Source organism: Mesorhizobium ventifaucium, from assembly GCF_935822925.1.
Taxonomy (GTDB): domain Bacteria; phylum Pseudomonadota; class Alphaproteobacteria; order Rhizobiales; family Rhizobiaceae; genus Mesorhizobium; species Mesorhizobium ventifaucium.
Genome location: NZ_CAKXZS010000050.1, coordinates 1 through 40,519 on the forward strand (window position 1 = coordinate 1; position 40,519 = coordinate 40,519).

Consider the following 40,519-nt stretch of genomic DNA (forward strand, 5'->3'; position numbering starts at 1 on the left):
TTGAACGTCCGATGCTCTAGACTAGAGGCCCAGAGCCGCCTTGAAGGCAGAAAGCTCTTCGTCGGTGATGGGCACCACGTGCTGCGGCTCGGGATAGGCGCTGGTTTGCACGTCGGAGATGAACTCGCGATAGGCGGCGATGCGCTCGCGCTGCAACCGTTCATATTCGGCGGCGAAGTTGCGATAGGTTTTCGCGTGGCGCGGCTTGTGGCCAGCGGTGTGGCCGAGCACGTCCTCGCTGAAAAGGTACTGCGCGTCGGCGTGCGGTCCGGCACCCATGCCGAGCATGATCATCGGCGTACTCCTGGTGATCAGTTCGCCGATCCGGTCGGGCACCACCTCCAGCTCCGCGCCGAAGCAGCCAATGGCCTCCAGGCGTTTCACATGGTCCCACACGACGCGCGCGCTCTCAGCCGTCCTGCCGACAGCCTTGAACCCGCCGGTCCAGGTGCATTGCGAAGGGATCAAACCGACGTGGGCGACGATCGGGACCGCGTTGTCGCAGAGCGCCTTCTGGATATCGAGTGAGGCGGCGCAATAGAAGCAATCGCCGCCCAGCCGCATGAAGTGGTAGGCGGCTTTGAGATAATCCTCGGCTGTCGCCAGATCGCCGGCAGGGCCGTAGGGGAGCCCGACCTGAACGAAGCATCGGCCGGCCGCCTCGCGCATCTCGGGCGAGAAGAAGCGGCCCTCGATCGAAAGCATGTCGACGCCGGCCGCGTCCGCTGCCGCCGCCTCTTCGATGGTAGTGACGTAAAGCATGGATATCTTTTGTGCACGGCCTTTCATGGCGCGTATGTCGGCGACGGTGGGTCGGGTGCTCTTGGTGATCATTCTTGTTCCCTCAGACTGTGAAGCTTCGCGCAAGGCCTGCAGCGCCGCCTCGGGATCTCCGGAGGCAAACGCCTCCATCCTCACCGGCCTGCGGTAGCCCATGCCCTTCAGTGTATGGGCGATGCCCCTGTAGTCGATCTCGCCTGTGCCGGTCGCTCGGCGCAGGCCGCAAGGACAAAGCTATCAGCCATTTCAGATCTCAACATACACGCGGCCATCCTCGACCTTGGTGTTGTAGGTTTTCAGGTTCACGCAGACCGGTGCGCGCAGCGCTTCGCCTGTCCGGTAATCGAACACGCCATTATGCTTCGGGCATTCGATCCTGTACTGCATGACCAGACCGCCACTCAGATGCACCTTTTCGTGGGTGCACAGGCCATCGGTGCAAAAGAATTCGTCATCGGGACTGCGATAAATGGCGAAGGTCCGGCCATCATGATCGAAGCGGACCAGGTCTTCGTTCTCGATGTCATCTGCCGAGCAGGCGTCGATCCATTCAGTCATCTTTCTTCCTCAGATTTCTTGCGGTTTGTAGTCGCTCGCCGTGGTAGGCATGACGTCTTTGAGGAGCGAAACCGATTTCTCCAGTCCTTCGAGACTGTTGAGCATGACATCCTCATGCTCGATCGACAGCCAGCCGTCGTAGCCGGCCATTTTCAGCCGGTAGCAGAACTTGCGCCACCATTCCTCGCCGTGGCCGAATCCGAGAGTGATGTAGCTCCAGGAACGTGCCGGGATGTCCATCAGGCTGCCGTTTTCCAGAAGACTGGTCGTTGCCTGGACTGGCGCGTTCAGCATCGTGTCCTTGGCATGAACGTGGAAGAGCGCCCCGCCGAGGGCCTCGGCCGCGACGAGCGGATCAGCACCCATCCAGAACAGGTGCGAGGGGTCGAGGTTGGCACCGACGAGAGGTCCGACTGCCTCGCGTAGCCTCAGCAGCGATGGCACATTGTACACGCACTGGTTGCCGTGAAGTTCGAGCGCGATGCGTTCCACCCCGCTTTCGTTCGCCAGCGCTGTGATTTCTTCCCAGAACGGAATGAGCACGTCAGTCCACTGATAGCGCAGGATAGACTGGGTCTCCGGTGGCCAGGACGAAACGATCCAGTTCGGCATCCTGTCCTCGGCACTCCCGGCCGGCAAGCCCGACATGGTGCAGACGGTCTTGATGCCCATTTCGCCAGCGAGGCGGATCGTGTCCTTCAGGCACTCTGCCTGGGCAGGGTCGGTCGGGTGCAGCGGGTTTCCATTGGCATTCAGGCTGATCACGTCGAGGCCGCGGTCCGCAAATGCTTTGCGGAATTCCGTTCGGGCGCCTGCGCTGGACTTCATCCTGGCCAGGTCGAAATGCGGTGCCGTCGACCATCCGCCGGTGTTAATCTCGACACCATTGACACCGAGACGCACCGCCTCGTCCAACAACCCTTCAAACGTACGACTGCCAAGGCTGTCGGATACAAAACCCAGTTTCATGATGCTTTCCTAGCGATGATAGAATGCAGGCTTTTCGGCGCATTCGACGACTACTTTTCCGCCTTCGGAGAGCGCCTTTACGCCGGCCTCGGCGGTCAGCGTCGCACAGTAGCCATCCCACGCATTGGCTGCGATCGGCGAGGGCACACCCGTCTCGACGAACTTGAGCCAAGCCTTGTTCTGTAGCCGGTAGGCTTCCGCAAAACGAGGACGCCAATCTGGGGCGTAGCGCTCCAGCGACTGAAGTTCGATATTGATGCGGGAGTGGACCGGCGCGCCCAGAAAGACCGAGCCTTTCTCGCCGACCAACTCACCGCGTACGTCATAACCATAGGCTGCATTGTTGTTGATCTCGATATTCACCAGCTGGCCGCCAGATGTTTCCAGCACCATGAAGACCGGCGCACCGGTCCGTGAAGCGTCGACCCCTGCAGGCTGGAAGGCCGAGATCGAAGAATAGTCGGTGTCGAGGACGAACCGCGCCACGTCGAATTCGTGCGGCGCCGAATTGGTGATCGCCATCAGCCCGGTGAAGTTTGCCGGCGCCGAGACGTTGCGGTGGAAATTGTGCATGATGACTGCCTGGCCGAGGGTGCCAACGCTGAGCAACGCCTTCATCTCCGCATAGGCAGGATCGAAGCGACGCATGAAGCCGATCTGCACGAACAGTCGACCGGCCTTCATTTCCGCCTGGATGACACGCATGCAATCGGCCGAACTGGGTGCCAGCGGTTTCTCGCAGAGAACGGGTTTTCCGGCCTCAATGGCAGCCAGCGTCAGCGACGCGTGAGTTTCGTCCGGGCTCGCGATCAGGGCGGCGTCGACGTCGGAACGTGCAATCGTCGCAAGCGCATCGGATGCAACATCCTTCGCGCCGCATTCCTCGGCCAAGGCCCGCGCGCGCTTTTGCGACGGGTCGCAAACCACCTGCAGGACGGCCCCGGGCAAATCGCCGGCAACGATGCGCGCATGATCCGCGCCCATGATTCCGGCACCGATGACAGCGATGCGAACAGTCATGATTTTCTCTCTCTGGTTTCGGGCAGAAACCGGCCGGCGGAGCAGCTCATTCCGCCGGCCGGGTCAGAAGATGCCCCTGTGGAGGTGGCGCATCTTCGGAGATCTTCGTCGGGCGCTGTCTATCGCAAATCGGCAACAGGTGGTGCGCGCCCTTCATGCGCCGCCTGATACGATTCGATTTCGGCTTCGAGCTCCGCCATCGCTTCGCCGCCAGCCATAAGGTCGGTGATCTCCTCGCGAGTCTTCTCGCCCTTGCGGAAATCGGCTGCCAGGGCACCCCTGATGAGGACAGCAAAATGATCGCCTACGGTCAGGGCGTGAATGACCTGGTGGGTGATGAAAATCACTGCAAGGCCACGCTTGCGCGCCTCGAGCACGATCCTCAACACATGGGCTGCTTCCTTGACACCGAGCGCGGCGGTCGGTTCGTCGAGGATCAGGACCCGGGCACCGAAATGGACGGCACGGGCAATGGCCAACGACTGGCGTTCGCCGCCGGACAGACCGCCCACGAGGCGGTCGCCGTCGTCGATCCGCGTTATGCCAAACTCCTGGACCGCTTTGACGGCAATTTCATTCGCCTTCTTGCGATCGTAGATGCTGAATGGTCCCCATTTCCTTGTCGGCTCAACGCCCACGAAGAACGATCGCCCGATGCTCATCAGAGGAAACGTTCCGCCGAACTGATGGACCGTCGAAATGCCGAGATCGCTGGCATGCGGGGGCTCGCGAACTGGATCGGCTTGCCATCCATCAAGATCGTGCCCGAAGTCGGTTGGTGGACGCCGGAAAGGATCTTGATCAGGGTCGACTTGCCGGCGCCATTGTCGCCGAGCAAGCAGAGGACCTCGCCGGCCTTAACAGCGAGGGAGATGTCGTGGAGCACATCAATAGGTCCGAAAGACTTGTTGATGTTCGATAGCTGCAGAATTGGTTCGGCCATAGTGATCATCATCACTTCTTCTTCGGCGTGTAAGTCAACGCCATCTTGCGGAACGTGTTGTTCATGAGGACTGCCGCCAGCAGCAGGACGCCGATGATAAGGCTCGCCCAATTTGCATCGAAGCCGGTGTAGAAGATGCCCTGGTTGACAATGGCAAAGGTGATTGTTCCGAAAACGATACCCACCACGGAACCGAAGCCGCCTGTAAGCAGCACGCCGCCGATGACCACCGATATTATCGAGTTGAAGATGAATGACTGGCCGGTCGAAACCTGGGCGCTGTTGTACAGGAGCGCCTGCGACACGCCGACGAATGCCGCGCACAGGCCGCTGCCCATGAACAACAGGGTGATCACCCTGTCGGTGGGTATCCCGGCGTTGCGCGCGCTTACCTTGTCTCCGCCCAGTGCGAGGATCCAGTTGCCGTATCGCGAGAAGTGCAGCAGGTAGCCGACGATGATCGCGGCGCCTAGCCACCAGAAAATGGTGATCTGGAACATTCCGCCGACAAATTGCCCCAAAACGGCCTTGGCCAACGGGTCGGCCCGGATCGCGACGCCGGTGCTGCCCGTCAGAATGATGGCGACGCCGAGCGTTAGTCCTGCCACGGCAAAGAGGCTGCCGAGCGTGACGATCAGCGACGGCACGGCCGTTCGAATGACGAGAACCCCATTGATGAAGCCCACGAGCAGTCCGAGGCCCAGCGCGGCAAGAACACCGACCATGATCGGAAGATCATAGTAGCCCGAAATAGTCGCGACGGTCATCGATGTTGCCGGGATGACCGACCCGATGGAAATATCCAGTTCGCCCGCGATCATCAGGAGTCCGACCGGAAGCGCCACGATCCCGATCTCGGACGCAACGTTCAACCAACTTGCCGCGCCACCCGCGGTTACGAAATTGGCACCGCCGAAAATGGCGAAGAACGCGAAGACCGCCATCATACCCAGAAAAGATCCCACTTCAGGGCGACGCATGAGATTGCCGATTGACGACCAAAGGTTGGGGGTTGACCCAGCCTTGGCTGTTGTTTGAATTTCGACCATTGAATTCATTGGGAATCCCCGGCGTTTCTTTGAGACGCGCTGCTCACACTACGGCACAGTAGTCACTGTCGAGAATATGCCCGGCCGTCGGCCTTGCTTTCAGGCCGGACACATCGATTGCGAAGCGTTTGCGACTGCTGCTATCGCGCGCCAGCCTGCACGCCCGCCATCGTCGCATCGACGTTCGATTCGTCGACGACGCCGGGGCCGGTCAGTATCTCGCGTGTCGGAACGGTCAGACCATAGTTGACGTGACCGTTCAGGATCGACACCGCCAGGTAACCCTGAAGGTAGCCTTGCTGGTCGATGGTGAACAGCTGCGATCCGGATTTGATGTTGGCCAGGATAGTCTGGTCCATGTTGACGCCGCCGAGCTTGACCTTGTCGCTCAAGCCCGCCTGCATGATACCGTTTGCAGCGCTGTTGGCGTCGACATTGCCGATCGTGTACACACCGACGACGTCCGGGTTCTGCAGCAGATGCGCCTTGAGGGCCTGTGCTACTGCGGTCGGGTTACCGAAGCTGCTCATCGGTAGGGGCAATTCGACGCCCTTGCCGCCATGCTTGGCGACACCGGCAAGCAGGCCCGCGCATTGCGCACGAAGGTTGGCAGCACCAGGAAGGGTATTAACGCAGACCACGTTCTTCAGGTCGTGGTTCCCGAAATACTCGCCGCCGGCAAAGCCTGCCTTGTAGTCGTCGCTGCCGATGTAGTTCATGGCGCCAAGCCGGTCGGCCGCGTCGAGACCACCAGCATTGTAGATAATGAGCGGGATGCCGGCCGCCACCACAGCCTTGAAGGCTTCGTCCATGGATTCAGGCACCCAGTCCGGGCCGACGATGGCGTCCGCATGCTGCGAGATCGCGGTCCGGATCAGGTCAGCCGCATCGGCGCCGAGATTGTCATAGTTCTGCGGCCCGAGCCACGTCACCGAGCCGCCCTGCGCCTCGACGACCTTGCCGGCGTCCTCTGCCCCGCGCTTGACGATCGACCAGAACGGATCATCGGCCTTGCCGCCGATGACGAAGATCTTCGCTCCTTTGGACCCGGCCATGGCGGACGTAGCGGCTGTCGCAGCCACGCCGGCCAGCACGACTGCCGCCAAGAGTTTGGTGATACGCTTCATATCTTTCTCCTCCCATTTGCCGTCTTCAGACGGGGTTTTAGAAAATCTCAAGCGCACCGCCTCCCTCCCGGTTGCGCGCCTCGTGTCGTGTTCAGTGGCTCGCCGCCCTGGCGTTCACGCGCTCCCGCTTTTTTTGGAACCGGGCGTCCATCAGGGCGTCCCCCTCCTTGGTGCCGTCGTGCCAGGTGCCGAACCATTTATCGAGCGGGATCAGCCCCTCGCCGCCGTAGTTCACCTCGAAGTATTTGTGGTGCAGGTAGTGGGCATAGGCCTCGCTTGAGACGGCCGTATCCTCGGTCAGCTCCAGCTTTTCGAAACCCAGATGGCCGTTGACCGCTCCGAAGCCGGCGACATGCAGCTGGAACAGCGCAACAATCGGATTGGACGGGATGACCAGGTGCCAGAAGGCGACGGCGTGATAGAGGAAGCCTTCCACCGGATGCATCGACAGCGATGACCAGGGAGAGGGATTGATCGAATTGTGATGGACCGAGTGGATCCAGCGATAGAGCGGGCCCCAGTGGATCAGCCGGTGGATGAAGAAGAAGTGCACCTCGTGGATGGCGGGCGCGATCAGCACCAGCGCTGCGAGATAGATGGGGTGGTCCTGCCAGCCGACCCACGGCACGTAGCCATTGGCAAAGCACCAGAGGAAGATGACTTCGACCACGGTCCATAGCGGGATCGTGATGAAAAAAGAGCGCAGGAAGTTGTCGAGGTTCTGGCTCTGGAACCAGAAGACATCCGAAGGCGTGTCGCCTGGGAATTTGTGGTTGTATTTGAAGCGCGTCGCCTGGGCGCGCTGGACGTAGTAGCGCAGCTCGAAAATGCCGTAGAAGACGAAGATCGCCGCGGCATTGACGGCATAAAGCCATAGCGCCCAGCCCCAGCTGATCGACTTCATCGTCTCGACGTTGGGGACGACGTAGAACCAGTAGAGAAGTGCGGTGGCCATGTGGAAGGCATTCCACGGCCAGATGTAGCCCGGCAGCCATCCCAGGACCTTCGGCAGCTTCGGGGGCCAGCTCCAGAACGGCGCTATCTCGAGTCGCCCGCTCGGCTTCCAGTCTCCGCGCTTGTCCCGCACGCCGTATTTGAGATCGTCCATGCCAGAACCTCCACTGGGCAGCGCCGGCAAGGATAGCCCGCATGCGCGCAGCCTCGCCCCGCCATACGTCGGAGGGCCGGAACGCATCTGTGGAGCTGTTATCCCTCGGCTGGCGGCGCGTCCGCCTTGCTTGCTTGTTGACTGATAAACATCTTGATCCAAAATGAATCAATAGTAGAATGTTTATTCCAATTTTTTTGTATCATTCGTATCAGTGCGGCCTTGTCCGTGATACTTTTGTATCATTCTAACGCATGGATGAGATAGAATGGATCAGCGCAAGCGTCCAACGATCAAGGATGTGGCGATCGAGGCGAAGGTCTCCGTGGCCACTGTCAACCGGGTGCTGAGCGGCTCGGGCGTCGTCCGGCAAGGCACACGCGAACGCGTAAGACAGGCGGCGGAGCAGGTCGGCTTCTACGGCATGGGGGCGCTCAGAAGTCGCGTCGCGGCCGCCCGGCCGCGCTACAGGTTCGGCTTCCTGCTGCATCAGCCCGGCCGCGCCTTCTATCACAACGTGGCCGAGGCGCTGCGTCTGGCGGCGGAAGCAGTCGGCGATTGCGAGATCGAGGTGCGGACGGAATTTCTCGACGACCTGTCGCCGCAGAACATTGCGTCGCGCATGCTGGCGCTGGGCGGAGAATGCGACGCCTTGGGCGTGGTCGCCGCGGTCCACCCGCTTGTCGTCCAGGCGGTCGAGGCGCTGCAGGGCCGCAACGTGCCGGTCTTTGCGCTTATCTCGCAGATATCGGCGACCGGCGAGATTCACTATATCGGCCTGGACAACTGGAAGGTCGGGCGCACAGCGGCCTGGGTGTTCGAACACGTCTGCCGCGAGCCCGGAAAGCTCGGCATCCTCGTTGGCAATCACCGCTATCGCTGCCAGGAAATGAACGAGAGCGGCTTCCGCTCCTATTTCCGCGAGCACGCGCCGGGCTTCACCCTGCTCGAGCCGGTGCTGACCTTCGAATCCAGAGCCATAGCGCAGGAGATGACGGAGAAGCTGCTCGCCGACAATCCGGATATCTCGGGCCTCTACATCGCCGGCGGCGGCATCACCGGCGCGATCGCAGCGCTTCGGTCAACCGGCCGGGCCGGCAAACTGGTCGTCGTCGGCTACGAGTTGATGGACGTGACCCGCACAGCGCTGCTAGACGGCACGCTGACCTTCCTCATCTCACATCCACTCGCCCGGATCGCGCAGGAAGCCCTGGCCGGCATGGTGCGCGCCGTCTCCGCCCCGAATGAGAACGGCAACTTCACCACCATCTTGCCCTTTGAAATATACACCCGCGAGAATATCTAGCCGGCAATTTGCCAAGACCGGCAGCCCAGTGCGTCTGCTGCGGCGACCCGCGCCCTTTCAAAAATCAGATCTTTGCGTCGTGCGGCACTCGCAGCCCGTTGCCCTGATGTGTCGGAGTTGCCAAGCCCCTCCGTCACAGCTGATCCCATGCCGATTAATCATTCCTACTAGGTCGCCTTTCTACGGTATTCTCCCGTCCATCTCCGGGAACAGGACGACGCTTTCCTGCGCGGTCGGTTCGTTGCGGGCGCCAATAAAGGTGGCGGGCGTGCTTGACCGGTTCACGGCAACGTGGAGCACGTTGGCCGGAATGTAGAGATAGTCACCGGGATGCACGACGTCCCGAAATTGCAGTTCATCCCCACTCCACATCTCCAGCTCATCTCCGCTCAGCATATAAAATGCTGTTTCGTGACGCGCGTGGACGTGGGCCTTGGTCCGTCTCCCCGGAGGCATTGTGGCGATGCCCAGCCAAAGCGCCTTTGCGCCGACGGTCTCTGAACTGATTCCCGGTAGATAGTCCGACCCCTGTTCGGCCCGATATGCCTTGCCACCTCTGACGACCACAGCCTTTCCCTCGCTGGGCGCCACACTGTTCGCTCCGGACGGTTGCTTCAACATCGTCATTTTCGACCTCCATTTGTGTTAGTCTGTGCGAAGACGGCCAAAATGACCGCTCGTCCGGCCGAAGTCCTAAAGGGGGAGGCGAAAAGTTCCGAATTCTTCCGAAGCCGATAAACGGAATGTCGCATCACCGCGCTGCTTAGCGTTCGGCCCGTTCGTGTTCGACATGCTGCGCGGGGCGCTTGTCCGAGAGGGCCGGCCGGTTGCGCTCGGGCAAAAAGGCTTGTCGTTGCTTCAAGCCCTGCTGGCGGCGCCGACGCAAGTGCTGAGCAAGACGGCACTCATGGAAGCGGCTTGGCCCGATGCCGTTGTCGAGGAAAGCAATCTCTCTGTGCAGGTTGCCGCCCTGCGCAAGCTGCTCGGCTCACAGCCGGACGGCAGCGAGTGGATCGCCACGGTCCCGCGCACCGGATATCGTTTCGCCGGCAGCGTCCGTGTACTGGACGGCGCTGCAGATGGCGGGCTTCCTAGTTCCGGCCAGCCGACGAGTCTTCCCGAAAGACCATCCATCGCGGTTTTGCCGTTCGCCAATGTGAGCGACAACCAGGAACAGGCCTATCTGGCTGGCGGCATCACCGAGGACATCATCACAGCGCTGACAAGGTTCCGGTGGTTCCGGGTGATCGGGCGCGGTTCCAGCTTCGTCTACAAGGACAAGTCGGTCGACTCCAAGCAGGTGGCCCGCGAGCTTGGCGTCCGTTACGTGCTGGAAGGCAGCGTGCGCCGGTCCGGCGAGCACATCCGGGTCTCGACGCAACTGGTTGATGCCGCCTCGGCCAATCAGATCTGGGCCGAACGATACGAAATGGAGATGACGGAGGCGTTTGCCGTCCAGGATGCCATAGCCGAGCGGGTGGCTGGCGCGATCGAGCCCGAACTTCTCAAGACGGAGTCGCTTCCAGCCCCTGCACGCAGCAGCGGAAGCGCGACGGCGTGGGACCTGGTGCGGCAAGGTACCTGGCATTTCCACCATGTCGGCCGTCAAACTCACTTGAGTGCCCGCAAGCTGTTCCGGGAGGCATGCAGGCTCGACCCTGAGCTCGCAGAGGCCCATCTCTGGCTCGGCCGCGTGAGCGCCGGCATCGTTGCTTACGGCTGGAGCGACAAGCCCGCACAGGATATCCGGGAAGGCCTGGATGCAGCCTTGAAGGCGGTTCGGCTCGACGAGAAGAACCCCTATTCGCATTACGCGCTGGCCATCTGCAGCATCTACGCCAATGCACCGGAACAGGCCGTTCTTGCCGCGGAAAAGGCGATCGAGATCAGCCCAAGCTTCGCCCTTGGCCATCTGGTATTGGGAATGGGGCAGCTTTTCCGCGGCGGCGCATCCGAAGCGATAGCGCCGCTCGAACACGGCCTTATGTTGAACCCTTACGATCCGCAGAACTTCGTCTGGTTCAATGTCGTGGCGCTCGCCTACCTATTCGCAGGACAGGCAAACGAGGCGCTTGCCGCAGCCATCAAGGCGCGCAAGATCGCTCCCGCATGGCGGCCTACTCACGAAACACTCGCCTGCTGCTACGTTTCGCTCGGCCGCCTGCCGGAGGCAAGATCTTGCGTTGAGCTGATGCGGGAAATGGAAAATCCTTCAGGCGATGCCTTGGCGCCGCTCAGGCTGCGCAATCTACATTGGGCAGACGAGATGGCGCATCTGTTGAAGAAAGCCGGTTGGCAGCAATAAGACTACAGGCCATTCCCTGCAGATTGATATCGTCTGTGCGTGGCGCGCAGCTGTTGGGGCAGCACAAGCCAAGGTCCGTCTCACACTCAGGGCGATGCTGGTTTCGGGCCGATAGCTGACCCACCGCCCTTTCAAAATCAAATCTTCTGGTCGTGCGGCAGCGGTGCGGTTGCCTTTTCCAGCCAGGCCAGCGTCTCGCCGTCGAGCATCGGTCCGATCTCGGCCAGCACGCGGGCGTGGTATGTGTCGAGCCAATGCAGCTCGTCGCGCGTCAAAAGGTCCGACCGCACCAGCCTGGTGTCGATGGGCGCCAGCGTCAGTGTCTCGAAGCCGTGCATGGCGATGTCGCCGCCCTCTATCGGCTCGGCCGGCGTCACCAGGATAAGATTCTCGATGCGAATGCCGTAAGAACCCTCCTTGTAGTAGCCCGGCTCGTTGGAGACGATCATGCCCGCCAGCAGCTTTTCAGTGCCGGTCCTGGCGATGCGCTGCGGGCCCTCGTGCACGGCCAGATAGGAGCCGACGCCATGGCCGGTGCCATGGGCGAAATCGCAACCGTGTTTCCACAGGGCAAGGCGCGCCACGGCGTCGATCTCGGAGCCGCGCGTGCCGGGGGGGAAGCGCAGCATGGAAATGCCGATCATGCCCTTCAGCACCAGCGTGAAACGTTCGCGCATTTCCTCGGTCGGCGTGCCGATCGGCACGGTGCGGGTGATGTCGGTGGTGCCGTCCTGATACTGCCCGCCCGAATCGAGCAGGAACAGTTCGCCAGACTGAAGCTTTCGGCTGGTGGCGCGGGAAACGCGGTAGTGCATGATGGCGCCGTTCGGGCCGGCGCCGGCGATGGTGTCGAAGGACACGTCGCGCAGCGGCATTTGCGTTTCCTCGCCGGTGCTGCGGCGGCACTCCTCAAGCTTGGTGACGACCGCGATCTCGTCGAGCTTGCCCGGTTCCTGGCGGTCGAGCCAGCAAAGCAGCTTGGCGACCGCGGCGCCATCGCGGCGATGTGCGGCGCGGGCGCCGTTGATCTCGGCCTGGTTTTTCGTCGCGCGCGGAATGCGGGCAGGGTCTGGCGCGGTGATGACGGTGCCGCCATTGTCCTCGACCAGCATCCTGAGCTTCTCCGCCGCCAGCACGGGATCCAGCGCGATCTTCGCGCCGCCCTTGGCCAGGGCTGCGACAACAGCTTCGAATTCACCGGGTTCGTGCAATTCGGCGAGCTGCGTCAGGTAGGCCGCGACGGTGCGTGAAAACTTACGCTGATCCATGAAAAGCAGGTGCGATCGATCGGCGGCGAGCACGGCGAAGCCGAGCGCCAGAGGGGTGTGCGGCACGTCGCCGCCGCGGACATCGAAGGCCCAGGCGATGGAGGACGGGTCGGTCAGCACGGCATGAGTGGTGCCATCCTTGCCGATGGCCTCGGCCAGCCGCGCCAGCTTGTCCTTGGCCAATTCGCCGGCAAAGCCAATCGGATGAATCTCGACCGGCGCCAGCGGCGGTTCGGGCTGATCCTCCCAGATGGCGTCGATCGGATTCTTCTCGATCGGCACCAATGTCGCCCCCGATTTTTCGGCCGACGCTTTCAGCGCTTTCACGTCGCCGATCGTCTGCAGCCACGGGTCGAAGCCAAGCCGCACGCCCTTGCCGAGGTTGTCCTTGATCCAGGTGGCGGGCGGATTGTCGACCAGGCTTTCGATCGAGAAGATGTCGAGATCGACCTCCTGGCGCACCTGCAGCGTGTAGCGGCCGTCGACGAACATGACGGCACGGTCGCCGAGCACGATAGCGACGCCGGCCGAGCCGCTGAAGCCGGTCAGCCATTTCAGCCGCGCCGAGCGGTCAGCGACATATTCGCCCTGATGCTCGTCGGCACGAGGCACGATGAAGCCATCCAGCCCGTTGGCCGCCAGCCATTGACGCAGCAACGCCACACGCGGCTTGCCGAGGGCGGGGTCGCCTGCGGGATCAAAGGTCTGGAACATCATGGTCTCTCCTCGGATGCTGGCGCGACCGTAGCGCATGACCCCGAAAATCGGAATCGACTTTTGCTGCGCCGATCTTCGGTCCGGATTCGATCCAGCAGGGCAATCGCTTCAGGTCTGCGCCGCCCCTCATTGCCCTGCCGGGCATTTTTCCCCGTATATGACGGGGAGAAAGACACTATCACCAAAGATTTTCGCCAATTGTCGGCGGTGCAGAAAGGGGGCGAGGTTGCGGCAATTCCCCCTTCTCCCCGTCACAATATAAGGGGAGAAGGTGCCAGCAGGCGGATGAGGGGCGGCGCCGCCATCAACAGTGGTCATCGACGTGCGCTTTTGCGCATGGACGCCATGCAGAATCAGCGATTAAAAAAAGGTCAGCAGAGCTTACCTTTTCGATGTGGAGGAAAGAGTCTTATTGCCCTGCAAAGGAGACCATCATGTCCACGATTCCAGCCAGACGCGGATTTTTCAGAAGCGCCGTGAACGCTCTCATCGAAGCGCGCCAGCGCGAAGCGAGCCGCTATGTGAGCGGCGTCCTGCTTGGCTTTGACGACGAAACGTTGAAAGCGAACGGCTACGATCGCGAAGAACTGAAGAAGGCGGCAAGGTCGCGCTACGTCTGAGCGAATTTACGGCTTGCGTTTGAAGGCGCTGCGCGTCACCGCTTGAGGTGGATTGTCACCCAGCCTTCGCGATGCAACGTCCTGACATGGCGGAACTGCTGGCCGACATAGGCCGAAATCACCGCGTCGCGCTGCCGGTCGAGGATGCCTGACAGCACGATCGAGCCGCCCAAACCGATATGCCTGGCCATTTCGGGCGCCAGCCGCATCAGCGGCCGCGCCAGTATGTTGGCAACGATGAGGTCGAAGGGCCCGCGCGCGGCAAAGATCGGATGGTGGAACCCCCGCGCCGTCACCGTTTCGACGAGCGCCTTGACGTGGTTGAGCCGCGCATTGGCGCCGGCGACTTTTGTGGCGACCGGATCGATGTCGGTCGCCAGCACCGGGATATGGGCGAGCCTGGCCAGCGCGATGGCCAGCACCGCACTGCCGGTGCCGAGGTCGAGCGCGTTGCGCGGGCGCTCGCGCCGCACGACCTGTTCCAGCATTTCAAGGCAGCCGGCGGTGGTGCCGTGATGGCCGGTGCCGAAGGCGAGGCCCGCCTCGATCTCGATGGCGAGTTCGCCGCTGTGGCGCTTCCTGCGGTCATGCGCGCCGTGCACGAAGAAACGGCCGGCGCGCACCGGCTTCAGTCCCTCCAGCGAACGCGTCACCCAGTCGATATCCGGCACGGGCTCGCGCGCAATCGGCCTCGACAAGGCAAGCCCGGCAAGGATCTCTTCCACGCGCGCCTCGACGGCGTCGACATCGCCGTCGGCATAGAGCGACACTTCCTGGATGTCGCGATCCTCATCGACTTCGAGGATGGCAATCGGCAGACCCTCGTCCTCGAAGGCCGTTTCGAACGCCGCGAAGATACGGTCGGCCTCGATCTTTCCAGTGGTGAAATAAAGCCGCGTTTGGGTCATCAAACGATTTTCTTTGTGAGCATGATCTTGTCCGAAAATCGGTTCCACTTTTCGCTGGGCGCGGACCTTCGGTTCGGGATCATGCACTAGCCTGCCGCCAGTCGCTTGAGCTTGGCGATTGCGGCGTCCGGGCTTTCGCCATAGGCGATGGTGCCGGCGAAATCGCCCCTGGCGTTGAGCAGCAGCACCGAAGCGGTGTGGTCCATCGTATAGTCGCCGTTGCCGGTATCGACCTTCTTCGAATAGATGCCGAAGGATTTGGCCATGGCACGGACCTTGTCCGGCTCGCCCGTGATGCCGATGATGCGGTCGGAGAAGTTGCTGATATAGGCGTTCATGATTTCGGGCGTGTCGCGCTCCGGGTCGACCGTCACGAAATAGGCGCGCAGGTTCTTGCCATCGTCGCCCATCGTCTTCAGCCAGCCGGCCAGTTCGAACAGCGTGGTCGGGCAGACTTCCGGGCAGTGGGTGAAGCCGAAGAAGACGACGCTGGGGTGGCCGCGAAAGGTAGCCTCGGTGATCGGAGCGCGCTTCTGGTCGACCAGCGTGAACGGCGCGCCGAACGGCTCGCCGCCATAGTGCCCACGGTACCATTCAAAGGTGAGCCAGCCGATGCCCGCCGCCATCAGGACGAGAATGCCGACCAGTATTGAACGCATCATCAATTGGGTGTCCGTCGCGATTTTCATTGGCGCCGTGTCGGGCGCCCTTGGAGCTTGTTGGGCGAACACTCTTAACGGTTTGATCTCGCGCGCGCAAAGATGTCGCGTTGCCGCAACCGGCTTTCCCTTAAAAAATGGTCCGCTTGCAATGTGCTGCCGCCCGTCCCACCTGAGGTCGGCAAAACTCGAACGGCAGGAGGCTTCGTTGCAACGATTGATTGGGCAACGACTGATTGGGCAAGGACTGATTGGGCGAAAACTGATCGGCGGCGCTTTGGCCGCGTGCCTTTTCATCGGTGCTGGTGCGGCTGTCGCCCAGGAGGTCGGCAAGGTCGGCGTCGACTGGCTCGGCAACGATATCATCGTCGAGGCGATCAAGGACCCGAAGGTCGAAGGCGTGACCTGCCACGTCTCCTATTTCGACCGTGGCGTGATCGATCGCCTGCAAAAGGGCAACTGGTTCGAGGACCCATCCGATTCCTCGATCGCCTGCCGCCAAACCGGGCCGATCACCATCGGCGACATCGACATGAGCGAGGCCGGCGAGGAGGTGTTCAAGCAAGGCATCAGCCTGATCTGGAAGAAACAGGTGGTGAACCGCATCTACGATAAAGCCAACGAGACCCTGATCTATCTGTCGCATTCGCGCCAGGTGCAGGACGGTTCAGCGAAAATGTCGGTCACGACCGTACCGCTCTATGGGCAGAACGCGGTGTGGACCAACGGCAAGCCGAAATAGGCTCTGGAAACAGGTGACGGACGATTGGTCCCGCTTGCGGGACCAATCGTCCGGGCGTAAAGCCGCCGGCATGGAGCGTCCCGAAAATCTTGTCCTGAAAGACCCCGAGCCGCGCATCCATCCGACCGCGGAATTGAAGGCATGCAAGCTTGGGCGCTACGCCTCGATCGGCGAGCGGGTCATCTTGCGCGAAGTCATAGTGGGTGACTTTTCCTATTTCGAGCGCCACGCCGAGGCGATCTACACGACCACAGGCAAATTCTGCTCGATCGCCGCCAACAGCCGTATCAACGCGCTCGAGCATCCGATCGAGCGGTTGACCCAGCACAAGGTCAGCTACCGGCCAAACGAGTATTTTCGCTGGCTTGGCGTCGACGCGGCGTTCCGCGAAAGGCGGCGGGCGACGTCCGTCACCATCGGCCACGACGTCTGGATCGGCCATGGCGCGGTGATCATGCCCGATGTGACCATCGGCAATGGCGCGATCGTCGGCGCCAATGCGGTGGTGACGCGCGATGTACCTGGCTATGCGATCGTCGCCGGCGTTCCGGCCAGGCAATTGCGCCGGCGTTTTGCCGAGAAAACCGCTGCGCGGATTGAAAGCCTCGAATGGTGGGACTGGTCGGTTGAAAAACTCGCCAGGGCCATTCCCGACATGCAGGCGCTTTCCATCGAGGCCTTCCTCGACCGCTGGGAGCACGAAATCCGCTGATCCTTGCGGGTCTCTGAACGGCTACCTCGGTGAAATCCCTCCCTGGAGGGAACCCGGAGCGGATGCTGGTTGTTTCTCCTGCCATGATAGAGAAGCTTTTCACCAGGATCGCCAACTATGTTGCGCATCTAGCCGGTCTGCCGTCGACATTCGCCGTCTGCTTCCTGATCATTGTTGCCTGGGGGGGAAGCGGACCGATGTTCGGGTTTTCCGATACATGGCAGCTCATCATCAACACCGGCACGACGATCGTCACCTTCCTGATGGTGTTCCTTATCCAGAACACCCAAAACCGTGATGGCGCCGCGATCCAGGCGAAGCTCGATGAATTGATCCGGGTCAGCAAAGCCAAAAACAGCTTTATCGGCATCGAGCATCTGACCGAATCCGAGGTCGAGGAAATCCGCGAGAAATGTGAGCGCGCGGCGAAGCGGCATGACCGGCAGGTCTCTGATATGGCGGTCAAGAAAGCCGCTGCGCAAAAGCACGGCTCGAAGACGCATGCGGCTTGAGCGTCAGCTGTCCATGAACGCCGCGAAGGCGTCCTTGTGGTCCGGGTGCCAGCGCGACAGAGCAGGGCGATTTTCGATAATGTCGCCGATCGCCCAGGCCATGCGTTTCTCGTCGATAGGCCGCGTCGCCTCGTTGTCTGGGCACAGGATGTAGAAGTCGCCACGCACCAGCGCGCCCAGCATGAATTCGATCACCTGCTCGCCGGTCCAGGCGCCGGCGGGCTTTTCGGTCGCACCTTCGGTCAGGCCGGTAAAAGTGAACCCAGGAATGAGCAGATGGGCGGCGATCCTGGCACCGGGCTCGTTGCGCAGCGCATGCGCCAGGCCTTCGGTGAAGGTCTTCACACCTGACTTAGAGACGTTGTAGGCAAGGTTGCCGGGCGGCGTCGTGATGCCTTGCTTGGAGCCGGTGTTGACGATCAGGCCCGGTTTTCCTGCAGCCAGCATGCGTGGCGCGAAGGCCTCGACGCCATGGACGACGCCCCAGAAATTGATGTCCAGCAGCCGCTTCCAGCCGTCGCGGTTCTCCCAGGGTTTGCCGGGATTGTTGCCGACGCCGGCATTGTTCATCAACAGCGACACGCCGCCGAAGGCATCGAATGCCTTTTCGGCCAGCCGGTCGACTTCGTCGGCTTTCGAGACGTCGGTCGCGACAGCGAGCACGGCGCTGTCGCCGGCAATCGTGGCAACGGCGCGGGCAGCCTCATCGAGCCGCGCGCCGCCGATATCGGCAAGCACGATTTTCAGGCCCATTGTTGCCAGCCGCCTGGCTGCGGCAAGGCCGATGCCGCTAGCGCCGCCGGTGATGACGGCAACGTTGCCGGAGGCAAGGGCAGGCAAAGCGCTCTGGATTTCGGCGTCGGTGGTCATCGATGCTGTCCTCGTTCAGGTTGCGCCGAACTTAACGCGGCGACAGGCTCGCGCAAGCCCGTTTGGGCGTCCTTGGGTTGACCGATCGGCAGGCACTGCGCATGCTGTCCGCGTAAGAAGGAGATTACCGATTGACCGACTGGATCGAGATCCTGAAAGAGCAGACCGCCACCGGCGACCAGATGAGCCGTGAGGTGCCGCAAATGCTTGCCAATCCCGACATCAGCGAAGCGCAAGTGAGGACGCTGTTCTCGGCGCTCGAAAAGCAAGCGGAATTCGTCGAGAAGCTGCGCATGGCGCTGGAGAAGTTTGGCCATGATTTTTCGGTGATCAAGGCAGCCGAGCGGCTTGAGGAGCGCTATGCCGACCTTGCGGCCTCCGTAGCGGAAAAGCTGAAAGCGATGCGAGGCTAGGGCGGCCCCCCGATCCGTCCCTTGCCGATGGTTTCTCCCGCTGCTTCTCACCCGATCGAGGGCGTAGATCCACAGGAGAAGAAAAATAATCCACGATCAGTCGCTGTCGCGCGCGATCAGTTCCAGCGGCCAGACCTCTCGGATGATCCGCGCGCGTTCGGTGCCGGCGAAGGCAGGGATCGACGCCAGCAACATTTCGGCAAGCCGCCGTCCCATCGGCTCCAGGCGAGGGCGGAAGCCGGTCAGTGCCGGTGAAAAATAGCGGCAGAGCGGCGAGTCGACGATGACGATCACCGCAATGTCGTGGCCCGGCTTGATGCCCATCTCGGCCAACGCCTTGCAGCCGCCGAGTGCCATCGCGTCATTGTTGAAGATGATGGCGGTCGGCGGGTCCTTGGAGCGCATGACCTGCGGCGTCACCGCGTCGCCGCCGGCCTCGTTGATGAAGCCTTTCGCGATCAGCCCGGGGTCGACCTCGATGCCGTGCCGCCGCAAGGCCTTGCGATAGCCGGCCAGGAACAGATAGCCGAAATTGAGGTTGAGGGACGGGCGGATGGCGGCGATTCGGCGGTGGCCGCGCGCCACCAGGCGGTCGACCGCGTCGGCCCCGGCTTTTTCGAAATCGAGGTCGAGCGACGGATAGGAGTTGCCGCCAGAGCGGCTGCGGCCGAGCGTCGCGAACGGGAATCCGACCCTGGTCAGGTAATCGATGCGCTCGTCCTCGCGACGCGTATAGGCCAGCACCACGGCGTCGGCCCGGCGCGTCTCGACCACCCGGCGCAGGCGCTCCTGCTGGTAGTCGCCCGGCGCGCCCATCACCACGATCAGGTCGAGCCCGCTTTCCGCGAGTTTCGCCTGCAGCCCGGTCAGGAACGGAATGAAGAACGGCTCGCCATATTGCTGGTCGCCCGGGTGCGGCTGCAGCATGAAGGCGATCGAGTGGGTGGCGCCGCGCCGCAGGCTGCGGCCGGACTGGTTCGGCGAATAGTTCAGCTTTGCCGCTGCATCGAGCACGCGCTGGCGCGTGTTGGCATTGACGTCGGCACGGCCGTTGAGCGCGCGCGACACGGTGCCGATCGAAATGTTCAGGTGACGGGCAAGGTCGTGGATGCTGGACGCCAAAGGACGGTTCTCCCCCTTGCCTGGCTATCATCGGCCGCTCTTCAGGCCAAGGTGATCAAGGTGATTTTCGCGAGCGGCCAATTGACATTCTACGCCTTCGGGTGTGTTCTCGTAAACGTTTACGGAAAAACGTTTACGGCTATGCGTGAATGCCGTGACTTCGGTCTGGAGGGGCCGAGCGGAGGAGGAGCGCTGGATGATGAATGTCGTCCTGGTCGGCTGCGGAGCGATGAGCAAGCACTGGCTCGATGCGGCGAGGCAGATCGACGGGTTGGCTATTGTCGGCCTTGTCGATCTCGATGCCGAGCGGGCGAAGGCAAGGGCGCGCGAATATGAGCTTGCCGGCGCCATTGTCGGGACCAATCTGGACGCCGTGCTCGACCAGACCAAGCCCGACGCAGTGTTCGACGTCGTGGTTCCCGCGGCCCGGCGCGATGTCGCGCTTGCGGCCTTTGCCCATCATTGCCACCTCCTGACGGAGAAGCCGCTGGCTGACAGCCCGGAGAACGCGCGCGCCATCGTCGAGGCTGCCCGACGCGCCAAGCGCGTGCACGCCGTCGTCCAGAACCGCCGCTATGTCGCCAACGTCAGGCGCATCAGGCGTTTTCTCGATTCCGGCGCCATCGGTGCGCCAACCAGCATCCACGCCGAATTCTTCGTCGCGCCGCATTTCGGCGGGTTTCGCGAGGAGATGCGCCATGTCCTGCTGCTCGACATGGCGATCCATACTTTCGACGCCGCCCGTTACATGGTCGGCGGCGCGCCGGCCAGCGTCTACTGCCAGGAATGGGAGCCGGTCAATTCTTGGTACCGGCAGGGATCGTCGGCCACCGCAATCTTCGAGCTCGGCGGCGGCAAGCTGTTCACCTATGCCGGCTCCTGGTGCGCCGACGGGTTCCGCACCAGTTGGGAGAGCACATGGCGCATCGTCGCCGAGCACGGCAGCCTGGTCTGGGACGGTGAGGAAGGGCTGAGGGCGGAAGTCGCGCGGCCTATCCGTGAAGGCCTGTTCGATCGCACAGAGCCGCTCGCCGTGCCGCCGCTCGATCCGAGAGACCGCATCGGCGGCCATCTCGGCATCATCCAGGATTTTGTGCGCGCCGTCGAAACCGGCAGCGAGCCGGAGACGCGCGGCGCCGACAACATCAAGAGCCTGGCCATGGTCTTTGCCGCGATCGAAAGCGCCGAAACCGGCCGCCGGGTCGCGATCGCACAGGAAGGGTGACGATGCCAAACCCGCTTCTCGACATCAGGATCGGCACCATGGTGCGGGCCAATCTCGATGACCCGGCCGCCTATATCAAGGCGATCCTGCCGCTCGGCTTCGAGAGCATCCAGCCCTTCTTCTGGCAGACGCTGGGCGGCAAGGATCTTCCACGGCTGGCCGGCCAGATCCGCGAGGCGATCGGCGACGCCGACGTCGTCGTCTCCTCGCTCGGCGTCTTCGGCAATCCGCTGGAAAGCGGCGATTCCGATCGCGGCGTGCTCGAGGCTTGGGAAACACTCATCGACCATGCGCATCTGTTCGGCACCTCGATGGTCAGCGGCTTCACCGGTCGCCTCCGCGGCAAGCCGCTGCCCGACAGCCTGCCGCGCTTCCGCGAGGTCTGGGGACCACTGGCCCGGCGCGCCGCCGACAAGGGCGTGCGCATCGCCTTCGAGAATTGCGCGATGGACGGCAACTGGGCTGATGGAGACTGGAACATCGCCCACAATCCGGACGCCTGGGAGCTGATGTTCAACGAATTGCCAGATGACAATCTCGGCCTGGAATGGGAGCCCTGCCACCAGCTCGTCTACCTGATCGATCCGATCCCGCAGATCCGCAAATGGGCGCCGCGCATCTTCCATGTCCACGGCAAGGACGCGACGGTGCGCTGGGACGTGATCCGCGAGCATGGCGTGTTCGGCCGGCTGCCGTTCGTGCAAATGCGCACGCCTGGCTTCGGCGACAGCGACTGGACGCGGGTGATCAGCGAATTGCGGCTGGCCGGATACAGGGGCGCCATCGACATCGAAGGCTGGCACGACCCGGTCTATCGCGGCGACCTTGAGATTACAGGGCAAGTGCGGGCGCTGGACTATCTCAAGCAATGCCGGGGAGGTGCGACGTATCTGCCGAACCCGGCGTGAGGCTAATGCATGTCGCGCAAAAGTGTGCAGCGGTTTTGCGACAACGACATGCATCAAACAGGGGCTTAGGAGCCGGCCAGCGAAGCATTGTGGCGAGAAGCCGAAGCATTTCGTCGAGAACCCTCGGCTTGCGAGGGAACAAAGGGAGGAACGTGCATGAGCATCGCGATGATAAGGACAGTTCTGCGCTCGACCGGCGTGGCGGCCGCCACGGCGCTCGCCGCCGCAATCTCCACCTTGCCTGCCCAGGCGCTCGATGCCCAATGGTGCAAGGACGTCCACATCCGCTTCTTCGTCGGCGGCGCCGAGGGCGACGCCTTCGGCACCATCGTCTACAATGGCGCCAAGCAGGCCGAGGCCGATCTTGGGCCTAAGGTCGACTACATCTTTTCCCAGTGGGATGTCGAGAAGATGGTGCAGCAATTGCGCGAGGCCGTCGCGGTCAAGCCCGGCGGCATCGCCATGATGGGCCACCCGGGCGATGCTTCGATCATGCCGCTGGCCGAACAAGCGCACAAGGACGGCATCAGGATGATGTACCAGAACGTGCCGGTGCCGAAGGTCACGGCAGCGTTCGGCGGCGGCTATGTCGGCGCCCAGCAGGAGCAGCAGGGCCGCGCGCTCGGCGCCGAGGCGTTCAAGCTGGCCGGGCTCAGGGCCGGCGACAAGGCGATCATGATCGGCCCGTTCGAGAACGAGAACCGCGGCGCGCGCGAGCGCGGCACGGTCGCCGCCCTGAAAGAGGCGGGCGTCGAGGTCATCCAGCTCTCCTCGCCGCCGAGCGGCGAATGGGCTTCCGACCCCAATCTGGCCATTCCGGTGATTACCGCAGCACTCCTCAACAATCCCGACGTCAAGGCGGTTGGCTATCCCGGCGGACAGATGCTGGGCAACGTCCCGACCTACATGCAGGCGGCGGGCAGGAAGGCGGGCGATATCTTCAATTTCGGCTTCGACACCAGCCCGCAGATCGTCGAGGGCTTCAAGGGCGGCTGGGTCCAGCTGACGGCCGACCAGCAGCCGTTCCTGCAGGGTTATCTGCCGATCCTCAGCCTCTGCCAGCAGGTGGTGCTTGGCCTGGCGCCAATGAATGTCGACACCGGCGCCGGCTTCGTCACTCCTGACAATTACGAGATCGTCGCCGAACTCGCCAAGCAGGCGCTGCGCTGACCTTTAAACACGGCTGCCGGTCTTCCGACCGCAGCCGGAACCAAGTGAGGATCGCCATGGCCGAACGCCTCATCGAACTGCGCGACATCAGCAAGTCCTACGGTCAGGTCTATGCGCTGGGCGGGGTCAATCTCAGCGTCGACCGCGGCGAGGTGGTCGGCTTGATCGGCGACAACGGCGCCGGCAAGTCGACGCTGATCAAGATCCTCTCCGGTGTGGTCAAGCCGACCAGCGGCGAGATCCTCATCCGCGGCCAGCCGGTGACCGGCTGGAGCGCCGCGCGCTCGCGCGACGCCGGCATCGAGACGGTATTCCAGGACCGGGCGCTCGCAGTGCAGCAGACGATTGTGCGCAACATCTTCATGGGCCGCGAACTCACCGGCTTTCTCGGCTGGCTGAAGGTCAACAAGGAAATCGAGGAGGCGAGCCGGCTGATGCGCGAGATCGGCTTCACCTCGAAAGTGTTCACGCCGCAATCGATCGTCGGCCAGCTGTCCGGCGGCGAACGCCAGGGCGTGGCGATCGCCCGGGCCATCTACAAGCAGGCCGACCTGATCATCCTCGACGAGCCGACGACGGCGCTGTCGCTGACCGAGACCGCCAAGGTCTTCCATTTCGTGCGCCAGGTGCGGGCGAGCGGACGGTCGATCCTGTTCATCGGCCACAACATCCACCACGTCTTCGACATCGCCGATCGTTTCGTCGTGCTGGATCGCGGCAAGGTCGCGCTCACCGCCGACCGCAGCCAAGTCAAGTCGGCCGAAGACCTCATCAACTTCATGGAAGACGTCGCGCATCCGGGCGGATTGCCGGGACTGCACGACGCCGGCGACCCAGAGCAGAGAGCACGATGAGCAAGACAATGGAGCCCGATCTGCACGAGCCGTCCGCAGGCATCTCCCGTCCCGGCAATCCCCGGAAAGAGTGGAAACACCCATCCGATCACTGGATGCGCGGCTTCATCCTCGACAACCGCGCCGCACTCGGCACGCTTGCCGTGTTCGTGGTGATGATGACCGTGTTCATGATCGCCAACCCGACCGTCTTCACCACCTGGTATCTCTACCGTTCCGTGCTCACCACGCTGCCGGTTGCGCTGTTCGTGGTGGTGCCGCTGGTCTTCGTCGTCACCTGCGGCGAGATCGACCTGTCGTTTCCGGCGACGATGGGCTTTGCCTCATGGGTCTTCGCGTTGGTCGTGCAGGCCGGCTACGACCCGTTTCTCGGTATCGCCGCCGCCATTGCAACGGGCACGTTGCTCGGCTTCCTGGTCGGGTCGCTGGTCGTCTATGGCGGGCTGTCGTCGCTGATCGCCACACTCGGCATGAATTTCCTGCTGCGCGGCCTGATCCAGATCATCAACGAAGGCAAGTCGACGGCGCTGACCAGCCTTCCCGACAGCTGGGCCTACAAGATCTTCTCCAGCCAGCTCTACGGCATCCCGGTGCAGATCTTCTGGGCCATCGGCTTCGTCGTGCTGTCGGCGCTGCTCTACAACAGGCATCGCTTCGGCGCGCAGGTGAAGGTGGTCGGCGACAATCCCGACAGCGCCCAGCAGATGGGCATCGACGTCAAGCGCGTGCGGGTGAAAGTGTTCGTCTTCGTCGGCATCGGGGCGGCGATCGCCGGCACCTTCTCGGTGATGATCAACTTCACCTGGTGGCCGACGGCTGGCGACGGCTATTTGCTGCCGGTGCTGGCATCGGTGTTCGTTGGCGGCACGCCGACCTGGGGCGGCGTCGGCACCGTGGTCGGCGGCGCCATCGGCGCCGTCACCGTGTCGTTCATCCAGACCGGCGTCGTCGCGGCAGGCCTGAGCGGTTTCTATGTCCAGTTCTTCAACGGGCTGATCATCATCCTGTCGCTGCTCGGCCACAAATGGAACCAGGCGCGGTATCGGTGAGGGGGATACTCACACCCCGGTGACGAACCCGTCCAGCACGCGTTTCTGGCCGGCCTTGTCGAAATCGATGGTCAGCTTGTTGCCGTCGATGGCGGCAATGTTGCCGTTGCCGAATTTCTGGTGGAAGACGCGGTCGCCGACGCTGAAGCGGGATGGCGTGTCGGCCACGGACTTGGCGACCAGCTCGCCGTCGATGGTGCGGCCCTTGATCGAGGTGCGGCCGGCGCCATAGCCACTGTCGGTTTCGCCATAGCCGATGCGCTCGACCTGGTGGCCGGAACGCGAGCCCCAGTTGCGGTCGGTCGCCTCGGTGCGGTTCTGTTGCGCGCGCTGCCAGCCCGGCGTTGCATAGGTGCTGGAGAAGGCGCCGGATTTTTCTGCGCCGACATTGTCGAAGCGCGAAGCGCCATAAGGGTTCTGCCGTCCTGCCCCTTGGCCGCCCCGCCCGGAGGCAAAGGAGCCGCCGCCATAGGCATTGCCGTAACCGCCGTAGGAGTTGCCGCTCTCGGCGATTTCGACATGGGCTTCCGGCAATTCATCGAGGAAGCGCGACGGGATCGTCGATTGCCACAGGCCGTGGATGCGGCGGTTGGAGACGAACCACAAATGCAGGTTCTTCTTGGCGCGGGTCAGGCCGACATAGGCCAGCCGCCGCTCTTCCTCCAGCCCGGAGCGGCCGCCCTCGTCGAGCGCGCGCTGATGCGGGAACAGTCCTTCCTCCCAGCCAGGCAGAAAGACGGTCTCGAATTCGAGGCCCTTGGCCGAATGCAGCGTCATGATGTTGACGGCGTCGAGCTCGGCGTTCTGCTCGGCGTCCATCACCAGCGCCACATGTTCGAGGAAGGAGCGCAGCGATTCGTACTCCTCCATGGAGCGGATCAGTTCTTTAAGGTTTTCCAGCCGGCCCGGAGCTTCCACCGAGCGGTCGTTCTTCCACATGTCGGTATAGCCGCTCTCCTCCAGGATGGTCTCGGCCAGCTCTGTGTGCGGCGTGGTCTCCAGCGCCTTCTGCCAGCGCTCGAAATTGGCGGCGACTTCACGCAGCGCTGCGCGCGGCTTTGGCTTCAGCTCGTCGCTCTCAGCGAGTTTTTCCGCAGCCTCCAGCATCGGGATGCGCAGCGCCCTGGCGGTGTCGTGGATCTGGCGGATGGTGGCTTCGCCGAGCCCGCGCTTCGGCACGTTGACGATGCGCTCGAAGGCGAGGTCGTCTGCCCCTTGCGCGACGACGCGGAAGAAGGCCAGGGCGTCGCGGATTTCGAGGCGCTCGTAAAAGCGGGGGCCGCCGATGACGCGGTAGTTGAGGCCGAGGGTGACGAAGCGATCCTCGAACTCGCGCATTTGGAAGGACGCGCGGACAAGAATGGCCATATCGTTGAGATTGTGCTTCTGCCGCTGGTAGGCTTCAATGGTTTCGCCGACGGCGCGGGCCTCTTCCTCGGAATCCCAGGCGGCATGGACATGCACCTTCTCGTCATCCTCGGCAACCTTTTCGGTGAACAGCGTCTTGCCGAAGCGGCTTTCATTGTGGGCGATGAGGTGGGAGGCGGTGCCGAGGATGTGCGCGGTGGAGCGGTAGTTGCGCTCCAGCCGGATGATCGTGGCGCCGGGGAAATCCTTGTCGAAGCGCAGGATGTTGTCGACCTCGGCCCCGCGCCAGCCATAGATGGACTGGTCGTCGTCGCCGACGCAGCAGATGTTGACTTTGCTTTCGCTCACGGCCGCGCGCGAGCTTCGCTCGCTGGCCTCCGCGGGGGCGGCCTGGCCGGCCGGCGCCCGGTCGGGCTTGCGGCCTTCGGCCGAACGCAAATCCGTTGATGTTGAAGCGCGTCCGGCATCCGGCCGCTGCGCCAGCAGGCGCAGCCACATGTATTGGGCGGTGTTGGTGTCCTGGTACTCGTCGACGAGAATGTATTTGAAGCGCTTGTGGTATTCCTTCAGCACGTCCGGATTGGCACGGAAGATGCGGATCGGGTGGCACAGAAGATCGCCAAAGTCGCAGGCGTTCAGCGTCTTCAGCCGCTCCTGATAGGCCTTGTAGAGCTCACGGCCCTTGCCGTTGGCGAAGGCGCGGGCGTCGCCCTCGGCAATCTCGGCGGGGCCAAGCCCCTTGTTCTTCCAGCCGTCGATCATCTGGGCGAACTGCTTGGCCGGCCAGCGTTTGTCGTCCAGCCCTTCGGCCTGGATGAGCTGCTTGATGAGGCGCACGACGTCGTCGGTGTCGAGAATGGTGAAGTCGGATTTGAGCCCGGCAAGCTCGGCGTGGCGGCGCAGCAGCTTCACGCCAATCGAGTGGAAGGTGCCGAGCCACGGCATGCCTTCGACATTGCCTTCGCCGATCAGCAGGCCGATGCGCTGCTTCATTTCGCGCGCCGCCTTGTTGGTGAAGGTGACGGCGAGGATCTGCGACGGGAAGGCCTTGCCGGTGGCGAGGATGTGAGCGATGCGGGTAGTCAAGACGCGCGTCTTGCCGGTGCCGGCGCCGGCCAGCACCAGAACCGGACCTTCGGTGGTTTCCACCGCCAGCCGCTGCTCGGGGTTGAGCCCGTTCAGATAATCGGGCGCATTGGTATGGCCGCTGCGGGCAGCCATAGCGCGCGCAGCAATGCCCGACGGGGCCACGGGCCGCGCGTTCGGTTCGTCAAAAAAAGGCATATCTTCCGAAAAGCCGGACATCTCCCCCGAATGTAGTGATTCGGCAGCGAAAGGCCAGAAGTGTCTCCGTTTTGTTCTCTGTCCAGCCGGGGGGAGTTACAAATCCGATGGCACGCCAGCCATAGCGCCGGCCTGCTCGACAGGCACGGCGGGTCGGAGAAAGTGGGACAGCGCACCAGTTCGAACGGTGTCATCCTGGACCAGCCGCCGGTCTGGCGGACCTGCACTTGTGTCAGCAGCGCCTCACTCATCCGTGACTGGACCGTGCGGGCTGCTACCCTATCTTGCGCGGCGGACATGTTCCCGAAGCCGAGGAGAGCGCAATGACAAAACCGAGCCCTGCCAGCCCAGCCGTGAAGAGACCCGCCATTACCCAGGCGATGATCGACGCCTATGACGAATACACGCATCTGACGCTCGACCGGCGGCGCTTCATGGAACAGTTGACCAGGCTTGCCGGATCAGGTGCCGCTGCCGCAGCAATCGCACCGCTGCTGGCGGCGAATTCAGCCCGGGCGGCGATTATTGCCGAGGACGATTCACGCGTGACGGGCGAGGACATCAGCCATCCCGGCAGCGGTGGCGAGATGAAGGGCTATCTGGTCAAGCCAGCCAGCCAGTCCGGTAAGCTCGGCACCGTCATCGTCGTGCACGAGAACAGGGGGCTCAACCCGCATATACGCGATGTGGCGCGGCGCGTGGCGCTGGAAGGATTTGTGGCGCTTGCCCCGGACTTCCTGTCACCCCTGGGCGGCACGCCGGCCGACGAAGACAAGGCGCGTGACCAGTTTTCCAAACTCGATGCGGCGCAGACCGTCGCCAATGCGGTCGCAACGGTGGCTTTCCTCAGGGGCCGCGAGGATGGCAACGGCAAGGTCGGCGCGGTCGGCTTCTGCTGGGGCGGCGGCACGGTAAACATGCTGGCGGTCAATGCGCCGGATCTGGCTGCCGCCGTCGCTTACTACGGCATGCAGCCGAAGGCCGAGGATGTGCCGAAGATCAAGGCGGCGCTGCTGCTGCATTATGCCGGGCTCGACACCCGCATCAATGCCGGCATCGACGCCTTTAGGAAGGAGCTCGATGCGGCCGAGGTCGAGTACACGCTCTATGTCTATGAAGGTGCCAATCATGCCTTCAACAATGACACGTCAGCGGCCCGCTACGACAAGAACGCGGCCGACCTCGCCTGGGGCCGGACGATCGCCTTTCTCAAGGAGAAGCTTGCCTGATCAGGCATTTGCCGGTTTGTGGAAAGCGACGCCGGCCACCACCAGCGCGATGCCGATGCAATCGATAGGGCTGGGTATCTGGCGGAGCACAATGACGCCGATCAGCGTGGCGGTGACCGGCAGCAACGACAGCATCAGCGCGAAGCTCGATCGCGGCAGCCGCGACATGGCAAGCTGGTCGCAGATATAGGGGATGACCGAGGAGCAGATGCCGACGCCGATGGCGGCGATGAGCAGTGGCGGCGCCGAGAAGGCCGGCAGCGCTTCGGTGAAGCCGATCGGCAGCACGATGAGGCAGGCGACCGCCATGGCGGCACCCAGGCCGGCGATGCCGTCGCCAGCGCCGGCGCGGGCAACGCGATGGCCAAGCAAGATGTAGCCGACGAACAGCGCGCCGTTGAGAAAAGCCCAGAACAGGCCGATCGGGTCGCTTGACCATTTGACGTCGATCAGCAGCAAGGTGCCGATGACGGCAACGGCAAGGGCGGCGAGATTGCGCGGGCTTCTGACGCCGACCAGCGCGACGCCGATGGTGCCGACGAATTCGATCGCCGCGACCAGCGAGATCGGCAAGCGCTCGAGCGCCAGGTAGAAGGCGCAATTCATCACGCCGAGGCAAGCGCCAAAAGCGAGAAGCAGCAGCCGTGTCGGCCGGTCGGCGCGGGTGACGACCGTCCAGGGCCGGGTCAGCGGCGCGAAGACCAGGGCGGCCGTGACGATGCGCAGCCAGGCCATGCCGAGCACGCCGACATGCGGGAAAAGCAGCACGGCGAATGCCGGCCCGAGATAATGGAACACGGCGCTGACGCCGAACCAGACATGCGGCGGCAGCGATGTCGCCAGCCTGCCAAAGACAGGGCCGGCGGGGGCAGGGAGTGCAGCAGGGGCAGGTGCAGCAGGGGCTTGTGCGGGATTTTCCATGCGATCAGTATCGCAGGCGATCGTTCCGGTTTATATGGATAATGTTCAGCCAAAGGGACCGTCGATTTTCCAAGGCCAAGGAGTTTTCCCTGAAACGCCTTCGAAACGAAAATGCCGACCTGGATGCGGCTGACCTGAAGATCCTGCGCCTGCTGGAAAAAGATGCGCGCACCAGCATCGCCGAACTGGCGCGCTCGGTCGGCCTGTCGGCGCCGAGCGTGGCCGAACGCATCAAGCGGCTGCAGGAGAGCGGCGTGATCGAGGCCTACACGGTGCGGATCAACCCGGCCGCGCTCGGCATGAAGCTGTCGGCATGGCTGCGAATCAGGCCGGTGCCCGGGCAGTTGGCCGTGGTCGCCGAGATCATCCGCGACTTGCCGGAAATCGCCCAGTGCGATCGGGTGACCGGCGAGGACTGTTTCATCGCGCTGGCGCATGTCGGCTCGGTGGCCGAACTCGAACGGGTGATCGACCGCATCATTCCGTTTGCGATGACCAACACCGCGATCATCCAGTCGTCACCGGTGGTGGCGCGTTCGCCGCTGGCGGCAGTGAAGCGGCCGCCGTGATGCTTAGGGGCGAGTGAGCATCTGTCAGCAAGGCACCATTGGCGAAGCTGCCAATCTCCCCCCTTGCGGGACCCTTGCGGAGGAGATGCCCGGCAGGGTAGAGGCGGTGCTGTCCCTCCGACCTGTCAACTTATCGGAGCCAAGCCCTCAGGCAGGTTCTCGGTTGGAAGGGTAAGTCGAAGTTGGCGATCCTTCCCTCTGTCCTGCCGGACATCTCCCCCGCAAGGGGGGAGATTGGATTTCGCTTCGGCTTTCGCCAATGATCGATGCTGGAAGGCAAGCGGGGCAGGCATCTTCCCGCCCCGATCAGGCATGGCCGCGCTTCATCCGCGCTTGCTTCAGGATGGCGCGCCAGCGGATCATGGCGAAAGGGATCGGCTCGTTGTTGTTGGCGATGGTAAAAATTTCGTTGTTGAGGTTCTTCAGCGATCGCCAGAAATCATAGTCGCTGATGCGTGGGTCGGCCGCCAGCCTGTCCGCCTCGACCTTGATATCGGTTTTCATGCACGTTCCCCGAACCGCTTCAGCCCCCGCCGCCCGTATCGCAATGCGGACGATTCTCGAACGCCGCGCTGAGTCGTTCAATGCCTCAATTCGGCTGTTCACGTTAAAATCCTGGTAAGGTTAACGGCGGTCTGACTGCGGTTCACGCGTTCTTGCGACGAATACCGATCGAACGGCCGGCGCGCTCGGGCATCGGCAGCGCCGCGTGGGCGGCGCGCATGACTTCGACCTTGGCCAGGACATCGGCCGGGAACGGCGCCACCTTCGGTCCGGACATGTCGACATGCAGCGACAATGATTCGGACGTGGCGGCGAGCCAGCCGTCGATATGGCGGATTTCCTGGTAGGCTCTCAGCCGCTTGTCGTCATTGTCGAGGAGTTGGAACGAGACGTCGACCTTGTGGTCGAGATGCAACTCCCTGACATAGCAGACATGGACTTCCGCCGTGTAGATGGTCAGCCGCCGCTGCTGCACGTAATCCGGCCCCATCCCCATTAGTTCGAACGCTTCGTCGGAGCAGCGGTCGAACAGCACGTTGTAATAGGCCATGTTGAGATGGCCGTTATAGTCGATCCAGTCTTTTTCGATGGCCATGGCAGGAGAGACGAAGGGGGCGGGGATGGACATCGAAAACTTCCTTCTCGCTGGACAGGACGTGAGACTAGAGCGACGTGCGTCCAATTGGACGCACAAAGTACGCTCTAGCACGTTGAATCTTCGCATCGTGCCTTCCGAAAATCGATTTCGATTTTCGGGCCGATGCGATAGGCATCCATAAGTCCATAACAAGGGTGGACACTTGTCCATTCGCGGAGGAAACGATGGCTCTGAGCGACCTCAATCCGGTCGAGCGCAACGAAGAAGGCATCGCCGCGGTGCTCGGCATCCTCAAGCAGCGGCTCGGCGAGCGGTTCCAGACCGGGCAGGCGATCCGCACCCAGCACGCGCATACCACCACCTACATTCCGACCCAGGCGCCGGACGGCGTGGCATTTCCGGAGACGACGGCGGAGGTGCAGGAGATCGTGTCGGCCTGCGCCGCGCACCGCGTGCCGGTGATCGCCTTCGGCGTCGGCTCCTCGCTGGAGGGCCATACCAACGCGCCGGGCGGCGGCATTTCTGTCGATACGTCGCGCATGAACCGCATCCTCGCGGTCAACCCGCAGGATCTCGACTGCACGGTCGAGCCCGGTGTGACGCGCGAAGATCTCAACCGGCACCTGCGCGACACCGGCCTGTTCTTTCCGATCGATCCGGGCGCCAATGCATCGCTCGGCGGCATGGCGGCGACGCGGGCGTCCGGCACCAATGCGGTGCGCTACGGCACGATGCGCGAGAATGTGTTGTCGCTGACGGCAGTAATGGCCGACGGCGAGACGGTGACGACCGGCAAGCGCGCAAAAAAGAGCTCGGCCGGCTACGATCTGACGCGGCTCCTGATCGGCTCCGAAGGCACGCTCGGCATCATCACCGAGCTGACGCTCAAGCTGCAGGGCATTCCGCAGGCGATTTCCGGCGGCGTCTGCCCGTTTCCAAGCGTCGAGGCGGCCTGCAACGCGGTGATCGCGACAGTCCAGATGGGCATTCCGGTGGCGCGCATCGAGCTGGTCAATGCGCTGCAGATGCGGGCTATGAAGAGCTATTCGAAACTCGATTACCCGGAGAGCCCGTGCCTATTCGTCGAATTCCATGGCAGCGACGCCGGCGTTGCCGAGCAGGCCGAAACCTTCGGTACGATCGCCGAAGAATATGGCGGCGGACCATTCCTGTGGACCAGCGTCGCCGAGGAACGGACGAAGCTGTGGAAGGCCAGGCACGACGCCTATTGGTCGTCGCTGACGCTCAGGCCGGGCGCCAAAGGGCTGTCGACCGACGTCTGCGTGCCGATCTCGCGCTTTGCCGAATGCGTCACGCAAACCGAGGCCGACATCGCCGAGATGGGACTGATCGCGCCGATCGTCGGCCACGCCGGTGACGGCAATTTCCATGTGCTGGTGCTGATGGACGTGGACGATCCGAAGGAAATCGCCGCAACGGAAGGGTTTGTCGCGCGGCTGAACATGCGGGCGATCGGCATGGATGGAACCTGCACCGGCGAGCACGGCATCGGACAAGGCAAGATCGGCTTCCTGCGCCATGAACTCGGCCACAGCGTCGACATCATGCGCACGATCAAGCGGGCGCTCGATCCGCTTGATATCATGAACCCTGGGAAGATATTGCCCGCCGACTAGAGCCTTTTGCTCTTGGGGCGATCGATTTGCCTCTTTATAGACACGTGGATGCGGATAAAGTGCGGCTGATTTTCAATCAACTGCTTGGGAGTTGATGCTCGCACGCTTGTTCGTGATCTTCGGTGGCTTTTTCGTGCTGGTGCTGTGTGCGGCGCTGGTGGTGCCGTATTTTATCGACTGGACGAGCTACCGTGCCGATTTCGAGCGCGAGGCGAGCGCCATTCTGGGCCGCAAGGTCACCGTTCAGGGCGCTGCAACGGCGAAACTGCTGCCGTTTCCCTCGGTGACCTTCTCGAATGTCACTGTCGCCGGCGGTCGCGGCGGCCAGCCGGCAATGACCGTCGAGACCTTTTCGATGGACGCCGAACTGGCGCCTTTCCTGAGCGGCGAGGTGCTGATCTTCGACATGCGGCTGGTGCGGCCGAAGGCGACGATCGACATTGCCGCCGACGGCACGGTCGACTGGGCGATACGCCCGTCCTCGCCCTTCGATCCCAGCCAGATCTCGATCGAGAAGCTGACGGTGACCGACGGAGAGATCGCGCTGCGCCATGCCGCCGGCGGCCGCAGCCATCTTCTTTCCGAGATCAATTCGACAATCTCTGCCAGATCGCTGGCCGGACCCTGGCGGATGGATGGTTCGCTGCGGCTCGACGGCCTGCGCAGCTCGATCATCGTCTCCACCGGCAAGGCTGGTGGCGACGGACAGATGCGGCTCAGGCTCAAGGCCGATCCAGACGCCTATCCGCTGGTCATCGAAGCGGATGGCAATGCCGGCATTGTCGACGGGGCCGCGATCTATTCGGGCCAGTTCAAGCTCACAAGTTCTGACAAGAATGGCGCCGACAAGCGTTTGGCGCAGCTTAACGGCACCGACGGCGAGATGATGAGGGCCAGCGCCGGCAAGCCGGAGCCCGGGTTCAGGCTGAACGGCAAGTTCTCGCTCGACCACCGGAAGCTTGATGTCGACGAGTTCCGCTTCGAGACCGGGCCACTCGACAATCCCTACACCGCCGACGGCAAGGCTGCCGTCGACCTTGGGCCGAACCCTCGCTTTTCGATCGAGGCCGATGGCGCTCAGGTGCAGTTCGATGAAGCCGTCGGCGCTGCGACCGGACTGACGCTGTCCGAGCGCGTCGCGGCGCTGGAGCAGGCGCTGCTCGCCCTGCCCAAGCCGACCATACCGGGCAGCGTCGAGGTGAAGCTGCCGGCGGTGGTGGCCGGCGACACGACGGTTCGTGACGTGCGCCTTTCCGCCGAGCCGGCCGATGCCGGCTGGTCGGTGAAGTCGCTGGGCGCGACGCTCCCGGGCCGCGCCAGGCTGGAAGCAAACGGTATGCTCAGTGTCGAGGATCAGTTCGGCTTCAGCGGCTCGCTGCTTCTGGCCGTGGGGCAGCCTTCCGGCTTCGCCGCCTGGCTGTCGAAGGATGTCGACGAGGCGATCCGCCGGCTGCCGGCCGCCGGCTTCAAGGCCAAGGTCGACCTGACCGGGAACCGCCAGGCCTTCAGCGACCTCGAGCTCGTTCTCGGCAAGGCGAAATTTTCCGGCCGCATCGATTCCAGCCAACGCGACGATGCCAGGCCGTCGGTGCTGATGCGGCTCGAAGGCGGTGAACTCGACGTCGACGGGCTCGCCGCCTTCGCCTCGATCTTCATCAGCGACAAGGGCGCCAACCGTTTTTCCGACCGCGACCTCGATTTCCAGATCAAGGCCGGGCCGGTCAGCGCCGGCGGACTGACCGCCGATACGGTCGATACGGCGCTCAGGCTGCGCGACGGTCTGCTCGAAATCGACCGGCTCTCGGTTGGCGGGCTTGCCGGCGCCTCGATCAGCGCCACCGGCCGGATCAAGGATTTCCCAGCGAGCCCGACCGGCAAGCTCGATGCCTCGGTGTTTGCCGTCGATCTCAAGCCGTTGGTCGATGTCGCAGCGAAGCACTATCCCGACAATGCCGTGCTAAAGGGGCTGGCGGGGCGTGTGGCCGCTTATCCCGAGCTTTTCCAGAATGCGCGTATCGATCTGGTGACGAGTGCCGCCGCCAATGGCGACGGCACGACGGGACTGGCGGTCAGCGCGCAAGGCAGGGCAGGCGGCTCGGCGTTTTCAGGATCGCTGTCCGGCAAAGGACTGGCCGACCGGCTTCTCGAGGCGCCGGTGTCGGTGACCTTCAACGCCAGGAATACCGACGCCACCGCGCTTCTGGCGCTTTACGGCCTGCCGGCGCTGCCGCTCGGCATGGTTGGCGAGGCGACCACGGACGTTTCGGCGAAAGGCACGCTTGGCGGCGGCATGACGACGAGCTTCAACCTAACCGGCGACGACTTCAAGGCCGGTTTCGACGGAACGATCGCCAGCACGCCACAAGGCGCCACCGCCAAGGGCAAGGTCAGCCTGGAAGCCGCCGACATCGAGCCGTGGCTGATGACGACAGGCATCGGCCTGCCGGGCCTGCGGACAGGCATGTCGACGTGGCTTGCGGCCGACGCCGACTTCGGCAACGGCCTTCTTGTGCTGTCCGGTCTCAGCGGCGCCGTCAACGAGGCGGCGGTTTCCGGTGACGTCAATATCGACGTCAAAGACGGGCTGCCGCATCTTGCCGGCGCGTTGGCGCTCGATGAGCTGGATCTCGATCCGATGGCGGTGGCGCTGTTTGGCGACCAGGCCTTCCTGGGCTCCGGCAACGCTTGGCCGGCCGCCCCGTTCAGCCAGAAGCCCAGCCTGCCGTTCACCGCTGAACTCGACCTGACCACGGCGTCGCTGCTCGTCGGCCCGCTTGCCACGGCCTATGACGCGGCGCTGTCGCTGAAGCTCGACCAGGAAGGCATCCGCGTTTCGGACCTCAAGGCAAAGTTCGCCGGCGGCGCGCTTTCCGGGCTGTTCGAGCTGAAGAACAATGACGGCACCGGGCTTTTCTCCGGCCAGCTGAAACTTGTCGGCGCCGATCTGGCCACCGTGCTGCCAGAGACCGGCACCAGCGGAAGCGGCGATTTCTCGGCGGCGCTTTCGACCAGCGGCAAATCGGTCGATGCGATGGTTGCGGCGCTGTCCGGTTCCGGCACGGCGGCGCTGAAAGGCCTGACCATTGCCGGCGTCAATCCCGACGCCTTTGGCGCCTTCATCGCCAAGGCAGACGCCATTGGGCGCGATATCGATGCGGCCAAGACCGCCGGCTTCGCGCCGCAGATCGCCGCGGACGGCAGTTTTCCGGCTGGGGATGCCGACATCGCCTTCACAATTGCCGGTGGGACGCTGAGGGCACCGCCGGTCAATCTTGAAAATCCGGCGGCGACGCTGTCCGCCGACATCACGGCGGACCTGAAGGCGAGCATGGTCGCTGCCAGTGGTTCGATCACTTATCGGCCCGGCGACGAAGCGCTGGTCGGCTCCGATCCGACCGTGAATTTCAGCGTCGACGGGCCGTTCGGCGCGGCGAAGCGGCAATTCGACAGTGAGCCGTTAGCGCAGTTCCTGACCCAGCGTGCGCTGGAAAAGGAGCAGCAGCGGGTCGAGGCTATGCAGGCGGCGTTGCTTGAAAGACAGCGGTTGCGGCGTGAGGTGCGTTACTACGCGGCCCTGCAAGCCGAGCGCGACAGGGCAGCCGAAGAATTGCGCAAGCAGCAGGAGGCCGCGCGGCTGAAAGCTGAGGCAGATGCCAGGGCGAAAGCTGAAGCCGAAGCAAAGGCTCAAGCTGAAGCGGAGGCGAGGGCCAAGGCAGATGCGGAGGCGAGGGCTGAAGCAGAGGCCAAAGCCAAGGCGGATGCCGAGGCCAAGGCTAAGGCGGATGCGGAAGCGAGAGCCAGGGCGGCGCAGCAAGCGGCAAACGAGGCGGCGAAAGCCGAGGAACAGCGACGCCGGAAAGCGGAAGAGGCGAGGCGGATGGAAGAGGCGGGGCGGATCGCTGCGGAACAAAAGGCAAGGCTCGACGCCGAGCGCAGGGCTGCGGCTGAGCAGGCGCAGAAAATCGAGCGGGCGCGTCAGCCGGCGGCCAATGACAACCCGCGGCCATCAGAACCCACGCTTGAACCTTCGTCGATCGACAATCTGCTGAAGTCGCTGGGCGGCGGATAGCTCTACCTAAAGCGCGTCGCGTTCGAACGATTCATGCGACGCGCTTTAGGTTCTTGTTTTTTTGCATGTCGTTGTCGCAAAACCGCTACGCACCCTCGGTTCAAGCCCGAGGCATGCTTTTGCGCGACATGCATTAGACCGGTTTCATCCCTCGCTTCGCCCAATCCAGGACGTAGAGCCTGAGCGCCGAGGACAGGTTGGCATTGCGCGGCCGGGCCTCGTCGATTTCGGCGACGAGGGCGGCGAGAGTCAGTTTGCGTGCGGCGGCGATGGCGACGAGATCGTCGAAAAACGGCTTTTCGAGCGAATAGCTGGTGCGATGGCCGCGAATGGTCACCGAGCGTTTCTCGACCGGGCTCACCGGACGTGACTCATTTCACGTCAAGCATCGGTTTTATCCGGAAACTGCGGCGCATTTTTCGGTCCGATGCTCAGGGGATCCGGATCGCCCATAACTTCGCGGCGATGGCCGGCGACAAATTTTTCTGCCTTGCCGGCGAGCGAACGGTCACGCTCCCGGTCGGCCTTGGAGCGGCCGTGCAGCGTCCGGTTCTGTTCGGCCAGGCGCTCCTGCTCGGCTCGTGCCCTCTGCTTGCGGACCTGGCGGAGGTTGACGATGTCGGCCATGTCGCGCGGCCCGTCGGATCACTTCTTGCGGAAGGCGTCGAGCGACACCACTTCGGCGCCCTTGGCGGCGGCATCGGCCGTGGCCGGCTTCTTTTCGGCCTCAGCAGTCTTCTTCTTCTCGGGCTTTTTCTCGGCGACGACAGCCAGCGGTTCGGAAGCGGGCTTGCCGGCCAATTCCCCCTCTGCCGAGGTCTCCGTCTTCACGTCGAACTCGAGTTCGAAATTGACGGACGGATCGTAAAAGCCGCGCACGGCCGAGAATGGGATTTCCAGCTTTTCCGGCACGTCGGAGAAAGACAGCCCGACCTCGAAGCCGGTGTCGGTCACCTTCAGGTCCCAATACTGGAACTGGATGACGATGGTCATCTGTTCGGGATAGCGCTCGCGCAAGCGGGAAGATACGCGCACGCCGGGGGCGCCGGTCAGAAAAGTGATGAAGAAATGATGGTTGCCGGGGAGGCCGGTGCGCGCGACTTCGGCCAGGACCTTGCGCATGACGCCGCGCAATGCCTCCTGGGCCAGAATGTCGTAGCGAATGTGGTCGTCGGCCATGTCGCTGTCGGGTTCCGTTGAATCGTCCGCATAGCTGTAATCAAGCTTGAGCGCGGCGTAAACCGGATATAGATGCCGGCAGCGCAGTTGCGAGAGGGCATGCCTCAGATTTGATCGCTCAGGCGCCAGCGAGCGCGCTGTGCTTTTGCGCATCGGCCGCCGGCTGCCGCTTGGCGAAGGCGCGCAGGAAGGTGCGCACGCCATGGGTCGCGGATTGCAGCACCTCATCATCGGTCGGCGTGCCGCCGAGCATGAAGGTCGTCTGCAATTCGGCATTGGCAAGGGCCTGGAACTGGCGCGCAGCGACATCGGGGTCCTCGATGTCGAGGAAACCGGCATGGGCGAGGCGGGCGAAACGGGCGGCGATCGCCGGCCATGTCCTGCCCGGTCCCTGTTCACGCCATTCGGCAAACAGCTCGGGATAGCGCTCGCCCTCGGCCTGGATCAGCTTGCGCAGGAATTTTCCATCGCGGCTGCAGATACAGTTGCGGTTCATACGCACGGCAAAGGCGATCAGATCGGCTTCAAGGTCCTTCGGCTGGTCGGGAAAGGTTGAAATAGTGGCGAAGATGCCGGCATTGCAGCGCTCGGTGAGATCGCGGACGATGGCGACGAAGAGTTTCTCCTTGTCGCCATGGTGGTTGTAGATCGTCTGGCGTGAAACGCCGGCCTCGGCGGCAATCATGTCGATATTGGCGCCGGCGAAGCTTTCACGGCAGAACACCTCGCCGGCAGCGTCCATGATGGAGGCGCGCTTTGCCTCATGGCCGCGTGGCGGGATAGTGTCAGGAGAAACGTCGTGCTTCATGAAAACTATATAGAGGTGATTGACGAATTAGACAAGAGTGTCTAAATTTGTGGACTATCTTAAAGGATTTCCCCCGCAGGAAATCGGAATTTCATGGGATGGAACGTCCTAGGATTACCCGCCGGTCGGCGGCAAACCAGATTTGAGAGAAGCCTGCTATCATGAGTCCCCAATTCCTCCGCATCGCGGTCGTGCTCGGTCTGTTGACTGCCATCGGCCCGTTCGCCATCGACATGTATCTTCCGGCGCTGCCTTCGATCGGCGCCGATCTGCAGGCAAGCACCGCTGCCGTGCAGATGAGCTTGCTGATCTTCTTTCTGTCCATGGGGTTTGGCCAGATCGTCGTCGGACCAATCTCCGACATGGTCGGACGCAAGCTGCCGCTCTATGGCGGCCTCGGCCTGTTCATGGTCGGCGGCATCGGCTCGGCGCTGGCGCCATCGATCGAGTGGCTGATCGCCTTCCGTTTCCTGCAAGGGCTCGGCGCCAGCGCAGGCATGGCGGTGCCGCGCGCCATCGTGCGTGACCTGCACACCGGCACCGAAGCTGCCAAGCTGATGTCGCTCTTGATGCTGGTGTTTTCGGTGTCGCCGATCCTGGCGCCGCTGACCGGTAGCGTCATTATCGAGAATTTCGGCTGGCGTGCCGTGTTTTGGACGGTGACGGGTGGGGCGGTGCTCGCCACCATCCTGCTGGCGACCTCGCTCAAGGAGACGCGACCGGTCGAGGCGCGTGCAGGCAGTTCGTTCGGCACCGCGCTGTCGGCCTATCGCTTCCTGATGGGCGACCGCAACTTCCTTGGCCTGGCGGCCATCGGCGGCTTCGGTCTGGCGAGCTTCTTCGTCTATCTGTCGAGCTCCTCCTTCATCCTGATAGATCACTACGGGCTGTCGCCGTCGGTCTACAGCGTGTTCTTCTCGATCAACGCGGTCGCCTTCATCGGCATGTCGCAACTGACGGGAATGCTGTCAGAAGGGTTCGGGCTGAGGCCGGTGGTGCGGGTCGCGGTGGTCGGCTATGCGACGACGATGGTGGTGCTGTTCGCGGTGATGGCGTCCGGCGTCGATCGGCTCGACGTCATGGCGGCGCTGCTGTTCGTCGGCTACGGGTTCCTCGGCCTGGTGATTCCGACGACTTCGGTGCTGGCCATGGAGGAGCATGGCGCGATCGCCGGCACGGCCTCGGCACTGATGGGCACCCTGCACTTCGCCATCGGCGCGGTTGCCATGGGCATCGCCGGCGTGTTCTTCGACGGCACGCCGCTGCCTATGGTGGCCGGCATCATGCTTTGCGCGGTGATCTCCTTTACGCTGGCCAAGGTGACGCTCGGCCGCGGGCGGGAAGTTGTCGAAGCGCCGGCAGAGTAGATTTTTTCCAGCGAGAGCATGAAAGGCCGGGTTGTTCCCGGCCTTTTTCACGTCGTGCGCCAGGCATGGTGC

General features: G+C 63.1%; 38 protein-coding genes and 1 pseudogene. 17 read left to right on the forward strand and 22 right to left on the reverse strand.

Features of this window, described 5'->3' with window-relative positions; all coding sequences use genetic code 11:
- Positions 1–21 precede the first annotated feature (21 nt).
- The 8 genes and pseudogenes from NMG70_RS29040 to NMG70_RS29075 form a co-directional block, all read right to left on the reverse strand.
- Positions 22–834 (reverse strand): 3-methyl-2-oxobutanoate hydroxymethyltransferase, encoded by an 813-nt coding sequence (locus NMG70_RS29040; RefSeq protein WP_254027662.1) that lies wholly within the window; start codon positions 832–834, stop codon positions 22–24.
- A 192-nt stretch (positions 835–1,026) separates the two neighbouring features.
- On the reverse strand, positions 1,027–1,338 hold the full coding sequence (locus NMG70_RS29045) for a MocE family 2Fe-2S type ferredoxin (protein ID WP_254027663.1): 312 nt from the start codon (positions 1,336–1,338) through the stop codon (positions 1,027–1,029).
- Positions 1,339–1,347: 9 nt separating this feature from the next.
- Positions 1,348–2,307, reverse strand: a complete 960-nt coding sequence (locus NMG70_RS29050; protein ID WP_254027664.1) for a sugar phosphate isomerase/epimerase family protein — start codon at positions 2,305–2,307, stop codon at positions 1,348–1,350.
- Between the two features lie 9 nt (positions 2,308–2,316).
- Positions 2,317–3,327: a Gfo/Idh/MocA family oxidoreductase gene (locus NMG70_RS29055; RefSeq protein ID WP_254027665.1), complete on the reverse strand. Its 1,011-nt coding sequence runs from the start codon at positions 3,325–3,327 to the stop codon at positions 2,317–2,319.
- A gap of 119 nt (positions 3,328–3,446) precedes the next feature.
- Positions 3,447–4,282: pseudogene (locus tag NMG70_RS29060) on the reverse strand (ATP-binding cassette domain-containing protein).
- Positions 4,282–5,319, reverse strand: coding sequence for an ABC transporter permease (locus tag NMG70_RS29065; protein WP_254027692.1), 1,038 nt, complete (start codon positions 5,317–5,319; stop codon positions 4,282–4,284). The pseudogene NMG70_RS29060 and the gene NMG70_RS29065 overlap by 1 nt, the downstream one beginning before the upstream one ends.
- A gap of 140 nt (positions 5,320–5,459) precedes the next feature.
- Complete coding sequence (locus tag NMG70_RS29070; protein WP_254027666.1) at positions 5,460–6,446, reverse strand: sugar ABC transporter substrate-binding protein; 987 nt, start codon at positions 6,444–6,446, stop codon at positions 5,460–5,462.
- Positions 6,447–6,537: 91 nt separating this feature from the next.
- Positions 6,538–7,554: a sterol desaturase family protein gene (locus tag NMG70_RS29075; RefSeq protein ID WP_254027667.1), complete on the reverse strand. Its 1,017-nt coding sequence runs from the start codon at positions 7,552–7,554 to the stop codon at positions 6,538–6,540.
- A 268-nt stretch (positions 7,555–7,822) separates the two neighbouring features.
- Between NMG70_RS29075 and NMG70_RS29080 the strand changes: the two genes are divergently transcribed.
- Positions 7,823–8,860 (forward strand): LacI family DNA-binding transcriptional regulator, encoded by a 1,038-nt coding sequence (locus NMG70_RS29080; RefSeq protein WP_254027668.1) that lies wholly within the window; start codon positions 7,823–7,825, stop codon positions 8,858–8,860.
- A 180-nt stretch (positions 8,861–9,040) separates the two neighbouring features.
- On the opposite strand, the gene NMG70_RS29085 is transcribed toward NMG70_RS29080, so the two are convergent.
- Positions 9,041–9,487 (reverse strand): cupin domain-containing protein, encoded by a 447-nt coding sequence (locus NMG70_RS29085; RefSeq protein WP_254021778.1) that lies wholly within the window; start codon positions 9,485–9,487, stop codon positions 9,041–9,043.
- A gap of 220 nt (positions 9,488–9,707) precedes the next feature.
- Between NMG70_RS29085 and NMG70_RS29090 the strand changes: the two genes are divergently transcribed.
- Positions 9,708–11,165, forward strand: coding sequence for a winged helix-turn-helix domain-containing tetratricopeptide repeat protein (locus NMG70_RS29090; protein ID WP_367185615.1), 1,458 nt, complete (start codon positions 9,708–9,710; stop codon positions 11,163–11,165).
- A 137-nt stretch (positions 11,166–11,302) separates the two neighbouring features.
- On the opposite strand, the gene NMG70_RS29095 is transcribed toward NMG70_RS29090, so the two are convergent.
- Positions 11,303–13,150: an aminopeptidase P family protein gene (locus NMG70_RS29095; RefSeq protein WP_254027669.1), complete on the reverse strand. Its 1,848-nt coding sequence runs from the start codon at positions 13,148–13,150 to the stop codon at positions 11,303–11,305.
- Positions 13,151–13,584: 434 nt separating this feature from the next.
- Between NMG70_RS29095 and NMG70_RS29100 the strand changes: the two genes are divergently transcribed.
- Entirely contained in the window at positions 13,585–13,770 is a 186-nt protein-coding gene (locus tag NMG70_RS29100) for a hypothetical protein (protein WP_254027670.1), read from the forward strand.
- A 35-nt stretch (positions 13,771–13,805) separates the two neighbouring features.
- On the opposite strand, the gene NMG70_RS29105 is transcribed toward NMG70_RS29100, so the two are convergent.
- Both NMG70_RS29105 and NMG70_RS29110 read right to left on the reverse strand, forming a co-directional pair.
- Complete coding sequence (locus NMG70_RS29105; RefSeq protein WP_254027671.1) at positions 13,806–14,678, reverse strand: 50S ribosomal protein L11 methyltransferase; 873 nt, start codon at positions 14,676–14,678, stop codon at positions 13,806–13,808.
- Positions 14,679–14,764: 86 nt separating this feature from the next.
- Positions 14,765–15,340, reverse strand: a complete 576-nt coding sequence (locus NMG70_RS29110) for an SCO family protein (RefSeq protein ID WP_254027672.1) — start codon at positions 15,338–15,340, stop codon at positions 14,765–14,767.
- Positions 15,341–15,584: 244 nt separating this feature from the next.
- Here NMG70_RS29110 and NMG70_RS29115 point away from each other — a divergent pair, with 244 nt between their 5' ends.
- From NMG70_RS29115 to NMG70_RS29125, 3 genes are all read left to right on the forward strand, one after another.
- Positions 15,585–16,079 (forward strand): CreA family protein, encoded by a 495-nt coding sequence (locus NMG70_RS29115; protein WP_254027694.1) that lies wholly within the window; start codon positions 15,585–15,587, stop codon positions 16,077–16,079.
- A 70-nt stretch (positions 16,080–16,149) separates the two neighbouring features.
- Entirely contained in the window at positions 16,150–16,791 is a 642-nt protein-coding gene (locus NMG70_RS29120) for an LbetaH domain-containing protein (protein WP_254027673.1), read from the forward strand.
- An 83-nt stretch (positions 16,792–16,874) separates the two neighbouring features.
- Positions 16,875–17,303, forward strand: a complete 429-nt coding sequence (locus NMG70_RS29125) for a low affinity iron permease family protein (protein WP_254027674.1) — start codon at positions 16,875–16,877, stop codon at positions 17,301–17,303.
- Between the two features lie 3 nt (positions 17,304–17,306).
- Here NMG70_RS29125 and NMG70_RS29130 read toward each other — a convergent pair whose 3' ends face one another.
- Complete coding sequence (locus tag NMG70_RS29130) at positions 17,307–18,173, reverse strand: SDR family NAD(P)-dependent oxidoreductase (protein ID WP_254027675.1); 867 nt, start codon at positions 18,171–18,173, stop codon at positions 17,307–17,309.
- Positions 18,174–18,304: 131 nt separating this feature from the next.
- Here NMG70_RS29130 and NMG70_RS29135 point away from each other — a divergent pair, with 131 nt between their 5' ends.
- Positions 18,305–18,586: a hypothetical protein gene (locus tag NMG70_RS29135; RefSeq protein ID WP_128167136.1), complete on the forward strand. Its 282-nt coding sequence runs from the start codon at positions 18,305–18,307 to the stop codon at positions 18,584–18,586.
- Positions 18,587–18,682: 96 nt separating this feature from the next.
- Here NMG70_RS29135 and NMG70_RS29140 read toward each other — a convergent pair whose 3' ends face one another.
- Entirely contained in the window at positions 18,683–19,708 is a 1,026-nt protein-coding gene (locus NMG70_RS29140) for a LacI family DNA-binding transcriptional regulator (RefSeq protein ID WP_254027676.1), read from the reverse strand.
- Between the two features lie 196 nt (positions 19,709–19,904).
- Between NMG70_RS29140 and NMG70_RS29145 the strand changes: the two genes are divergently transcribed.
- The 5 genes from NMG70_RS29145 to NMG70_RS29165 all read left to right on the forward strand — a co-directional run bounded on the left by NMG70_RS29145 (position 19,905) and on the right by NMG70_RS29165 (position 24,914).
- Positions 19,905–20,933 carry a Gfo/Idh/MocA family protein gene (locus NMG70_RS29145; RefSeq protein WP_254027677.1) on the forward strand — a complete coding sequence of 343 codons (1,029 nt, stop codon included), beginning with the start codon at positions 19,905–19,907 and terminating at the stop codon, positions 20,931–20,933.
- Positions 20,934–20,935: 2 nt separating this feature from the next.
- A complete protein-coding gene (locus tag NMG70_RS29150; protein ID WP_254027678.1) occupies positions 20,936–21,841 on the forward strand; it encodes a sugar phosphate isomerase/epimerase family protein in 906 nt (301 codons plus the stop codon).
- A 156-nt stretch (positions 21,842–21,997) separates the two neighbouring features.
- Positions 21,998–23,011 (forward strand): substrate-binding domain-containing protein, encoded by a 1,014-nt coding sequence (locus NMG70_RS29155; RefSeq protein ID WP_254027679.1) that lies wholly within the window; start codon positions 21,998–22,000, stop codon positions 23,009–23,011.
- Positions 23,012–23,067: 56 nt separating this feature from the next.
- Positions 23,068–23,865 carry an ATP-binding cassette domain-containing protein gene (locus tag NMG70_RS29160; protein ID WP_077383235.1) on the forward strand — a complete coding sequence of 266 codons (798 nt, stop codon included), beginning with the start codon at positions 23,068–23,070 and terminating at the stop codon, positions 23,863–23,865.
- Complete coding sequence (locus NMG70_RS29165) at positions 23,862–24,914, forward strand: ABC transporter permease (protein WP_254027680.1); 1,053 nt, start codon at positions 23,862–23,864, stop codon at positions 24,912–24,914. Before NMG70_RS29160 ends, NMG70_RS29165 begins: the two co-directional genes overlap by 4 nt.
- A gap of 9 nt (positions 24,915–24,923) precedes the next feature.
- Here the strand turns inward: NMG70_RS29165 and NMG70_RS29170 are convergent, their stop codons facing one another.
- On the reverse strand, positions 24,924–27,587 hold the full coding sequence (locus tag NMG70_RS29170; RefSeq protein WP_254027681.1) for an ATP-dependent helicase: 2,664 nt from the start codon (positions 27,585–27,587) through the stop codon (positions 24,924–24,926).
- Positions 27,588–27,889: 302 nt separating this feature from the next.
- Between NMG70_RS29170 and NMG70_RS29175 the strand changes: the two genes are divergently transcribed.
- Positions 27,890–28,795, forward strand: coding sequence for a dienelactone hydrolase family protein (locus tag NMG70_RS29175; protein WP_254027682.1), 906 nt, complete (start codon positions 27,890–27,892; stop codon positions 28,793–28,795).
- Here NMG70_RS29175 and NMG70_RS29180 read toward each other — a convergent pair whose 3' ends face one another.
- A complete protein-coding gene (locus NMG70_RS29180) occupies positions 28,796–29,716 on the reverse strand; it encodes an EamA family transporter (protein ID WP_254027683.1) in 921 nt (306 codons plus the stop codon).
- A gap of 41 nt (positions 29,717–29,757) precedes the next feature.
- On the opposite strand from NMG70_RS29180, the gene NMG70_RS29185 reads away from it, so the two are divergent.
- A complete protein-coding gene (locus NMG70_RS29185; protein WP_254027684.1) occupies positions 29,758–30,285 on the forward strand; it encodes an Lrp/AsnC family transcriptional regulator in 528 nt (175 codons plus the stop codon).
- 306 nt (positions 30,286–30,591) lie between these two features.
- On the opposite strand, the gene NMG70_RS29190 is transcribed toward NMG70_RS29185, so the two are convergent.
- Both NMG70_RS29190 and NMG70_RS29195 read right to left on the reverse strand, forming a co-directional pair.
- Positions 30,592–30,789: a hypothetical protein gene (locus NMG70_RS29190; protein ID WP_077383251.1), complete on the reverse strand. Its 198-nt coding sequence runs from the start codon at positions 30,787–30,789 to the stop codon at positions 30,592–30,594.
- A 142-nt stretch (positions 30,790–30,931) separates the two neighbouring features.
- Positions 30,932–31,417 carry a thioesterase family protein gene (locus NMG70_RS29195; protein WP_254027685.1) on the reverse strand — a complete coding sequence of 162 codons (486 nt, stop codon included), beginning with the start codon at positions 31,415–31,417 and terminating at the stop codon, positions 30,932–30,934.
- A 194-nt stretch (positions 31,418–31,611) separates the two neighbouring features.
- On the opposite strand from NMG70_RS29195, the gene NMG70_RS29200 reads away from it, so the two are divergent.
- Positions 31,612–33,024: an FAD-binding oxidoreductase gene (locus NMG70_RS29200; RefSeq protein ID WP_254027686.1), complete on the forward strand. Its 1,413-nt coding sequence runs from the start codon at positions 31,612–31,614 to the stop codon at positions 33,022–33,024.
- 94 nt (positions 33,025–33,118) lie between these two features.
- A complete protein-coding gene (locus NMG70_RS29205) occupies positions 33,119–37,093 on the forward strand; it encodes an AsmA family protein (protein ID WP_254027687.1) in 3,975 nt (1,324 codons plus the stop codon).
- A 133-nt stretch (positions 37,094–37,226) separates the two neighbouring features.
- On the opposite strand, the gene NMG70_RS29210 is transcribed toward NMG70_RS29205, so the two are convergent.
- The 4 genes from NMG70_RS29210 to NMG70_RS29225 form a co-directional block, all read right to left on the reverse strand.
- Positions 37,227–37,454: a ribbon-helix-helix domain-containing protein gene (locus tag NMG70_RS29210; RefSeq protein ID WP_254027688.1), complete on the reverse strand. Its 228-nt coding sequence runs from the start codon at positions 37,452–37,454 to the stop codon at positions 37,227–37,229.
- A gap of 20 nt (positions 37,455–37,474) precedes the next feature.
- Entirely contained in the window at positions 37,475–37,720 is a 246-nt protein-coding gene (locus NMG70_RS29215; protein ID WP_254027689.1) for a DUF4169 family protein, read from the reverse strand.
- Between the two features lie 18 nt (positions 37,721–37,738).
- Positions 37,739–38,272, reverse strand: a complete 534-nt coding sequence (locus tag NMG70_RS29220) for an SspB family protein (protein ID WP_254021974.1) — start codon at positions 38,270–38,272, stop codon at positions 37,739–37,741.
- Between the two features lie 118 nt (positions 38,273–38,390).
- Positions 38,391–39,080: a TetR/AcrR family transcriptional regulator gene (locus NMG70_RS29225; protein ID WP_254027690.1), complete on the reverse strand. Its 690-nt coding sequence runs from the start codon at positions 39,078–39,080 to the stop codon at positions 38,391–38,393.
- A 161-nt stretch (positions 39,081–39,241) separates the two neighbouring features.
- On the opposite strand from NMG70_RS29225, the gene NMG70_RS29230 reads away from it, so the two are divergent.
- The gene (locus tag NMG70_RS29230; protein WP_254027691.1) at positions 39,242–40,447 is read left to right on the forward strand and encodes a multidrug effflux MFS transporter; all 1,206 of its coding nucleotides are present in this window, start codon (positions 39,242–39,244) and stop codon (positions 40,445–40,447) included.
- The last annotated feature ends 72 nt before the right edge of the window (positions 40,448–40,519 follow it).

Excerpts from the sequence above, each read along its gene's own strand:
- NMG70_RS29040 (WP_254027662.1), bottom strand. The coding sequence starts at position 834 with ATGATCACCAAGAGCACCCGACCCACCGTCGCCGACATACGCGCCATG.
- NMG70_RS29045 (WP_254027663.1), bottom strand. The coding sequence starts at position 1,338 with ATGACTGAATGGATCGACGCCTGCTCGGCAGATGACATCGAGAACGAA.
- NMG70_RS29050 (WP_254027664.1), bottom strand. The coding sequence starts at position 2,307 with ATGAAACTGGGTTTTGTATCCGACAGCCTTGGCAGTCGTACGTTTGAA.
- NMG70_RS29055 (WP_254027665.1), bottom strand. The coding sequence starts at position 3,327 with ATGACTGTTCGCATCGCTGTCATCGGTGCCGGAATCATGGGCGCGGAT.
- NMG70_RS29065 (WP_254027692.1), bottom strand. The coding sequence starts at position 5,319 with ATGGTCGAAATTCAAACAACAGCCAAGGCTGGGTCAACCCCCAACCTT.
- NMG70_RS29070 (WP_254027666.1), bottom strand. The coding sequence starts at position 6,446 with ATGAAGCGTATCACCAAACTCTTGGCGGCAGTCGTGCTGGCCGGCGTG.
- NMG70_RS29075 (WP_254027667.1), bottom strand. The coding sequence starts at position 7,554 with ATGGACGATCTCAAATACGGCGTGCGGGACAAGCGCGGAGACTGGAAG.
- NMG70_RS29080 (WP_254027668.1), top strand. The coding sequence starts at position 7,823 with ATGGATCAGCGCAAGCGTCCAACGATCAAGGATGTGGCGATCGAGGCG.
- NMG70_RS29085 (WP_254021778.1), bottom strand. The coding sequence starts at position 9,487 with ATGACGATGTTGAAGCAACCGTCCGGAGCGAACAGTGTGGCGCCCAGC.
- NMG70_RS29095 (WP_254027669.1), bottom strand. The coding sequence starts at position 13,150 with ATGATGTTCCAGACCTTTGATCCCGCAGGCGACCCCGCCCTCGGCAAG.
- NMG70_RS29100 (WP_254027670.1), top strand. The coding sequence starts at position 13,585 with ATGTCCACGATTCCAGCCAGACGCGGATTTTTCAGAAGCGCCGTGAAC.
- NMG70_RS29105 (WP_254027671.1), bottom strand. The coding sequence starts at position 14,678 with ATGACCCAAACGCGGCTTTATTTCACCACTGGAAAGATCGAGGCCGAC.
- NMG70_RS29110 (WP_254027672.1), bottom strand. The coding sequence starts at position 15,340 with ATGATGCGTTCAATACTGGTCGGCATTCTCGTCCTGATGGCGGCGGGC.
- NMG70_RS29120 (WP_254027673.1), top strand. The coding sequence starts at position 16,150 with ATGGAGCGTCCCGAAAATCTTGTCCTGAAAGACCCCGAGCCGCGCATC.
- NMG70_RS29125 (WP_254027674.1), top strand. The coding sequence starts at position 16,875 with ATGATAGAGAAGCTTTTCACCAGGATCGCCAACTATGTTGCGCATCTA.
- NMG70_RS29130 (WP_254027675.1), bottom strand. The coding sequence starts at position 18,173 with ATGACCACCGACGCCGAAATCCAGAGCGCTTTGCCTGCCCTTGCCTCC.
- NMG70_RS29145 (WP_254027677.1), top strand. The coding sequence starts at position 19,905 with ATGATGAATGTCGTCCTGGTCGGCTGCGGAGCGATGAGCAAGCACTGG.
- NMG70_RS29150 (WP_254027678.1), top strand. The coding sequence starts at position 20,936 with ATGCCAAACCCGCTTCTCGACATCAGGATCGGCACCATGGTGCGGGCC.
- NMG70_RS29155 (WP_254027679.1), top strand. The coding sequence starts at position 21,998 with ATGAGCATCGCGATGATAAGGACAGTTCTGCGCTCGACCGGCGTGGCG.
- NMG70_RS29160 (WP_077383235.1), top strand. The coding sequence starts at position 23,068 with ATGGCCGAACGCCTCATCGAACTGCGCGACATCAGCAAGTCCTACGGT.
- NMG70_RS29165 (WP_254027680.1), top strand. The coding sequence starts at position 23,862 with ATGAGCAAGACAATGGAGCCCGATCTGCACGAGCCGTCCGCAGGCATC.
- NMG70_RS29170 (WP_254027681.1), bottom strand. The coding sequence starts at position 27,587 with ATGTCCGGCTTTTCGGAAGATATGCCTTTTTTTGACGAACCGAACGCG.
- NMG70_RS29175 (WP_254027682.1), top strand. The coding sequence starts at position 27,890 with ATGACAAAACCGAGCCCTGCCAGCCCAGCCGTGAAGAGACCCGCCATT.
- NMG70_RS29180 (WP_254027683.1), bottom strand. The coding sequence starts at position 29,716 with ATGGAAAATCCCGCACAAGCCCCTGCTGCACCTGCCCCTGCTGCACTC.
- NMG70_RS29185 (WP_254027684.1), top strand. The coding sequence starts at position 29,758 with ATGTTCAGCCAAAGGGACCGTCGATTTTCCAAGGCCAAGGAGTTTTCC.
- NMG70_RS29190 (WP_077383251.1), bottom strand. The coding sequence starts at position 30,789 with ATGAAAACCGATATCAAGGTCGAGGCGGACAGGCTGGCGGCCGACCCA.
- NMG70_RS29195 (WP_254027685.1), bottom strand. The coding sequence starts at position 31,417 with ATGTCCATCCCCGCCCCCTTCGTCTCTCCTGCCATGGCCATCGAAAAA.
- NMG70_RS29200 (WP_254027686.1), top strand. The coding sequence starts at position 31,612 with ATGGCTCTGAGCGACCTCAATCCGGTCGAGCGCAACGAAGAAGGCATC.
- NMG70_RS29205 (WP_254027687.1), top strand. The coding sequence starts at position 33,119 with ATGCTCGCACGCTTGTTCGTGATCTTCGGTGGCTTTTTCGTGCTGGTG.
- NMG70_RS29215 (WP_254027689.1), bottom strand. The coding sequence starts at position 37,720 with ATGGCCGACATCGTCAACCTCCGCCAGGTCCGCAAGCAGAGGGCACGA.
- NMG70_RS29220 (WP_254021974.1), bottom strand. The coding sequence starts at position 38,272 with ATGGCCGACGACCACATTCGCTACGACATTCTGGCCCAGGAGGCATTG.
- NMG70_RS29225 (WP_254027690.1), bottom strand. The coding sequence starts at position 39,080 with ATGAAGCACGACGTTTCTCCTGACACTATCCCGCCACGCGGCCATGAG.
- NMG70_RS29230 (WP_254027691.1), top strand. The coding sequence starts at position 39,242 with ATGAGTCCCCAATTCCTCCGCATCGCGGTCGTGCTCGGTCTGTTGACT.